Genomic DNA, 55951 nt, shown 5'->3' with positions numbered 1-55951 from the left:
CTGAAAAATTGCCATGTTCGGTCGCCCACATGAAGGCCAGCATCTGTGAGTAGTTATCCATCGAAACGCTCGCGGCAGCCTACGGTTGGCGCAGCCTGCCAGCATTCGAGCCCCGCGACAAGCCAGCCACCGGTCAGCGGATCGTGCCCGTCAGCGAATGAACTGCTCGATGTAATCGTCCGGCAATCCCAGGGATTTGTAGTGCTTGCGCGCAGCTTCGAGCTTGGTAAAAACGTCTTCATATCCCACTGCCACGCCCTGTGGATCGACATAGGTGTAACCACCCTGGACGTGGAACCAGGTGATCATTTCCTCGACGTCCTCCGGCACGAACAGCGTGTGGGTTTCGCCCGGCGGCTCGTAGGCGAACGAACCCTGCTCGGCGACCCAGTCGTGCTCCAGGTAGTACCAGCGGCCCTTGAGCACGATGGCATGCACACCGCCAGTGTGGCGATGGCGAGACAGCACACCGCTCTGGCGCACCCGCAGCAGGTTGATGTAATAACCGCCTGTAGTGCTGAGCAGCAACGGCTTGAAAGAGACCGAGCTGGTTACCGGGACCCATAGATTGTCGTCTTCGAGCCACGTGGTAAGGACGCCAGCATGCACCATGTCTGGCGTCATGTACGGCACCTGTGGCAACTGATACGGGATAGCGAGTTCGTCAGGCTTGGCAGGTGTGCTCATCATTGTCTTCCACGGTCTGTGAACAAATCCCCGAATCCTGATTGTCCGGGGTAGCAACAAGCGTAAATGAGCTCGGCAGAGGGTGGAAACAGCTTCGCAGGCACAGCTGGTGTGAACTGCCGTCACAGAGGGCTGCCTGAACATGTTCTCAAGAACACTTATTTTGCTGCGCGGTATTCAGTTTTCGTCTCTTTCAGCATGCGCAGCCACGCTTTGAACGCCATGGGGTCAGACCTTGCGCAAACGAGGCGACTTACGAGCCCACAATCTTTTCCATGATGATTGTCCGCTCCTCCCCATGAAATTCGTCCCGAACCTTCACGAAGCCGAGCGAACGGTAGAAACCTTGTGCCGTGATCGAGGAGGGGACGCGCAACCGTTCGACACCACCGCGCATGGCCTCTGACTCGATAGTCTTCATCAAGCGATGCCCAATGCCTCTCCCTTGCCAGACCGGGTGAACGAACACGCTTCGGACAGTGTTTCCATCAAGACTTCCTGTTCCGACAACGTCACCGCCAACGCTGGCGACGTACACCTGACGCAGGGTCAGGAAGCGCAGGATCTGCGCGGGTGAGAAGTTTTGCACGACCTGGTCGATGATCTCGGCTGAATAATCCTGAGCATTGGATTCGCATAGCGCGGTCTCGACGATAATGCTTATTGCGGCGGCATCGGCATCCGTTGCCCTTCGAATCACACAATCCATTGGGTGTTTCCCCTGCATTGATTAGGTGGATCGGGCGCGCAGTCAGTCGAGGTAGGCCCACGTCTGCGCACCATCAAAATTGCGCACCGCAATACCCCGGATCAGACGCTGATCGAAATTGTTCATGTTCACCCCAACCTCGGCACCTGCTTCGGGCAGCAAGGCTTCCCAGTGGGTGACGCATCCACAGGTGTTGCATCGCATCGTCTTCAAGGTTTTTGCGCCCCAGACGTACGCCGATGTGTGTTGGGGATGCCCTGCGATTTTCACCTCTGCAGACGCATAGTGAGCCCACCGCGCTCCGAGCCTGAGGCAGATCGAGCAATTGCAGTTGATGATGTGAAGGGGTGGGTGGGAAACGGTCAGACGCACGTCTCCACAGTGGCATGAACCTTCCAACGGTCCGTCGTTGTTGTGCATGTTGTTGGCGACTCCGAAGTAAATCCCGCCTCGGCCTGAGGCTTGCTTCGGTGAGCTTATCATCGCTTGGCTGGCAGTGATCGACGCCAACGAGCGGGTCAGTTATGCGATGGTGGAGAAGCCTTCAAACCCTCACCGCGCTCGCCACTTGCCCGGTGTGATGCCGAATCTGCGCGCGAACATTCGGGTGAAGTGCGGCTGATCGGCAAACCCGCATTCCAGGCCCACCTGAGAAATGGAGCAATCGGTCTGCTCTAGCAGCTCTTTTGCTCGGGTAAGCCGCGCAATCTGCAGCCAGTCGCTTGGGGTGTGCCCGGTGGTGTTCTTGAACGCCCGCGAGAAATGACTTCGGGACAGGGAGCATTCCTTGGCCACGGCCGAGATCTGGATGCCGCGATCAAGGTTTTCCATCATGACCTTTTTAGCCGTTCGCTCTTGCCAGTAACTCAGTCTGGCGCGCTCGTTCCGGGTCTCCAGCAGCTGCAGATACGCCCGTGCGAGCGTCATCAGTTGCTCGGCCTCAGGCCCGGCGCTATTGATCATGATGGGGGATTGGCCGGACTTGGCGACCTCTACAACGTTCATGTCGCTCACGTTGACCTCTGAATGCTGAAGACGTGGTCTATTGTCGCCAGCATTGCACGCCGGCGAACGCTTGATCGGGCCGCGCAAGCACCCGTTTGGGCCATGGCGTCAACGAGGTTTGCGCAGATCGCTTGGGGTCAGACCCAGGTGGCGTTTGAAGAGTCGGGCAAGGTAGGAAGGGGAATCCAGGCCCACCGCGAGGCTGACATCAAGGATCGACAGCTGTGTGCCCGATACCAGTCGAGCAGCGGTTTCGACTCGGGTGCGGTTGGTGAAATCCAGCAGGGTTTCGTCGGTAACGGTTTTGAAAATGCGGGTCAGGTGGCGTCGCGACAGATGAAATTCATGGGCGATGGACTCGATGCTCAGGTCGGTTTCCAGATTCTCTCGAACGTAACGCTGGATGTCGCGCACCAGCGCGGTCTGCTGCTGTCGTTCGCACGCTTCGGGCTGAGCCTGTTGGCAGGCGATGACCCGCGCGCATTCTTCGAACAGCAGATGGTTTAGATGAGGGAGTTGGCGCTGAAAGGCTTCGGCAGATGCGCAACTTTGCAGTTGATCGTGCAGACGCAAGATGCTGTCCAGTGCCTCGCTGCTTTGCCAGATGCCCGTTCGGTCGACCTGTCTGGCGAAGCTGCGCAAAGCGTGCATTTGCCCCTGGTGTTTGACGTACGCGGGGTCGACGTACAGGGTCATGTGCTGCTCTCGACCTGGAACCGCCTGGGTGGCGTGCGCGAAGTCGGCAGGCACGAAGCAAAACGACTGGCGCGAGACGTGAGCGGTCTTGCTGCTTTCGGTCGACAGCAACAGCCCGCCCTGGCGTGGCAACAGCAGCATATGGCAGTCGTGGGCGTGCCAGTCCACGGCGTAGCCGCTGGTGTCGCTGGTCTCCAGATGGAACACGTCCGCGGATTTTCCGGTGAGCTTGGGCGACAGGTAGGCCATCAGGTAAAACCCTTGAATTCAGCGCGGTTCAAGACGGATTGCTCAGGAACCTTCGCGGGAGTGGGATATAAAAAGGGTGCAACCTTTGTGCCTGAGGGTTGAATCAGCTTTCAGAAGAAGTGCTCGGCTCCTGGCTGGCTTCGGCTTCCAGTTTCGCGCGGTCGGCCTTGCAGATGTATTTCTCTTTCTTCGGCGCCAGCTTGGCACTGGCTTTCTTGGCCTTCGCCTTGAACAACTGCTGTAATTTTTTCTGACGGTTCATGTTGTCTACTCGGGGGTGAACGTCGCAATGTTATCAGCTTGAAAGGGTTCGCGAGATTGCAGGTGGAAAAGACGGCCGACGAACCTGGCAGGCTGGAGCTTTATCCGTTGCGCAATTGAGTCGGGCTGACACCAAGCCGCTGTCTGAAAGCGGTTGCCATGTGCGCCTGGGAGTTGAAGCCGCAGATCAGGGCGATCTCCACGAGTCTGGCGCACGAGTCGCGCATCAAGGTGCGCGCCTTTGCCAGCCTGCGGTCGATCAGATAACGGTGCGGGCTTTGCCCGGTAGCGTTCTTGAAGGCGCGCATGAAGTACCCCTCGGACAACCCCAGCAAGTGCGCCATCGCCTGCACGCTCATCGGGCCTTGCAGACCCGCATCGACGAACTCATCGAGCAGGCGCATGCGGCTCGCGGTTATCGAACCATGGGGCGGTGTCGGCAGGGCTTGGAGATCGTGCGCGCGTTCCGCCAGCGAGAGGGCCCAGGCTTCCCAATCGTCATCGACCGCGCCTTGCAACAGCGCCCTGCGCATTCTTGATGCGAGTTGCGTGGCCTGTGGGTCGATGCGGTTGTTGAACGCGTGATCGCCCGTCAACGCAAGGCCGTCGTTGCGGATCACGCGCAAGTATTCTCCGCCGGTGGGCGATTCAGACAACACGTCACAACCGGCCGGGACGAATGCCAGCCCATTGGGCATCGCGTGGAAGGGCAGTACGCGGTCGCTGCCAATGGCATGCAGGCCGCGCTGGCTGTCGAAGGCGAAGCCGATGGCCGATTGCGATGCGACATAACGGGCTGCGTATGCGCTGCCGGGAAGCAATTCGATCGTCCACGGCCCTGCCTCGACACGGCGGACCGGTTCGGCTGGAGGAGATGATGACGAATGCGTTCGACGGCTCATGCACAGCATAGTAGTCAAGCGCGGGTGGAAAAGTCAGGTCAGTTTTTTGAAAGCCATGGGGCTGACCACCTGGCTAGACTGGCGCAAAACCTCTGGAAGGCAACCCATGCACACATTGACCCGTGAAGACATCGAACAGGCAGCCCGGCAGGTTTATGAAGTCATGCCAGCCACCGCGCAATACCCTTGGCCGTTGCTGGCTGAGCGGTTGGGTTGCAGCGTGTGGGTCAAGCATGAAAACCACACCCCGACCGGGGCATTCAAGGTGCGCGGTGGGATCACCTTCATGCACTGGCTCAAGCGCGAGCATCCGCAGGCGAAGGGTATTGTCACGGCCACGCGCGGCAATCATGGACAGAGTCTGGCGATGGCAGCGGCCGCGCTGGGTTTGAGAGCATTGATCGTGGTCCCTGAAGGGAATTCGATTGAAAAGAACAATGCCATGCGCGCCTTTGGCGGCGAACTGGTCGAGTTTGGCCGTGATTTCGACGAAGCTCGTGAGGAGGCTGCACGCCTGGCCCAGGTGCATGGGCTGTATCTGGTGCCGCCATTTCACAGTGAGTTGGTCAAAGGCGTGGCGACCTATGCGCTGGAGCTGTTCAGCGCAGCGCCGGACCTTGACACCGTATATGTGCCGATCGGCTGTGGTTCGGGGATTTGCGCAGTGATCGCCGCGCGCGACGCGCTGGGGCTGAAAACCCGGGTGGTGGGCGTCGTCTCAACGCAAGCGGATGCTGCTAAACAATCGTTCGAGACGGGGTCACTGCGCGAAACCGCCTCGGCAAACACCTTTGCCGATGGCCTCGCAGTACGTAAGCCCATTCCTGAAGCGTTCGCCGTTTACGCTGAAGGTGCCGAGCGCATCGTCTCGGTCAGCGAAGAACAGATTCGAGAGGCGATGTGCGTCTATTACACCGACACCCACAACCTGGCAGAAGGCGCGGGCGCGGCCTCTCTGGCCGCGCTGATGCAGGAGCGAGAGGCGATGAGGGGGAAAAAGGTGGGGGTCATTCTGTCCGGCGCGAACGTCGATAAATCGGTGTATGCGCAGATCATCGGGTGAGTGCGAAGGCGCGCGATCTTCGCGGCTCACCCTGTTTTGTAGCCTTTATCCCCGATCAGTCGATCCGGGGATGCTGCTGGGCCAGATCCTTGCGTTTGGCTTCCAGCTCAGCGATCTGAGCGTCGATGTCTTCGATCTTCTGCTCAATGTTGTCGTGATAATCCTCAAGCAGTTCTTTAGCTTCCTCGATGTTGGAAGCCGCCGGGGCCGCGCCGCGCAATGGCTTGTTCGCAGTCTCTTTCATGGTCAAACCTGTCACCAGACCAATCACGGCAACCACCATCAGGTAGTAGGCGGGCATGTAGAGGTTTTCGGTGGTTTCTACCAGCCACGCAGCCAGCGTCGGGGTCAGGCCTGCGATCAACACCGAGACGTTGAATGCACTGGCCAGAGCGCTATAGCGGATGTGGGTGGGGAACATGGCCGGGAGCGTTGAAGCCATCACACCGATGAAGAAGTTGAGAACCACCGCCAGTATCAGCAAGCCGGCGAAGATCAGCCCGATCTTGCCGCTGATGATCAGCATGAACGCCGGAATGGCGAGAATTAACAGCGCGATGCTGCCGACGATGATGAAAGGTCTGCGTCCGATCTTGTCGCTGATGAAGCCGATCAATGGCTGCACGAACAACATGCCGACCATGATCGCGATGATGATCAGCACCCCACGGTTTTCGCTGTAATGCAGGTTGTGCGACAGGTAGCTGGGCATGTACGTCAACAGCATGTAATAAGTGACGTTGGTCGCCACGACGATGCCGATACACGTGATCAGGCTGCGCCAGTGTTTGGTCGCGACCTCTTTGAACGACACTTTCGGCCCCGCTGACAGGCCCTCGCGATCACCCTGTTCGAGTTTTTCCACATGCTGCTGGAAAGCCGGGGTTTCTTCGAGGGCATTACGCAGGTACAGCCCGAGCATGCCCAACGGCAGGGCCAGGAAGAAGGGCAGACGCCAGCCCCATTCCTGGAACTGGTCCTCGCCAATCACCGCAGAAATCATCACCACGATGCCGGCGCCGAGCACGAAGCCCGCGATCGAGCCGAAATCCAGCCAACTGCCGAGGAAGCCGCGTTTGCGGTCCGGCGCATATTCGGCGACGAAGATCGAGGCGCCTGTGTATTCGCCACCGACCGAGAAGCCCTGGGCCATTTTGGCGAGCAGCAGCAGAATCGGCGCCCAGATGCCAATGGAGTCGTACGAGGGGATCAGGCCAATGGCAGTCGTGCTCAAAGACATGATCACGATGGTGGCGGCGAGGACTTTCTGTCGGCCGTACTTGTCGCCCAGCGCCCCGAAGAACAAACCGCCGAGCGGGCGGATCAGGAACGGTACCGAGAAGGTCGCCAATGCGGCGATCATTTGGACGCCGGGGTCAGCGCCGGGGAAGAACACCTTGCCCAGCACATAGGCGACGAAGCCATAGACGCCGAAGTCGAACCATTCCATCGCGTTGCCCAGCGCGGCGGCGGTGATCGCCTTGCGCATCTTGGCGTCGTCGACGATGGTGATGTCGTTCAGCCCGATGGGACTGACGCTTTTCTTACGTGATTTCATACCGATTCCCTGTCGCTGATCTTCCTTGCCGCAAACCGGTAGCGCCGATGACCTGAGTGTCAGGTTTTCTAACGCTAGCGATTTGGTGGCACGGGTTACTCTGGATCAGATACGAGACGTTGCAAAATAATTCACCGGGTGGGGGGATATTTCCTGTCGGTGCCTTTTGGCTGCGCCAAGCCTTCATGTTCGCTTTTGGCAATCATGTTCATGGCGCGCATTTCTATACCTGAGTATGTATCGGGCCGATTGTCGGGCGATGCACACTCGTTCTCAACGCGATACGCCACTTTCGCAACGAGAGAACGGCGCACGCCCGAGAACCTTGACCCTGACAAGAGGTGAGCGAGCATGGCCCAGCAGATGGATTATTCGACCCACACGGACGGCGTGCGCAATGCGTCCAACATCAACAGCATCTCGGACTTCGGCGGATCGAAAGTCGAGGACCTGGTGCCCTCGCGTTATGCGCTACGGATCGGCGAAATCGAGGTGATGGTGGTCAGCGACGGCGTCCTGCCGCTGCCGACGTCGACCATGTCCACCAACGCCGACCCGGCAGCCCGCGCCGCCTGGTTCAAGGAGATGTTCCTCGGCCCGGACGCTTTCGACTGGGCGCTGAACGTGCTGGTGGTGCGCAGCGGCGACAAGACCATCCTCGTCGACGCCGGGCTTGGCGGGCAGTTCCCGGGCTTCCCCCGCGCCGGGCAGTTCCCGAGGCGCCTGGCGGCGGCAGGAATCGATCTTGGCGCGGTGACCGATATCGTCATCACCCACATGCACATGGACCATATCGGCGGGCTGCTGGTCGACGATGTGAAAAGTCGGCTGCATCCGGACGTGCGCATCCACGTCGCGGCAGTTGAGGTCGCGTTCTGGGAAGCGCCGGATTTCACCCAAACGACGATGCCAGAGCCCGTGCCGGATGTGCTGCGTTCGACCGCCCGGCAATTCATCGACGCCTACCGCAGCAAGGTGCGCACCTTCGACGACGAGTACGAAGTGGCGCCAGGTGTGACAGTCAAGCTCACCGGTGGCCACACGCCGGGCCACAGCGTGGTCTATGTGAGGTCCGGCGGCGAGCGTCTGGTTTTTGCGGGTGACGCGCTGTTCCCGGTGGCGTTCGAGCATCCTGACTGGCACAACGGTTTCGAGCATGACCCTGAAGAAGCGGTGCGCGTTCGTGTTCGCCTGATGCAAGAGGCGGCGGCGACCGGCGAACTGCTGGTTGCTACCCACTTGCCATTCCCTTCGGTGGGCCGTGTGGCTGTGGACGGCGATGCGTTTCGTTGGGTCGCGGCGTTCTGGGATTACTGATCGAGTATCGAAATCGGGTTCGGTAGGCCGGCGGTGAGGTCGAGTCGAGCGCAGTAACGGGCTCTGGCGAAAACATTGAACCGGGATCTGGCATATCCCGGTTCAATGTGGACAATGCCTCGGGCAACCCTGCGAACCGACCTCAAAACAAGGAACAGCCATGTCCACCCTGCGTTTTCGTAATGCCGTGCCGTCTGACGCGGTGCGCTGCCATGAGATTGAGTCCAGTGCATACGAGGGCGATGAGGCGGCGACGCTGGCGAAGATCAAGACCCGCATCGCGCAATACCCGCAAGGGTTTCTGATCCTGGAAGACGCAGGGCATATCGTCGGCTTCATCAACAGTGGCTGCGCCCAAGAAGTGGTGATGTCCGACGAGGCGTTCAAGGAACTGGTGGGGCATTCGGCCGAAGCGCCGAACGTGGTGATCATGTCCGTGGTGGTGGACACGGCGCAGCAAGGCAAAGGCTATTCGAAGCTGTTGATGCGCGAGTTCGTGCAGCGCATGACGGCGCTGCACAAGGAGACGATCCACCTGATGTGCAAGGAGCGCCACGTGCCGCTCTATGAACGCATGGGTTATCGCTACGTCAAGCCGTCGCCGTCCGACCACGGCGGGATGGCCTGGCACGAAATGGTCATGGACCTCCCCAAGGCCTGACCCGACCGCTACAGCCCCAGGCACACCGCGCCGGCCGCCACTACCGCGCAGACCGCCCAGCGTTTTGCGCTCATGGCTTCGCCCAGAAACAGCCGACCGATCAGCGCCGCGAACACCACGCTGGTCTCGCGCAGCGCCGACACCCCACCCATCGCCCCGGACTGCATCGCCCAGATCACGATGCCGTACGCGCCGATCGACACCAGCCCGCCCACCAGCGATGTGCCGACGGACGCGGGGTGGGTGCGGATCGGGCTCAGCAACGCAGGGAGCCCGCGACTGGCGACGAACAGCACCGGCATCAACCAATAGAACATGAACATCCACGCGGTGTAGGCCACGGCCTGGCCGCCGGATTGCCGCACGCCGAGGCCGTCGATCACGGTGTACAGCGCGATGATCGCACCGGTGGACAGCGCAGCCAGCATGTCGGCGCGAGTCACGTGCTTGTCGAGCAGGGCAAGGGTGAGAATGCCGCCGGAGATCAGCGCAATCCCCAGCGCATGTACCGGGCTGATCGCCTCCCGCGCAAACAGCGCCGCGCCTAACGTGACCAGAAGTGGCGACGAGCCTCGGGCGATGGCGTAGGCCACCGACAGATCGCTGCGCCGATACGAGCGGATCAGGCTCATGTTGTAGACGATATGCACCAGACCGGAGGCAATGATGAAGGGCCATGCGTCCGAGGCTGGCAAGGGGAGGACCGCGACCACCAGCGTCGAGACGATGGCGATGACAATGCTCATCCAGGTCATCGACAGATAGCGGTCGCGGTTGCCATGCAGCATGGCGTTCCAGCTCGCGTGAAGGATCGCAGCAAGAAGAACGAAACCGCCGGCGGCGCTGAGCATGGAGTTTTCCAGAGTGAAGTTGCGTGAAGGATCGCAGGCCACGCGTTAGGCACTGGCCGAAAGATCGTTGAGATCAGCAAAATATCTATCTTGGAGCACGCTGACAAACCAGATAAATTGCCCGCTCACATCAAAAGAACTAATGCGAATGAAGCGACTACTGCCACCTCTCAATGCGCTCAGGGCTTTCGAGGCTGCCGGACGGCTCGGCAGTTTCAAGGACGCGGCGGTGGAACTGCACGTCACCCAAGGGGCAATCAGCCAGAGCGTGCGTTTGCTGGAAGACTGGCTCGGTGCGCCGTTGTTCGAACGGCACAACCGGCGAGTGCTGCTGACCCCGGCGGCCAAGGGTTATCTGGCGGAAGTCGGCCCGCTGTTCGAGCAGCTTTCGCTGGCGACCGCCAAGTTCGGCGCTCCCGGTTCGATCCCTCGCACGCTGTCGGTGAGCGCCCCTGCGACGTTCACCTTACGCTGGCTGGTGCCAAGACTCGAAACCTTCCGCGCTCAATACCCCGGCATCGAAGTCCAGATCCAGACCTCGAACAAAGCCGTGGAGCGTTTGAAGGAGCCCTGCGACATCGTGATTCGCGGTGGCCCGGACACGCTCTACGGCTACGAGACGCGCCCGTTCCTGTTCGAGGAAAGAATCCCGGTCTGCAGCCCGGCGCTGTTGCAGCGCCTGGCGCTTCAAACCCCTGAAGACATCAAGCAACACACGTTGCTGCACACATCAAGCCTGCCCAGGCTCTGGCCTGACTGGCTGGCGAGCGCCCACATTCCTGCCCTCAAACCAGCCGCCGCTGTGGTGTTCGACCACTTCTACCTGACCCTGCAAGCAGCCATCGATGGCCTGGGCATTGCGATGGGCCCCACGGCGCTGGTGTCCAGCGATCTGGCAGCGGGGCGGCTGGTGATGCCATTCGCCGAACCCCGCCTGGCGTCACGCAGCTACTGCACTTATGTGCCGCTGGAGAAGCTGTCGGATGACACCGTGATGCTGTTTCGCGCCTGGCTTGAGGAGGAGGGCAAGTGTGGCGGCCAACCCCCACGCAATGCCGTGACGGGGGCGGGCAGCTCATGAAGCTCGGCAAGATCGCATTTTGCGGCTGTCCGGATTCGTGGTCTTTGGAGCGAACCCGCGAACCGGGGAGTTCGTGACCGAAAACCCGCGCCCCCGAGACCTGATTCAGATAGAGCGCTGGTTGACCCGCCGTGTCAGTTCTTCCGCCGATTCCTTGCGTTCCGAATAGCGGTCAACCAGGTCGGGTCGTTCGCGTAGCAACAGTGTGAACTTCACCAGCTCCTCCATGACGTCCACCACCCGGTCATACAACGAAGAAGGTTTCATGCGGTTGTTATCGTCGAATTCGAGATACGCCTTGGGCACCGATGACTGGTTGGGGATGGTGAACATACGCATCCAGCGCCCCAACACGCGAAGTTGATTGACCACGTTGAATGTCTGCGAGCCGCCACTGACCTGCATCACTGCAAGGGTCTTGCCTTGAGTGGGCCGGATGGCACCCAGGGTCAGCGGCACCCAGTCAATCTGTGCCTTGAACACGGCGGACATGGCGCCGTGACGCTCCGGGGAGCACCAGACTTGCCCCTCTGACCATTGCATCAGCTCGAGCAGTTCCTGAACCTTGGGGTGATCGCTTGGCGCGTCGTCTGGAAGAGGCAGGCCGGAAGGATTGAAGATGCGCGTCTCGGCGCCGAAGTGTTCGAGCAGTCTGGCGGCTTCTTCAGTGAGCAGCCGACTGAAGGATCGGGTACGGGTAGATCCATACAACAGCAGGATTCTGGGTTTGTGCTGATCGCCGTGCTGCTCACGGGGAGACTTGATCAATGAGTCATCGAGGTTGGGTAGCGAGGTTGACATGAGGGGCTCCAGTCAAAGTGCGCCGATGCGGTCGAGTTCCCGCTTCAATGCGTTGCGATCAAGTTGATCGAAAGGCAGGGCCAGAAACGCTCTGCAACGGGTTTCAATGTGCTTGAGCGTGATAACGAAAGCGGCCGAAACAGTTGCCTGATCGCCAATGACTTCGGACGGATCTGACAAGCCCCAATGGGCCTTGAGCGCAGGTCCGAAATAGACCGGACACGCCTCGTTCGCTGCCTTGTCGCAAACAGTGATGACGATGTCCGGCGGGGAAGCTTCGAACGCTTCGTTGCCCTTGCTTGCCAGGCCCTGGATAGAAATCCCGGCTGATTGCAGGGTGACCAGACTTTGAGGAAGCACCTGGCCCTTGGGAAAGCTGCCGGCACTGACGGCCTCAAAGCCGACGGGTGCCAGATGATTGAACATGGCCTCGGACAGAATGCTGCGGCAGCTGTTGGCCGTACACATGAACAAAATCTGCATAAGGACTCCTTCAGCAGCACGCTGCGTTATTGATCGGTCGCTCGCTCATGGCTGCGAGTCTGGCAGTGCTCGCTTCCAGCCAGTGAACGTTGGCCTGCAGTGTTACCTGTAAAACCGCATGAGCCCAATCGGGTAACTCAGGGTTCAGTCGGTAATACACCCATTGACCCTGGCGTCGGTCCAGCAGCAGGCCACAGCTTCGGAGTTGGGCAAGGTGCCGCGAAATTTTAGGCTGGCTGTCGTTGAGGGCGCACATCAGTTCGCACACACACAGCTCGCCTTCCCGGGCAATCAGCAGCGTGGCGCGTAACCGGGTCTCATCGGAAAGACACTTGAATATCTCGGGAGGAGGCAGCATTGCGAAGACTCAAGAATGTGTTAAAGCGAATATACGGATATCCATATATATAGCAATCAATTTAATGCTCGCCGTGTACTGCTTTGGTGCCAGGTATCTCGATTTCTCGGGCTTTACCCATCGAGCCCCGCGATGCACTATGACGCCCTTTGACTCAGCAGGAGCGTTTTCCCGTCATGTCCGAAATCAGCATTGAGCGTTATGTCCCGGGCGACGAGCAAGGCATCGTCGAGCTGATCGTGCCGATCCAGCGAGAGGAGTTCGGGATTGAGATTTGCGCCGAGGATCAGCCGGATCTGCTGGCGATTCCGTCGTTTTATCAGGCCGGGCGGGGGGATTTCTGGGTCGCCCGGCAGCAGGGCAATGTGATCGGCACGATTGGCATGAAGGACATCGGCAACGGTGATGTGGCGTTGCGCAAGATGTTCGTCGCAGCGGCTTGGCGTGGTCGTGAATTCGGGGTGGCGACGCGTCTGCTGGAGTGTCTGATCGAAGCGGCGAAGGTGCGCGGGGTGAAGCATATTTATTTGGGCACGACCGCGAAGTTCCTCGCGGCCCATCGCTTTTATGAGAAGCATGGCTTCGACCTGATCGAGCAAGATCAACTGCCTGCCAGCTTCCCGGTGATGGTGGTCGACACCCGGTTCTACGTCATGGATCTATGACCCATCGGGCGTCATTCAACGAGACTTTCTTTTGTCGGGCCGTAGCGGCACGGCCTCGGCAAGCGCGTCGGGCTGGCTCTGCACAGCCCGTTCGAGAAAGTCGATGAACCCACGGACCTTGGCATTCAACGCCGAGCGTTCGGTGACGCAGGCGTAAACCTCCATCGGCTCGGGCTCCGCACAGGCGGCATTGCGGGCGGACGATTCGAACAGCGGCAGCAGTCGCCCGCTGTCGATCAGAGGTTGCGCGATGAAGCTCGCCAGCCGCGCAATACCGCCGCCGTTCAAGGCGATCTGGGCGATGGTGTCGATGTCGTCGCAGACGAACCCCGGGTTGACCTTCGCTTCGAAACGCTCGCCGTCGCGACGGAACGCCCACGGCAGAAAGCGGCCATCGGTGGGGTAGCGCAATACCAGGCAAGCGTGACGTTGCAGGTCTTCGGGCGTGGTCGGGACGCCTGCGCGATCAAGGTATGCGGGCGATGCGCAGAACACGAATGGAATCGAGGCGATGCGGCGAGCAATCAGTTGATCGTTCAACTGCGCATCAATGCGGATACTTACGTCGACGCCTTCCAGCCGATGGTCGACGCGCCGGTCGGTGCTGATCAATTCAATGTCGATGCGTGGGTAGGCTTCCTTGAACTTCGGCATCAGCGGTGCTAGCACGTAGCGCCCGAATGCAGTGGTCGTGGCGATGCACAGCGGCCCCTGCGGCTGCTGGGCAACGGCCGCCGCCTGTGAGGCAAGGTCTATATCGTGGGGAATGTGCCGCACTTTCTCGAAATACCGCGTGCCGCTTTCGGTGAGGGCCATGCTGCGGGTCGTGCGCGACAGCAGGCGCACGCCCAGGTGGGTCTCCAGCCGCGTGATGCTCTGGCTGACAGCAGCCGGGCTCATGCCTTGCGCGCGGGCAGCGGCGGCGATGCTGCCGTTCTCCACCACGCGAATGAACGTATTGATCAGCCCCAGAATGTCCATTGGTTTGCTCTCCGTCGATTCGTTGATTTTACTTAAGGATCAATCAAGCGCAACGACTCTACCGAGCTTGCCAGCGGCTTGTTAGGTTAGCCGCTCATTGCCATCTCACGTTCTAGAGGGTTATTCAATGGAAGACAGAGCAGCCAGGAATACTTCACGAATCCGCTTTCCAAAACACATGACGCCCTACGTGTTCGCGCTGTACATGGCGACCATCATGGCGTTCCTCATGTGCCTGGTGATCACCGTCGCTGAGTTCGGGATCACCGAGCATTACATGGAAAATGTGATGAATGCGTACCGGGTGGCGATGCCCTCGGCGTTCGTCTGCGTGCTGGTGGTGCGCCCGATCGTGGCGCGGCTGGTGGCGTGGACGGTGCACGGGCACTGAGGGATTCAGCCCACAGAATGGGGAGGATCACTGAGTGGCCGGATCCTCCTGCGCACCCTCGATGCTGGGGTTGGTTCATCGGGCGGGTGATGCAACAACCCTGCTGCCGGTTCTGTCTCAGGCCAATCGATGCGTCACATCGATCAGATCAAGTCCTCGGGCTGCATCGTCAGAATGATCTTGCCGACGTTTGCGGAGGACTCCATCCGCCGGTGGGCATCTGCGGCACGCGACAGCGGGAAAGTGCTGTCCACCACCGGCTCCAGACTTCCTCCGCCTTCGAATCGTTCCAGCCAATGCTCACGGAAGCGTTGGATCATGGCATGCTTCTCCGGCTGGGTGCGGGATTTCATGACCGTGCCGATGATTTGCAGGTGTCGATAGAGAATCTGCTCCAGCGTGATCTTGACGCTACCGCCGCCCCCCAGAATGCCGACCTGAATGAGCCGACCGCCCTTGGCAAGGGAGGCGATGTTGCGCTCGAAATACGTTTCGCCGACGAAGTCGATGATGACATCCACCCCCTGGCCGTTCGTCTTGCTCGCAATGATCTCGGCGAAATCAGTGGTTTTGTAGTCGATCGCCACGTCAGCGCCCAAGTGCTCGACTCGCGACAACTTGCTGCCCTCGGTGGTCGCATAGACCGTGGCTCCGGTGGCATAGGCAAGCTGCACGGCAGCGGAACCGACGCCGCCAGCAGCGGCATGAATCAGCACCGAGTCGCCGGACTTGAGTCGCGCCAGATGCATCATCGCCTCATGGGCCGTGACAAATACTTCGGGAATGGCCGCTGCGTGAACGTAATCCAGCTGAGCGGGAATGGGCATGGCCATGCGGTAATCGATGCGCGCCATTTCGGCATAAGCGCCACCGCCCACAACGCCCATCACCCGGTCTCCCACTGCGTAGCCCACCACTGCGCTGCCTGTTTCGATGACCTCGCCGGCGATCTCCAGGCCGATGATCGGCGAGTCGCCGAAGTTGGGATGCCCATAGCCTCCGGTGCGGTGGGTCAGATCCGCACGATTCACGCCGGCTGCATGGACGCGCACCAGCAAGTCGGTCGGGCGCACCTCGGGGGTGGGCGCATCGCTGAGCTTAAGTACGTCGGGTTCGCCGAATGCTTCGATGGTGATGGCTTTCATGCTTGGCTCTCCGATTCATTGAATGTGGCGTTGGCAATGGCAGACGCAGTGATGGCGGCGGGAAAACCTGCGTAGAACGCCAAGTGAGTGATCGCAGCAGAGAGTTCTTCGTGGGTGACACCGTTGCTTACCGCCCGGCGCACATGCGCGGGCAGCTCTTCGCAATGACCACCGGTGATGAGCGCGGCAACGGTGATCAGGCTGCGGTCACGAGCTGACAGTGCGGGGTCGGCCCAGATGTGCGGGTAGAGCGTGGCGTCGACGAATTGCGCCAGCTTCGGGGTGAACGCTCTTGCCGCTTCACGGGGGCTGCTGAAATTGATATTCGACATGATGGGGGCTCCTTAAATCTGGCTGATGAATTTGTTGGTCAGGTAATGCTCGATGCCTTCAATACCGCCTTCCGAACCGTGGCCGCTTTCCTTCATGCCGCCGAAGGGCAGTTTCGTCGCGACGATCCGGTATTGGTTGATGCCGATCATCCCGGCCTCGAGGCCGTCGGCGACGTCGATGGCGGTGCGCGCGTTGGTTGTAAACGCGTAGGCAGACAGGCCATAGGGCAGGCGGTTGGCTTCTTTGAGTCCGTCCGCCAATTCATCGAATGGCATCAGTATCGCGATCGGGCCGAAGGGTTCTTCATGCATGACCCGTGCGTCCATGGGCACATCGGCCAGCACCGTGGGCTCGAAGAAATAGCCCTGGCCAGGCAGCCGCTCGCCGCCGGCCAATACGCGTGCGCCCTTGGCGACGGCATCGGCGATCAGCTCTTCCATCTTGGCCAGTTGGCGGGGGTTGGCCAGCGGCCCGACCTGAGTGTGGGGATGCAGGCCGTTGCCGATTCTCAACGCTCTGGTGGCGGCTACGTAGTGATCGACGAATTCGTGATAAACCCCGCGCTGAATCAGAAACCGCGTCGATGAAATGCACACCTGGCCGGTGCCGCGAAAGCGGTTGGCAACGCCTTCCACCGCGGCCTTTTCAATGTCGGCGTCTTCGAACACCAGAACCGGGCCATGGCCGCCGAGTTCGAGGGTGATCGGCTTGACGCCCTCGGCCGCTCGGGCGGACAGCAATCGACCGATCGGCACGGAACCGGTGAACGTCACCTTGCGAATGATCGGCGAGGCAATCAGGTGGCTGGAGACTTGATCCGGCACACCGAAAACCACCTGCAGAACACCTTTCGGCAAGCCTGCTTCATCCAGCGCTTGAGCCAGCGCCAGTGCCGTGGATGGGCTTTCTTCCCCCGGTTTGAGAATGACGCTGCAACCGGCGGCCAGTGCTGCTGACAGTTTGCGGGCGGGGGTGATCGCCGGGAAATTCCACGGCGTGAACGCAGCTACCGGCCCGATGGGCTGACGTTTTACCAGCTGCAGCACGCCCGGGCGATTGGCAGGTACCACACGGCCGTCGATACGGCGCGCGCTTTCGGCGAACCACTCGAAGTACTCAGCGGCACGGGTCACCTCGTCCATGCTTTCGCCGAGCGGCTTGCCTTCTTCCAGGGTCATTTGCGAGGCGATGTGCGGTGCCCGCTCCAGGATCAGATCGGCTGCGCGTTTGAGAATCTTCGCGCGCTGATCCGGCACCGTGCGGCGCCACACGTCGAAGCTGGATTGTGCGACTTCCAGCGCGTGATCAAGGTCACGCGCCGTGGCGAGCGGCACGCGTCCGATCTCGGACTCAGTGGCGGGGTTAATGACAGCAGCCGTGTCGCGGCCGTCAGCGCTGATCCATTCACCACCGATAAACAGATAGAGCGGGTCGTAGGGCGTATTCATGGGTTGGGCCTTCATAGTGGTTGTCTGGAATTCGTTGGAAGCGTCATGTGGATCGGCGCTTCAATGGCCTTTCGGCGAAGCCGGCATTGGCGGCCTGTGCAATCCAGTCTATGGAGCCCGTGCGGTTTGATTGAGTGGGCTGGGAGGGAATCATTGTTGTGCCCAGAGGGAATATCCGTTGCCGGGCGACCGATTGCGTCGCCGACGACTGCCAGCCATGATGCGCGGAAGTGGATCAGGCAAATATCGCCGCAGCTTGCGCGGTGAAGACGACCGAAAAGGACGGTAGGGATGGATAAACTTTCAAACATGTCGGTGTATGTGAAAGTCGTCGAGATGGGCAGCTTCACGGCGGTGGCGAATCACCTGGACTCAACCGTTGGCAACGTCTCCCGCGCAGTCTCTACTCTTGAAAACATGCTCGATGTTCGCTTGCTGCAACGGTCGACCCGGCGGCTGTCGGTCACCGACGCGGGGCGGCGTTTCTATGATCGCTGCACGGCAATCCTGGCAGACCTTGAAAACGCCGAAGCCGAGGCGAGCAGCTCGCTCCTCAAGCCCAAAGGCACATTGCGCGTGCATTGCGTGCCAGGGTTGGCGCGGCATCTGGTGACCTGCGCAATCCTGGAATACCGCCGAGAGTTTTCAGAAGTCACTGTGGATCTGCTGTTGTCGCAACGGATGCCGAATCTGCTGGAAGACCAGCTGGATGTTTCGATCCTGATTGCCCGAACGCTGCCCGATTCTGCCTATGTCAGCCAGAAGATCGGGGTCAGCCACTGCGTGCTGGTGGCGTCCCCTGACTACCTGGCAAAACACCCTGCACCGGCAGTACCCGCTGATCTCGGCGAGCATCAATGCCTGTTGCTGGGCACAGTGGATTACGCCCGGGATGAATGGCAATTGAAGAGCAAGGCCGGCACAGCCACGTTCGTGCCGTCCGGGCCGAGCTTCAGCGTGAATGATATGGACGCCATGGCGGTCGCGGTTCGCGAAGGTGCCGGAATCGGCCTGCTGGCTGGATTCTCGGCCATTGACGATCTGCGCTCAGGAAAGCTGGTGCGGGTTTTGCCCGAGTACCACACCTACGAACGCAACGTGTACGCGGTCTACACCTCCCGCCAATTCGTGGACGCGAAGATTACCCGTTTCATCGAGATGCTGAAGGCGAGGGTAGGGGCCCAACTGGCGGCTACCGCGAAAGCGCTTATCGACGGATGAGGGGTAAAAGAGGGTTGCTGAGAGTGGACAGCGAAGTGCTCAACGAAGTGCTCAACCCTCCACACCAGTGGCTGCAGTGAACAACGCTTTCTGCATCGCTTGCGGAGGCTTTCCGAACGCGCGCAGGAACGCCTGACGCATCCTTTCCCGGTCGCCAAAACCTGTGGCTTTCGCCACGACTTCAACGGGATGGCGGCTGGTTTCCATCATCACGCGCGCGGCTTCCAGACGCAGGCTCTCGATGGCTTTTGCCGGGGTCTGCCCGGTTTCTTCGCGGAACACCCGGCTGAACTGGCGGGGGCTGAGCCGCGCCACTTCCGCCAGTGCCTCGACGGATAAATCGTCGGTCAGATTCTCTCGCGCATAAGCCAGCGCCAGCTGTACGCGATCGGATTTGGGGTCCAGTTCAAGCAGTGCGGACAATTGAGATTGCTCGCTGCCACGGCGCTGATAAATGACCAGTTTGCGGGCGATTCGGCGGGCCAGGTCGCCGCCCAGATCGTTCTCGACCATGGCCAGCGCCAGGTCCAGGCCTGCGCTCATGCCGGCGCCCGTCCAGATATGCCCATCCACCACGAACAGCCGATCTTCCTCCAGTTGAATCTCCGGGAACCGCTGCCTGAAGGCCGGGGCGTGCAGCCAGTGGGTGGTGGCGCGCTTGCCATCCAGCAAACCGGCCTCGGCGAGGACGAAGGCACCGACGCACAGGGAAACCACACGACGCGACTGCGCGGCGGCGTTGCGCATGAGGTCGAGCAGGGAAGTTTCCGGCGTCTCGAGCTCAAGATGGCCGCTGATAATGACCGTGTCGTAGCCCTCGGGGCGCAGTTTGCTGGTGTTGACCGAGAAGCCCTGGGAGGACATCACCGCACCACCGCCGTCGGACACCAGATGAAATTCGTAGGCCTGATCGCCCCGCAACAGGTTCGCGCATTCGAATACTGAGCCCAGAGAAAGGCTGAGGGACTGAAAGTTGGGATGAACGACCAGCGCGACGCTATGCATCGGGAACTCTCCAGGCGAGCGGGGGTGTCGAGGATTGTCATGGTCGGCGGCGCAACTGGCAATGTCCTTTATCGATAAAAACGCTCGCGGTGTCGACAGCCAGAAAAACGGACATTGAGCGATGTCCGGAATCCTTGCGGATTCGACATTGTGCAAGTTTTGGCCGGCTCCTAACATTCGCCTCAACGGGCTAGACGACTGGTCTACTGAGAGGCAAAGAAGATGTCGGTCACGGAAAGTAAAAACGTCAGGCAGCACATTCTGGATGTCGCAAAGTCGATCATCGGCAAGAAGGGTTATTCGGCTGTCGGGCTGAATGAAGTGCTGCAGTCGGCGCAAGTTCCCAAGGGTTCGTTCTACCACTACTTCGGTTCGAAAGATGCTTTCGGAGTGGCGTTGCTGGACGGTTATTTCGAGCTGTACCTGGAAGACATGACGCGTATTTTCCAACGTGCCGGGTTGTCCGGACATCAGAAGCTGGGGCTGTACTGGCAACAGTGGATCGATAACCAGACCGGTGAGACCGAGTCGGGGAATTGCCTGGCAGTCAAGCTGGGGGCGGAGGTGGCCGACCTGTCGGAACCCATGCGTCAGGCACTTGATCGCGGCACGTCGAGCATCATTGAAAGCCTGGCAGGCGCTATCACACACGGTGTAGCGGACCGGTCCTTGAGCATAAGCGAAACGCCGCAACGCACCGCTTTCAGGCTGTACGCATTGTGGCTGGGGGCGAGTGTCATGGCCAAGATCACAGGGACGGCGGCGCCTTTCGATGAGGCAAGAACCATGAGTGACACGGTTTTAAACCACCCGGGATAAACACGTCTTAGCGCGAAAGTACGAGGTCTTCTTGAAGTTGATCTCACGGGTAACTGTTGCCCGAAAACCAGCTGTTTGTCTGCACGAATGATCTCACTACCGTTTGAATAAACTTGAATCTGGAGATTGAAAACATGCTTAACGTATCCGCAAAAACCGCATCGAATACGCTGTTTGATGGCCCTTATTACCTGAGCATCGCCGGCAAACTTGTCGAGACTCAGGCAACTTTCGAGGTGATGAATCCCGCCACCGGCCAGGTCCTCGCTCATGCGCCTGCCGCAACCACCGAACAACTCGATGAGGCTGTCGCCGCTGCCAAAGTGGCCTTCAAGACCTGGTCGGCATTGAGTTATGACGAGCGTGAACAGTATCTGCTGGCCTACGCCGACGCACTGGAAGCCCATCGCGACGAACTCGCGGTTCTGCTGACGCTTGAGCAGGGCAAACCCCTCAAGACCATGGCCGAGCCAGAAGTCGATCAGTCGATTTCATGGATTCGCCAGATTGCGGCGCGACGCATTCCGGTGGAAATCGTCGAAGAAAACGACAGCCACATTGTCGAGTTGCACCACACACCACTGGGCGTCGTCGGTGCGATCACGCCCTGGAATTTCCCGGTGCTGCTGGCGCTGTGGAAAGTCGCACCGGCGCTGCTCACCGGTAACACCATGGTGATCAAGCCATCGCCGTTCACGCCGCTGACTACCTTGCGCTTCGGCCAGATTGCGCAGTCCGTGCTGCCTGCCGGGGTGCTGTCGATCGTCTCGGGTGGCAACGAGCTCGGCCCGCAAATGACCGCTCACCCGGACATCGCCAAGATCAGCTTCACCGGCTCTACCGAAACCGGTAAGCACGTGATTCGCTCGGCGGCAGGCACGGTCAAGCGCCTGACCCTGGAAATGGGCGGTAACGACGCCGCCATCGTCATGCCCGATGCGGACTGGAAATCGGTCATTCCTCAGCTGTTCTGGGGCGCCATTGGCAACTCGGGGCAATGGTGTGTGGGGATCAAGCGCCTCTACATCCATCGCGCTTATCACCAAGCCTTCGTCTCGGCGTTCGTGGAATACGCCCGGCAGCAGAAGCTCGGCGATGGTCTGGACCCTGAGGTCACGGTCGGTCCGGTGCAGAACAAAATGCAGTTCGACAAGGTCCGCGAGTTCCTCGACGACATCAAGGCCCGCGGCCAGAAAATCGTGCTCGGCGGAGAAGTGGACGAGAGCCGTCCAGGCTACTTCATCCCTGTCACGGTGGTGGATAACCCGCCTGAAAACTCGAAGATCGTTCAGCAAGAGCAGTTCGGCCCGATTGTTCCGATCATCGTGTATGACGACGTGGACGATGTTGTCGCTCGCGCCAACGACAGCCCGTTCGGCCTCGGCGGATCGGTCTGGGGGCGTGATACCCGGGCAGCCGTGGCGGTGGCCAATCGTCTGGAAACCGGCATGGTCTGGGTCAACGAGATGCACACCCAGGGCGTGGATATCCCGTTTGGTGGGCACAAGCAGTCGGGTGTCGGTACCGAAGGCGGTCACGAGGGCCGGTTGCTGTTTACCAACCCGAAAACCGTGCTGATCAAGAAATAAGCCATCCCCGCGGCGTCTCGACTCAAGCCCCTTGACCCAGGCGCCGCGCATTTTCCCGCAATCGTTTTCTCAGTCGCATTTGCACGGCGGCTCCTTCGGCGAGCCCCTCGTTTTTTATCTTGATTATCTGGAGTTGAAACCATGAAACACCACGCGCTGTTTTCCCCCGCACAACTGGGTGGCCTGACGTTGAAAAACCGTATTGTGTTCCCGCCATTGACCCGGCAGAGAAGCACCCAGCCAGGTGATGTCGCCTCGGACCTGATGGCCGAGTATTACCGCCAGCGTGCGTCGGCGGGGTTCATGGTCAGCGAGGGCACGCAGATCGAACCACGTGGTCAGGGCTATGCCTGGACACCGGGTATCTACACGCCAGAACAGATCGATGGCTGGCGCAAAGTCACCGATGCGGTGCATGCCGATGGCGGCGTGATCTTCGCGCAACTCTGGCACGTCGGCCGCGTTTCGCATCACGCCTTACAACCTCAAGGCGCCGCGCCGATTGCGCCTTCCGCCATCGCGACGACCAGTTCCAAAGCCTTCATCGAGACGGGCGCGGGCACTGGCGAGCTGGTTGCACCTTCACTGCCTCGCGCACTGACCGTCGCGGAAATCAAGGAGCTGGTCCGGCTCTATGCGCAAGCCGCAAGCAATGCTATCGCCGCAGGCTTTGACGGCGTCGAGATCCACGCGGCCAACGGCTATCTGGTGAACCAGTTCATCTCCGAGCACGCTAACCAGCGGGACGATGAATACGGCGGCTCGCTGGATAACCGCTTGCGCTTTCTGCGGGAGATCGTTGAGGCAGTTTCCACAGCCATTGGCGCCGACCGCCTGGGCGTGCGTTTCACCCCGTTGTTCACCACCACTGATCAGGACCGGGTGTACATCGGCATGGTCGAGTCCGATCCGCATCACACCTACATCGAGGCGATCAAGGTGCTTGAAGCAGCAGGCGCCGCCTACGTCTCGATTGCCGAGGCCGACTGGGACAACGCGCCCGACCTGCCGGAGTCGTTCCGCCGCGAGGTGCGCAGCACGTTCAGTGGCCGGATCATTTACGCCGGGCGTTACACGGCGGAGCGAGGCGCGCGTCTGGTCGAGGCGGGGCTCGCTGATCTGATCGCATTCGGTCGGCCCTTCATCGCCAATCCGGACCTGCCCGCGCGCATCGTCAATGGCTGGCCACTCAACCCGGTCAACCCGTCCACGCTCTACGGCGGCACCGAGGCGGGCTTCACGGATTACCCGGCCTACGCCGGCTGATCGCATATTCTTCGGCCGCAGCTTGCTCTGCAAGCCCGGCCGTTCCAGGAGATTGAATCATGTTGGTGACGTCGAAAATCCCGTTCGCCGAGCCTGTCGCTGCTTCGCCGCTTGAAGCTGCCCCGCGACTGACACTCTGCACACCCGTAACGCAGCCGCGAAATACACCGTCGCTGATGATCGCCATCCTTTGCATCGTGCTGGTCGCGCTGACGCTGCGCCCCGCCATCGTCTCGATTGGCCCGCTGTTGCCGGGCATGATTCAAGCCTTTGGTCTTTCTCATACCCAGGCATCGCTATTGACGGCCATCCCGACCCTGTTGATGGGGCTGATGGCGTTGCCGACACCCTGGCTCGCTCGTCGGTTTGGTCGTGACCGGGTGATTCTCGTGGCTTTGGCCGTGCTGTTGGCGGCGACCGGTCTGCGCGCCTTTGCCGGGTCCATTGGCACGCTGTTTCTGACCACGGTGGGCGTAGGGGCGGGGATCGCCGTGGCCGGTGCCTTGCTCGCCGGTTTTGTGAAGGCCAGTTACCCGAAACAGGCTGCACTGCTCATGAGCATTTACGCCACGGCGCTGGCGCTCGGCAGCACCGTGGCTGCCGCCATCACCGGCCCGGTTGCCCTCGCCACCGGCAGTTGGCGCCTGGGTGAAAGTGTCTGGGTGTTGCCCGTGGTGATCGCCATCGCCGCCTGGTTTTATATCGAGCGCCAGGGGCTGACGAAAGGGCAGGGCGGCGTGTCGCCTCACCGCTACGCGATGCCGGTGCGCAATCCGACGGCGTGGCTGATCGCGCTGTTCTTCGCCAGCAACAACGTGGTGTTTTATGCCTACATTTCCTGGGTAGCACCAATGTATGTGGAGTACGGCAGAACCCCTACGGTTGCGGGTCTCATTCTGGGGAGTTTTACCCTGGCGTTCCTGATCTCCAACCCTGTGTTCGGCATGCTCAGCCGCAACGAGGATCGACGTCTGGCGCTGGCCGTGAGTTCGCTGATCGCCTTGATAGGTACGTCAGCCATCGCCATAGCCCCGAACGCCGTGCCGTTCATTGCCGTGCCGATTGTGGCATTAGGTGCGGGGGGCGCCTTCACCCTGGGCATGACCCTGCCGCTGGACAACACCCGCAACGCCGACGAAGCCAATGCCTGGAACGCGTTCGTGCTGCTGGTCAGCTACATCCTCGCGGCGGCAGGGCCACTGTTGATGGGTTACCTGCGCGACGTGACCGCAGGCTTTGAAGTCTCGCAATGGTTGATGGTCGGCGTGAGCGCGTTGATGCTGGCCGTCACGCCGTTTCTGCAGCCCTACCATCTGAAAAAAGGCGCGACGGGCCGGGTGGGAATCGGCGCTGGATATTCTTCATGATCCCGCCGGGGGTTACTATGCGGACCTGATTCGGCCATCCGCTGTTTGGGGCCAGCCACCCGGAATTGAAGGAACTGAAAAGATGGCGCATGTGTTTGACCCACTGGAACCTGCAAAAGTGTTGTTCTCTGCCTGGCAGAGCGGGGAGTTGCACGACAGCTTGCCTCAGGCTCTGCGCCCGCAAAGCCTCGATCAGGGCTACGCCATACAGGACGAGCTGTTCAAGCTCGCAGGGGGCGAGCGGGCGGGCTGGAAACTGGGCGTCGGCAGCCCGGCCGCCATGCGCGCAGGCAATCTGTCGCGTCCATTGGTAGGGCAACTGGAGAGCAAGCGTTGTCACGAAAGTGGCGCTCAGGTGCGTCTGCCTGCTCAGTCCCCCGTGACCATCGAATGTGAAATCGGCTTCGTTCTGGCCCGCACTGTTTCGCCGCGAGTAGGCGGGACGTTTGCGCCTGAGGATATTCGCAGCACATGTTTGACCTTCGAAGTCGTGCGTTCGCGTTTCGTCGATCGCAAGTCCGTGGGCTGGCCCAGCTTCGCCGGGGACAACGTAGGGTTCGAGGCGCTGATCATCGGTCATCGCGCCTGCGACGGTATCGATCCGCAGATCCTGCGCTCATTGGCCGAAGAGTCGGTGGTGCATCTGGATGGTGAGCCGGTGGCGAAAGGGCTGTTCGGAGACACCGCCACCGATCCTCTGGCTTCGCTGCAACACCTTTACGACCATGCGGCAGAGCGGGGCGAAACGCTTCGTGAGGGCGACATCGTGTCGACGGGGGCAATGTGTCAGCCGTTCGATCTGCAAGGGGGTGGCCACAGGTTGTCGGTGAGCTATCTGGGGCAAGAGCTGGTTTTTACCCTCTAGTCACAGCTATTCGCCCAAGTCAGGGTTCGCCAGCGCGGACGCTGGTTTCGTAAAGCCGCGAAATCTCATCGTTTTTTGACTCATGGATTTTGACCAACGGACCGTCTCGATGCGCTACGACCTTACCAGCCTGGAGCTGTTCATCACAGTCGCTCAAGAACGCAACCTGACTCGGGCGGCTCGTATCCAGCATTTGGCAGTCTCGGCAGTCAGCAAGCGAATTACAGAGCTGGAGGCTCAGACCGGCTCGCCGCTTCTGGTGCGCAATGCTCGCGGGGTTGAACTGACCCCGGCCGGGCAGTCATTGCTCTTCTATGCCCGCCAACTCAAGCAGACGGTCGAGCAGCTCGACAACGAGTTGGGCGAGTATGCCTCAGGCGTCAAAGGCCATGTGCGCATCCATGCCATCACCTCGGCGCTGTCGCAGTTCCTGCCTGACGACGTTGGGCGTTTCGTCGCCCTGTATCCCCAGATCAAGTTCGACATCGAGGAGCGTGTCGGGTCCGCCGTGATTCGTGCGGTGGCGGACGGACGCGCCGATCTGGGCATCATTGCGATGCAAACCGCCTCCCAGGGCCTGGAAACCGTGCCCTATCGAAACGACCAGCTTGCCTTGGTGGTCCCTGCTGAGCACTTACTGGCAAGCCGCAAATCCATCAGGTTTCGTGAAGTGCTGGAGCATGAGTTCGTGGGGCCTCACCTGGAAAGCTCGGTACACACCTTGCTGACCAGCGAGGCAGAAAAGCTAGGCATGACCATAAAGGTGCGAATCCGCATCAGCAGCTTCGACTGCATGTGTCGCATGGTGTCCACGGGTCTTGGGCTGGCGGTGCTGCCTCTGAGCGTCGTCAAGCAATACATGCGCACCCACAGGCTCAAGGCAATCGCGCTGGACGAGCCTTGGGCGGAACGCACATTGCTGCTGACATTCAAGAAGTACGAGGCGGCCACGCCAACGCTGAAAACCCTGATTGACCATCTTCGTCTGGACAGGGACTGATGGTTTAGCGTTCTCCAATGGAGAACGCTGCTGTGGTAATTGATCAATTTTCCTTCTCCTCAAGTGCTCCTACCATCGGCTCATCAGCGACTCGCCCTGTCATTCCCGGCGACCGTGACAACTATAAAAGCCGAGCGATAAAAGCATGACCGAGACTGCCCGTGACCTTCTCAATCATTTGGTCATCGACAACGAGCGATTCGCCTACGTCGATTTGCACAAGATGCTTTCTCCTTCCGAAGTCGCCAGACTCCCGTACTCGATCCGCATCCTCCTGGAAAACGTCGCCCGTTGTTCCCCTGGAGCGCTGCCATCGGTGCTGGCCCGCGCCGTCGAGGAGGGGCCTGACTGTGAGGTGCCGTTTCAGCCCAACCGCTTGATGTTCCATGACACCACCTGCCTGCCGGCGCTGGCCGACTTTGCTGGCATGCGAGACGTGGTGGAAGAGCTGGGCGGCGACCCCAAGGCCATGAATCCGCTTATTCCGGCCGTATTGACCATCGACCATTCGGTGATCGTCGAGCGATACGCCGAGCCTGACGCGGTGGAGCGCAATCTGGACATCGATTTTCGCCGCAACAGCGAACGTTATCGGTTTATCAAGTGGGCGCAGAAGAGCCTCGACAACTTTGGTGTCATCCCGCCAGGCACCGGCATCATCCACCAGATGAACATGGAAGCTCTGGCCCAGGTCGTCTGGGAAACCACGCTCGAAGATGGACAGGTCATGCTCCATCCCGATGACATGGTCGCCACCGACAGCCACACCCCCATGATCAACGCCATCGGTGTATTGGGTTGGGGAGTGGGTGGGCTTGAAGGTCAGGCGGCAATGGTGGGTGAGCCGGTTCCCATCAGTTTTCCGAAGGTGATCGGCATTCGTGTCACCAACGTCATGCGGCCGGGCGTCACGGCCACCGATCTTTCCCTTCATGTCGCTGAGATCCTGCGTAAACGTACGGTGGTCGGCAAGTTCGTCGAATTCACTGGCCCCGGCGTAACGACCCTCAGCTGGGCGGCTCGCGGCACGGTGTCCAACATGGCTCCGGAATATGGCGCCACCGTGGTGTTCTTTCCATTCGACGATGAAACCCTGTCGTATCTGGAGCTGACAGGACGTGACGAACAGTTGCGTAAAAAAGTCCTCAGCTACATGAGCGCACAGCCTCTGTGGCGACGTGACGGCACTGCCGAACCGCAATTCGACGAGTTGATCGAGCTAGACCTCGCCAGCATCGAGCCGAGTGTCGCCGGTCCCCATCAACCCCATCAGCGTCAGAGCCTGGCCAATGCAGCAGCGTCTTTTCGCGAGGGCGTCATGGGTGCGAACAACCTTATCGCAGGTCCGGTTGCGCAACGTTTTCACGATCCAGTCTTCAACGAGTCGATCACTCACGGCGCTGTGGTCATGGCTGCGATCACCAGTTGCACCAACACTGCAAATCCGTCGCAGATGATCCAGGCTGGCCTGCTCGCCCGAAAAGCCCGCGCACTGGGGCTAAAACGCAAACCATGGGTGAAGACTTCATTGTCTCCGGGTTCGCAGGTGGTCGCTGATTATCTGGCCGAAGCGCGGTTGCTCGAAGACTTCTCGGCGCTTGGTTTTGACCTGGCAGGCTTCGGTTGCATGACCTGCATCGGTAACTCCGGGAAGCTGGAAGAGCATGTTGAAGTGTTTGCAGATCAGGGGCTCAAGGGCGTGGTCGTGCTTTCCGGCAACAGAAACTTCGAAGGCCGGGTAAATCCGAAAGTGCCGGCCGGGTATCTGGCCTCTCCGGCACTGTGCATCGCATACGCGATCGCCGGGACCATTGATATCGATCTCGAGGCACAGCCGCTGGCGCAGGATTTAGAAGGCAACCCGGTTTATCTGCGCGATCTGATGCCCACGGACGCGGAGGTTGCGGCTCAGGTCATCGAAGTGGTGAAGCCCGAGTTTTTCAAGCAACGTCTGGCGACGGTGTGGGAGGGCACTCACCAATGGCAGGCGTTATCCGCCGAGGGCAGCGTGCAGTTTCCGTGGAGCCCTGATTCCACCTACCTGCGTCGTCCCGAATACCTCGCGGGCATCACGCCCGAGCCCAAGGCCAGTCTGGCCATCAGCGGTGCGCGGGTGTTGATGGTGCTCGGTGACAACATCACCACGGACCATATCTCCCCGGCGGGGGCCATACCGGCAAACAGCCTGGCAGGCCAATGGTTGCTCGCACGCGGCGAGAACCCTCAGGACCTCAATCAGTACTCCACGCGCCGCAGCAACCATGAAGTGATGCTGCGTGGCGCATTTACCAACAAGACAGTGCGAAACCTGTTATTGGGTGAGGAGCAACAGGGGCAGGGCGGCTGGGCCTGGAACGCCGATCATGACGAGTGCCTGCCGGTGTATCTGGCGTCTCAAAGCTACTCGCATCGACAGATCCCGATGGTGATGTTTGCCGGCATCAACTACGGCGCAGGCTCGAGCCGGGATTGGGCAGCCAAGGCCCAGGCTTTGCTCGGCGTCAAAGCCGTTATCGCTCGCAGTATCGAGCGCATTCATCGCAGCAACCTGATCGGTATGGGCGTGATTCCGTTGCAGTTCACTCAAGGCATGGGCGTCGAGGATTTACGTCTCGACGGCAGTGAGCGCTTTGATTTCCTGGGGCTGGATGATCTCGCGGTCGGCGACAACGCTGTCACGTTGATCGTCCACCGCACACGCGGCGAGCAACTGCGCATCGAACTGGGTGTGCGCATCGATTCGCTCCAGGAAATTCGCTACCTCACCAACGGCGGAGTGCTGCCATTCGTGATTCGCAAGGTGGTCGCGCGCACCCGGCATTGATCGGAGCGCCCGGCTCCCCACGACCGGGCATTTGCTATCAACAATAATAAGGAACAGCAACCATGCAAGGCGAAGATAAAGACGCAGGTCAGGCCGAGTCTGTCATTCAGGCTCCACACTCACTCTTTCAGGCAGCGAGCCGTCGCACACTGCTCAAACAGTTCGGCACGGTGGCGGGAATTTCCCTGTTGAGTTCACTGGTGCCTGCGGGGCTGGCCATTGCCGCTGATCCTTCCAGTAAAAAATCATCTGCCACCCGGAGAACAACCCCTATGTACGCGTATGTCGGGTCACGCACCACCCGTGAAAGGAATGCTCGCGGCGAGGGCATCACTGTCTATGAGGTGGATCAGGAACAAGGCACCCTGACGCTGGTTCAGGTGGTCAAGGATCTTGTGAACCCTTCGTTCCTGGCGCTGAACAAGGCCTGTGACCGGCTGTACACCGTGCATGGCGACAAGAGCGATGTCAGCGCCTTCAGTATCGACAAGGCAACCGGCAAGCTGACGTTCATCAATCAGCAAAGCTGTGAAGGGAAAAATCCAGTGCATCTGGCACTGGACCCCAGCGAACGCTTTCTGGTGGTGTCCAACCACATCGGCGGCTCACTGGCGGTAATGAATGTTAGTGAAGACGGCGCGCTGGGCTCGCTCAATCAGTTGCTGAAACTCGAAGGCCCCATGGGTCCGCACCGGGTCGAGCAACCATTCTCCAAACCCCACTTCAATCCGTTCGATCATTCTGGCAATTTCGTACTGGTGCCGGACAAGGGGCTGGATCGGATCTTCAGTTTCCGTTTCGACAACGGCAAGCTGTTCCCCGCCGATCAACCATTCGTCACCACTCGCGAGGGCGCAGGCCCCAGACATTTGGCGTTGCATCCCCATGCCCCGTTTGCCTACGTGGTAAACGAACTCGATTCGACGGTCACTACTTACCGCTTCGACCCCACCAATGGGTCGTTGAAGCCGCTGCAAGTGCTGCCGTCGCTGCCGTCGACCTTCACGGGCAACAGTCGTGCGTCGGAGATCGAGGTCGATCGCAACGGGCGATTCCTGTACGCGTCGAACCGTGGATATGACAGCGTTGCCGCGTTCTCGATTGATCAGGGAACCGGTCTGTTGAGCCCCGTCGAGTTCATGCCCACCGATGGCAAGACACCGCGTTTCTTCACCTTGACGCCCAACGAGCGCTTCCTCTTTGCGCTCAACGAGGACAGCGACACCATCATCTCGATGGCGGTGGACCCCAAAAAAGGCGCGCTGAGCAAGACCGGCTTCTCGGTCTCGACAGGAAGCCCCGTGTGTATGGTTTTCTCTGCCTGAACGCCGACGGATCGACAAAAACAACAGAGGCAGGCACACGCCTGCTTCCCGTGAGGTTGCCATGAACAAAAACAATCCAGTGGACGAGTCGGCGATTGTCCGCAAGATCACGCTGCGCATCATTCCTTTCGTTTTCCTGCTGTATATCGTCTCGTACCTGGACCGCGCCAACATTGGCTATGCCGCCCTGCAAATGAACAAGGAGCTGGCCTTGTCCAGCGAGGCGTTCGGATTTATCTCGGGGATATTCTTCATCGGCTATTTCCTGTTCGAAGTGCCGAGCAACGTCATGCTCAACAAGTTTGGCGCTCGAGTCTGGATCGCTCGCATCCTGGTGACATGGGGATGTATCGCGGCGGCAACCGCTTTCGCGCAGTCCGCCAATCAGCTTTATGTCTTGCGGTTCTTTCTTGGGGTGGCTGAAGCCGGCTTCTTCCCCGGCATCATCGTCTATCTCACGTTCTGGTTCCGCGCCAAGGAACTGGCGACCACGGTGGCGCTGTTCACCGCGGCCATTCCGGTCAGCTACATCATTGGTGCGCCGCTCAGCACCTGGATCATGGACAACATCAGCTGGATGAACTGGAGTGGCTGGCGCTGGATGCTGTTTCTTGAAGGTGCGCCGGCGGTTGTACTCGGAGTCGCCTGCTTTTTTTTCCTGACCGACAAGCCGGAACAGGCCAAATGGCTCGAACCCGAAGAGAAGGCATGGTTGCTGGCGGAGCTGGAGCGGGATCGCCAAAGCCGGAAAAACGTCAAGAGTCTGAGCGTGGTGAAGACCATGACCAACCCGAAGGTGCTTTACCTGTCGTTTATCTACTTCGTCTATCAGTGCGGCAGTCTTGGCGTTGGCTACTGGATGCCGCAGATCATCAAAAGCTTCTCCGAGTCTTTGACGCACACCCAGATCGGTCTGATCGCCATGCTGCCTTACATCGTCGCGACCGCCGCCATGATCCTCTGGTCTCGCAGCTCCGATAAGCGTAATGAACGCAAAATGCACTCGGCGTTTCCGCTGCTGGTTGCTGCAACCGGTCTGGTGGGGGCGGGGTTGCTGCACAATCCCTACATCGCGATGGCGATGATCTGCCTGGCGCTTTCAGGGTTGTACAGTTTCAAATCGCCATTCTGGGCGCTGCCTACGCTGTTTCTGGACCGGACCACCGCTGCGGTCTCGATTGCCGTCATCAACTCGATTGGCAATCTGGGCGGGTTTGTCGGCCCGTCAATGATTGGTATGGTGAAGGGCAACAGCCAGAGCGCAGCCAATGGGTTGCTGTTTCTCAGCATGTTGCTGTTGGCAGGTTTCTTGATGACCTTCTTTATGCGGGTCACCAACAAAGAGGCTCCGCAGGCTCACAACCCGGCCAGTCGGGAAGCCCACTAGGCGATCCCCCTGCGGGCTCTGAGCGGCACCGGTATTTTCTCCCAGCTCGATGAACGGAATGAACAGATGAGTTTGATAACGCAGCAGGTACTGGACGATCTCGCCCCTGAGGGCGTTCTTCGTGCAGCGATCAATTTCGGAAATCCGGTGCTCGCCCAACAGGGTAGTGACGGGCTGCCCAAAGGTGTATCCGTGGCGCTGGCGCAAGCGCTCGCCGAGGAACTTGGGGTGGCCCTGCAAATGATCACTTTCGATGCAGCGGGCAAGGTGTTTGCCGCATTGGAAAGTGGCGCATGGCGTGTCGCGTTTCTGGCCATCGAACCGGCGCGCGAAGAGCAGATCGCCTTCAGCGCCCCCTACGTGATCATCGAAGGCACTTATCTGGTGGCCACAGAGTCACCCTACAAGAGTGTCAGCGAACTGGATCAACCCGGCTTGAGACTAGCCGTCGGCAGGGGCGCCGCATACGACCTTTTCCTCACTCGTACGCTTGAACATGCTCAGTTGGAGCGCACGGAAACTTCTGCTTCTGCGGTCGACATGTTTATCGACCGTGCACTGGACGCAGCTGCAGGTGTTCGCCAGCCGTTGCAAAAAACTGCCCTGGCGGATGATCGATATCGTGTGCTGGACGACGCTTTCACGTCAATCCGACAGGCGATGGCAGTGCCCCGACAACTCGAAGCGGGGGCCGCTTACGTCAAAAAATTCGTCGAGCGTAAAAAGCGCGAAGGGTTCGTTCACAAAGCGCTGGCGGATAACGGCCAGACGGATGTGACGGTTGCGCTCTGACAGGGCGCATTCTTTCCTGTCGACATTACGGTCATGTATGAGTTGATTGTTAGTTAAAGTCACCCTCACCTGAGTTGTTTTAATTTCCAGTCAACCATCGGTCTGTTAGTTCGCATCAAGTGCAGTCTGATCGTTCGTCACCCTTGGTCGTCTTCAGCCTGAACGCGCTGAATTCCCCGGTGCGGGCTTCATCACATCTATGAGCGTGTCAGCTCATACGGCAATGAATAAACGGTTCAACTAAAAGAATCATCTCATTTGCCCCATAGATAAAGTCCGCCTGATCGGGAGTTCCATCATGTTTCTTCACAACAAAAGACTTCAGTACACCGTTCGTGTGGCCGAACCTAATCCAGGCTTGGCTAACTTGCTGTTAGAGCAATTCGGAGGCGCGCAAGGCGAGTTGGCTGCCGCCACGCGTTATTTCACTCAGGCATTGGCCGAGGAAGATCCAGGTCGCAAGGATCTGCTGCTCGACATTGCCACAGAAGAACTGAGCCATCTTGAAATCATCGGCTCGATCATCGTGCTGTTGAACAAGGGGGCCAAAGGCAGAATGGCTGAGGGCGTGCAGGAGGAGGGCGAGCTGTACCGCGATCTCAATGGCGCCGGCAATGACTCGCACATCACCAGCCTGCTTTACGGCGGTGGCGCGCCGTTGTGCAACTCTGCCGGCGTGCCATGGACAGCGGCTTACGTGGATACCATCGGCGAGCCCACCGCAGATTTTCGTTCGAATATCGCCGCTGAGGCGCGGGCCAAGATTGTGTATGAGCGACTGATGAACGTCACTGCTGACCCCGGCATCAAGGACGCGCTCGGGTTCCTGATGACTAGGGAGATCGCTCATCAACTGTCGTTCGAGAAGGCCCTTCACTCGATACAACCGAACTTCCCGCAGGGCAAACTCCCGGGGATGCCTGAGTTCAGCCGTACGTACTTCAGCATGTCGAACGGCGAGCCAAATGTACGTGGACCGTGGAACAGCGACGCTGAGTTCGATTACGTCGAGAATCCGCATCCAGCGGTCGACGGCGGGGACGGCACCGCTACCGTTGTGTTGAGTGAAGAAGATTCGGTGACACTGACCATGATGAAGGAACGCACGAAATCCGATACCTCTGCGGACCCTATGACCGGGGCTGATCTCGGATCGGGAGTGGCGCAAGGTGAGCCTTTAGAGATCGCTCCAGCGCGGTAATGACGCCAGCGGGAGCCAATGTTTCGTGAAGGATTTCAAACTATTCGCCCGTGCTTGCACGGGCTTTGCCGTTTACCCACGAAGGAAGAGTTGCCTGGACTCACGCCTCAATGCATGGCATGAGTGAAGCACCTATGGCCCTTCACTTTCTGACAACTTTGCGCAGCGCCCGGGAAAGCTGATCAAGAGAGTAGGGCTTGTGCAGCAGCTCGAAGCCATCCGAGCCTGTGTCCGCGAGCACATGGCTGTAGCCGGAGGTCAGAACGACCGGCAGCTGCGGGTAACGCCTGGCGAGTTGGTGAGCGAACTCGATGCCTGTCATGCCCGGCATGACAACGTCGGAAAACACCACATCAAAACGGTCGGCATCAGACTCAAGCTCAGCCATGGCCTGGTGCGCACTGGCGGTAAGAACTGTCCTGAACCCCAGCTCGGTCAACGCCTGAACGGCGAAGGTGCCGACATCGCTATTGTCTTCAACGATCAGCACGCAAGTGCCGTGGCCATCCTCCAGTGGGCTGTCAGCGAGCTCCTGTCCGGAAGTCCAGCCGGCTTCACTCACCCTTGGAAGATAAAGGGTGAACGTCGTGCCTTTCCCGAGTTCACTGGCAACCGCGATCTCGCCACCGGACTGTTTGGCGAAGCCGAATACCTGGCTGAGCCCTAATCCTGTGCCCTCACCGACGCTTTTGGTGGTGTAAAACGGCTCGAAAATCTGCTCGAGCTGCGTCGCTGCGATGCCGGTACCGGTGTCTGTGATCGACACGGCAACGAAAGGCCCGGTCAAGGCGGGGTGCAGCCTCACGGACGGCATGGATTCAACCGAGCGAACCGTTATGGTCAGCCTGCCTTCGCCCATCATGGCGTCACGGGCGTTCGCGACCATATTCACCAACGCCGTATCGAACTGGCTTGGATCAGCGTTCACACAGCAGGGCAAGTCCGGGAGCTGGATAACGGTATCGATTCGTGAGCCGCTCAGGGTACTCATCATCCCGCTGATGGCATCGACATTTTCGCAGACGCTGAACACTTCTGGCTGCAAGGCTTGTCTGCGGGCAAAGGCGAGCAGTTGTGCGGTCAGCCGCGCGGCGCGATCCACGGTTTCCGAAATTGCGCTCACGTACCTGATTCGGCGTTCTTCGGTCAGGGTGGGGCGCATCAGCAAATCGGTTGAAGACCGGATCACCGTCAGCAGGTTATTGAAGTCATGCGCCACTCCGCCGGTGAGCTGCCCGAAGGCTTCCATCTTCTGCGATTGGCGCAGGGCCTCGGCCTGTTCTCTTTCCTTGGTCACATGGCGACCTGCGGCGTACACCCGGCCATCTTCAAAGGTGCCTGTCCAGCTGAACCATTTGTACGAACCGTCCTTATGGCGCAGTCGGTATTCATAGGGAACGGTCAGCGGTGTCTCGAATATGTTGGCGAACGCGGCCAGCGAGCCGGCGAGATCATCCGGGTGGGTGTAGTCCGAAAAGGTCGTCCCGACCAGCTCGCGTTCAGCCCATCCCAATTGCTCGGTCCAGCGTCCGTTGACTTCATCCAGCGTGCCGTTGGGCGACGCGATGACCAGCAACTCCTGAGACAGCCCCCAGGCGCGGTCTCGCTCCTGAGTGCGAATCGCCAGACTGTTTGCCTGCTCTTTTTCGGAGGTGATGTCGCGTCCGCTGCAATAGACCTTTCCGTCCTCCAGTACCGCAACCCACGCCATCCAGCGGTACCTGCCGTTGCGATGCCGAAAGCGATTCTGAAAGCGGGAGACCGGCCGGCCATTGGCGGCCTGGGTGAAGACGGATTCAGTGCCGGGTACGTCTTGCGGATGGACGAAGGACAGAAAGGTCGTGTGCAACTCTTCGGGAGACCAACCCAAGGCAATCGTCCACGCCGGGTTGGACGCCTCGATGACCCCCTGCCCATTGACGACCGCAAGCAAGTCATTGCTCAGTAACCATGTGCGGCTGCGTTCGGTGGCGCGCTCGTTGACCTTGCGCTCCAGGTACGTGTTGAGATCGCGCAACTCATCCTGGCTTCTGAGCAGTCGCTGGTCCGAACGATGCCTTTCAATGGCCAGCGCAACGGTCTGAGAGATGATCGAGATGGCTTCGATATCACCATCGTTTGGAGAACGCGGTTCCCCATAGTAAACGGCGAAGGTCCCGAGGGTTTTGCCGTCCGCCGCCTTGATCGGCATCGACCAGCATGCACGCAAACCGTGGGGAATCGCGAGGTCTGCGTATCCTTGCCATAACGGGCTGGTGGCGATGTCGTCAACATAGACCGGTGTGCCGCGAGCCGCTGCAGTTCCGCAAGAGCCAATTCCTTCGCCGATGGCGATCCCGTGAATCGCTTCGTTGTAGGGAGCGGGCAGGCTGGGAGCCGCGCCATGCAGCATGTACTGACCGTCTTCACTCAGGAAAAGCACCGAAGCCTTCATGTCGTGGCTCTGGGCTTCAATGGAAAGAAGAAGGTCATTCAGTACTTCCCCCAGCGGCAAGCCGGCGGCGATCTGGCCTAGCACCTTTCTTTCGCGCTCAATGAGCGCCACAGGGGAATAGCGTCCACCCAGCAAACTCAGGTCAATGGATGGCATAGCAAACTCCTGGAACTGGGCACGTGACGCTCAAAGTAGGGAATGACTCAGCACTGGCTACGGGGGACTACGCAGGCTACGACCCTCTGTGCTGCCGAGAAATCCATTAGCCACCGCGATATCTTGCCGAGATGTATAGCGAGTCTTCTCAGAAAAGGCTCGCGTATTTTTCTAGGACATCTGAAACATCGCCGGGTGCGGACGATTTTCGTCGAGTCCGGTGACGCGCCCGGTAAACAGGGATGTTCCAGACAATCAGGGCCTGGGATGCTGCGACATGCCTGCCAGCGCCCCGACCGCTGGCCGGGCGAACAGATAGCCCTGCATCAGCTCAACGCCCATTTTCAGCAGCGTTTCGCATTCCTCCTGCGTCTCGATGCCTTCGGCAATGACGGTGATGTTCAGCCGGTTTGCCACCAGGATGATGCCCTCGACGATCGCCTGGCGCACGCGGTCGGCATCGATTCCCCGGGTTAGCACCATATCGATCTTCAGGACCTGAGGCTGGAACATCGCCAGGAAGTTGAGCCCGGAGTATCCCGATCCGAAGTCGTCAATGGCGGTGGTGAAGCCTTGACGTTCGTACTCCTGGAAGATGGCTTTCAAGTGTTCCGGGTCTTCCACTCGCTCACCTTCCGTGACTTCGAACATGAGGCGCTCGACCGGAAAGTCAAAAAGCCGGGCCGCTTCCAGAGTGGCGCGAACGCAGGTCTCGGCGCGGTAAACGGCATTGGGGAGGAAATTGATACTGAGTTTGCAATCCGGGATCCCCAGCAGCCCGAGTGCTGCGGCCTGCTCGATGGCCTTGACCCGGCAAGCCTGGTCGAACCGGTAACGGTTGCCGTCGTTGACTTGCCCCAGGATGGTGGCCGCCGACTCCCCATTCAGCCCACGCACCAACGCTTCATATGCATACGCGGCTCCGCTTCTGATGTTGAAGATCGGCTGGAAAGCCATGGTGAAGTCGAACCCCAGGCCTTCCAGATTGCGGCATTCAGCGCATCCAACGGACTGGAACGGTTTGGTGGATGTGCGCTGGCTCATGCTGGTATAGCCCCTCAAGTGGCCTGAATCCTTTGTGCTTGATAAGTTTTCGGCGATTCACGCGTTTCCTGAAGCACGCGTTGGAACCCTTCATCCATTCTCGAATAGTGTCATTTAACCGGATCGACACTGATTCATTTTGATCAATTTGACAACGCACACGTTGCCGCACCGAGGCGCTTCAAGCGCATTTGCTCAAGCAGTTTTGCGCCATTCGCACAAGGATCGGCTCATCCAGACAACTGAACTGTTTGGTTGCTGCGTAGCCATACCCTGACAGCCCACTCAGGAGGCACCCCATGAACAATGATCAATTCAACCAGTACGACGCGGAAAAATTTCACCAGCAAGTCGCGCAAGAGCTTGGCATCACCCCAGAGGAATTGAAGACCTAGATGATCAACGATATCGAGCGCGTCACGGAAGGGGGCAAGGAAGTAGGGCATATGGTGGTGTTCCGCGAGTCCACTCCGTCCGAGGTGCTCGACAAACTGCAGCACAAACAGAGCGAGTTCACCGCCATGACCGGCGTTATCAATCACCCGTGAGTGTGTTGGACGTCGGCAGTCCCAAGGGGTTGCGCAGGCGCCAGCCCCCGGGAGGGGCAGTTGACCGATGTTTTATCGCCTCTGAAAAAAATTTCAAACCCATGTGAGGTAAAAGCCGTTTCGACCCGTGTAGATGAGATGGGAATCATTCTCGTACATCATCCAGCCCGGAGTCACACTCGTGGTCATGCTACTCAACCGCACCAACGCATCAGTTCTTCTGTGTACCGCTTTGCCGTGTCTGGCAATGGCTGCCGAGCCGACCGTCAATGAACTGCCCGCCAGCGTCGTGGAGGCGACCCGCGACACTGGCGCCGATGCTGACAGTTACACCCGCGTTGAGAGCACGACCGCGAGCAAGGGTACGACGCAGATCCGTGACGAAGCACAGACGGTCAACACCGTGACCGCGCAGACGCTGGATGATTATCAGGTCAAGGACCTCAACGACGCGCTGCGTTTTGTCAGCGGTATTTCACAGACCAACACACTGGGCGGCACCAAGGATGCGGTGATCAAGCGCGGCTTTGGCAGCAACGACGACAACTCCATTCTGCGCGACGGCATTCGCTCGGCCATCGGCCACAACCTGGGGGCGACCACCGACCACGTCGAGGTGCTCAAGGGCCCGGCATCGCTGATGTACGGTGCGCTGGAGCCGGGCGGGGTGGTCAACGTGATTAGCAAGCAGCCGCAGTTCACCCGCAGCACTACATTGACCGGGTCCGGCTACAGCGAGGGTGGCGGCACGTTCGGCGTCGACACCACCGGCCCTCTGGGCGAGACCAATCTGGCTTACCGGCTGGTGGCCGAGCGCAGTCACGAAGACTACTGGCGCAATTACGGCGTTGACGAGCACACGCTGATCGCCCCGTCCATTGCCTGGGTCGGCGACCGTGCCAGCTTCTCGCTGGCGTACACCTACAATGACTACGCCAGCCCGTTCGATCGCGGCACGGTGTTCGTCAACGGCCGCCCGGCCGACATCAGCTATCGTGACCGGCTGGACGAGCGCTGGGCCAAGACGGTCGGCATCAGCCAGAGCACCACGGCCAAGTTCGAGTATCAGCTCAACGACGAGTGGCGCAGCCGCTTGACCTACGGCTGGACCGAAGACCGCTACAGCCTGGCAATCGCCCAGCCGAACACGCTCACCGGCAACACTCTGCGGCGCATCGCCAACGGTGGCCACTATGACTACGAAAGCCGCTACGGCGCTCTGGACCTGATCGGCGATCAGCAGCTGTTCGGCCAGCGTCATGAGATCGTGGTCGGGGTGGACAACGAGTCGCTGGATAAATACCGCGGCAAGACCTATCGCAACGCGAACACCGCCGCCGGCAATCTCAATATCCAGAATCCGCAGTATGGCAATCTCGCTGAGCCAGTGACGATCAGCGCGGCGCAGAGCAACGCTGAAAACAACCTCAATACCACCTCGGTGTACTTCAAGGACAACTGGCACCTCAACGACCAGTGGATTCTGGTGTTCGGCGGCCGCCAAGAGCATTGGGACCAGTACAGCGACGCGGGGCTCGGCGCCTCGTACGCCCCCGGTGCCGATTCCAATGGCGACAAGTTCATCCCGTTTGGCGGGATCGTCTACCAGCCAACCGACAACGTCGCCCTGTACGCCAACTACAGCCGCTCGTTCGTACCCAACGACGCTGACGATGCGGGCAACAGTTTCAAGCCCACCGAGGGGCGCAGCTATGAAGCCGGTATCAAATATTCCCCGGTCAAGGCGCTCAACATGAACCTGGCGGTGTACGACATCGTCAAGAAAAACCTGGTCAATAGCGTGCTGCAAAGCAGCGGCGAAAGCATCGACGAGGCGGTGGGCAAGGCGCGCTCGCGAGGTGTCGAACTGGACGTGACCGGTGAAATCGCGCCGAACTGGAGCGTGATCGGCACCTATGCCTATGACCAGACCGAAGTGCTGAAAAATGACGAGAAACCGGAGCAGGAAGGTAACCGCCTGCCCAACGCGCCCATGCACACGGCCAGCCTGTACCTCACTCATCATCTGCAGTTGCCGGCCAACGTCGGCAAGTGGCATGTCGGCGCGGGCGGGCGTTATGTGGGTCAGCGTCCGGGGGACGACGCCAACAGTTTCTCGATGGACAGTTACACCGTTGCCGATGCCTTCGTGCGCTGGGATCTGCCGACTCAGGCGTACAAAACCAGCCTGCAGTTGAACGTCGATAACCTGTTCAACAAAGAGTATTACCCGTCAACGACCGGCAGCAGCACGCTGCAAGTCGAAGAGGGCGCCTTGCGAACGGCACGCCTTACCGCCAGCGTGACGTTCTGATGCAAGGGGTCTGGCTGTCCGGCAGGGCAGCCATTGACTGTCGAGGGCAGGGCCAGGGTCTGATGGCGCTGTTACCGATATTTCCTGAACCCTTGCGCCAGGCAGGTGCCCAATCACTTATCACGTCAGAGGCCATCATCATGTCTGAAGAGAAGAAAGAACCGCCAAAGGAAGACGTTCCAGCCCACTCCACAGAGCAGGAAAGGCAGCGGCTGAAAGACTTCAACAAAGGCGGTATACCCCCTGGATCAAGCTGATGTGCTGTCGCTGTGCATCTGCTGGCGTCACATGAATCAGAACGCTGGGCCTTCAATGTGGTAGACCGTCGGTTCTTCCGAAAAACAGTCCTCCAGACCCATCATGAAGAGGCGATGGTCTTCACTCGCTTCGAACCCCGGCGTGTGATCCTCAAGCGAAGCCCAGCGCACGATCAGGTTGAACACCTCGGGAGTCTCGACCCCTTGGGCGAGCACGTGGCCGCCGTAACCCTTTGCGCGAGTGAGCAGCGGAGCGACTTCGGCAAAGGCGCGTTTGAATGTTTCAGTACGATCCTGGTGAACAGGCAGCAGAGCGATTTCATAAATCATGGCGTTCCTCGGAAATGACCTTGATGGTCAAAAGTGCGCAGTTACGGGATAAGCGATGGCTCGACTGCAATCGCGATTTTTCCTTGAATGCCGTTGTTGCGGCTTTCCAGCCGGGCGTGGGCGAGGGGAATGTCGGCGAGCGAATAGACGGCGCCGATCCGTGGCCGTAGCTGACCGCGTGCTACCAAGGCGCTCAACTCATCCAGCTTGCCGCGGTTTTGCCGGGTGAAAACGAAGTGATAGCTGGCGTTCTTGCCCCAGGCCTGGACGACGTTTTGTGGCTGTGCGATGTCCACGATCGTCACGACGCGACCAAGCTGCGCGAGCACGTCGGGGCTGCGTGACAATGTGTCGCCGCCTATGGTGTCGAACACTACATCCACGCCACGCCCCGCTGTCTCCCGAATGACGGCGTCGACATAGTCTTCTTTTTCGTAGTCGATGATCACATCGGCACCCAGGCTGCGGGCGAACTCGGCGTTTGCTTCGCGCACGGTTGTGAACACCCTTGCTCCCATGGCTTTCGCCATCTGGATCGCGATGTGGCCGACGCCTCCCGCGCCGCCGTGTACAAGAATGGTCTCGCCTACCCTTAGCGCCGCCCGCACCACCAGTGCTTCCCACACAGTCCCGCCCACCAGGGTCAGGCTTGCCGCCTCAAGGTGGCTGAGCGAGGCAGGCTTCTTCCCGACAATGCCTTCGGCCGCGACGTGGTACTCGGCATAACTGCCTGGCCCGTCGAATATCTGCGGGGTGTACCAGACTTCGTCTCCGGGAATAAAGCTCGTCACCCCCGGCCCGACTTCCTCTATCACACCGGATATGTCGTGCCCGGTAATGGCCGGCAGCGGCACGAGATCGGAATAGTCACCACGCCGAACCTGATAATCCAACGGATTGATGGAGGTCGCGTATACCCGGACCAACACCTGTCCCGCTTGCGGCACGGGCTTGGGTATGTCGCGGAGCTCGAACGATTCAGGACCGCCAAATGCTCCAAGAATCATCGCTTTCATGGTAAATCCTCGTATCGACAAAAAGGGATATCGAGATATCTCGATATATTACGGCGAAAAGAAACTCACAGATCTTTCCCGATGATCTCGGCAAGCGCGCTGATGGTTGCTTCATTGCGTTTGTAGTAGGTCCACTGACCAATGCGCCTGACTTCGACCAGGCCCACCCGTTGCAGCGTGGCCAGATAACCGGACACCGTTGACTGGGACAGCCCGATACCCTCCTGAATACTGCTGACGCAGACGCCGACCGTGAGAACGTCACCCTCATCCTGAGGAGGGAAGTTCTTTACCGGGTCCTTCAGGCCTTTGAGGATTTCAAGGCGTGTAGGGTTTGAGAGGGCTTTGAATACTTCGAGCAATTCCATGCGCCGAGGATATCGAGATTTACCGATATGTCAATGCGCGGGTTTCATAAATCTTCAGGTTGCAACGGCCATAGGGTTTATTGGGATCGAGCGGCGGTCTGCATGCGACCCATAACTGACGGTGGCGGCAGGAAAAATGGCCAAGAGCGGTCGGTAGAACGGCACAGGAATAAAAACGCTGCCGGCGTCAACATCGCGGGATAGCTCCCAAGTGGCTACCCCCCGCCGCACATGCGGATCGCCCGGATCCTTCTCTCATACCCCTGACTCCCCGCGCCTATGACCCGTACTCATAGGATAACAACACGCCTTGTTGGCATTTGGGGGGCTACTTAAAGTCGCATCCATCGCAGCGAACCCAGCGCGTGAGAGACCCACGACGTGCTGTTTGCCGACTCAATGCTCACCCCAATCAAATCCGCCACAAGGAATGAATAGATGAAAACCAAACCCAGAATTGCCGCTCTCGTCTCGTCCCTGACGCTGGCTGCGTTGACCACCACGGCCGTAGCACAGGAACATCCCGCTGCCGCGCTGGCCGCCAAAACGGTCGTACTCGTGCATGGCGCGTTCGCTGACGGCTCCTCTTGGAACAAGGTGATTCCGTTCCTTGAAAAAGCTGGCCTGAAGGTGGTCGCGGTACAGAACTCTCTGGATTCGCTGGACGGCGACGTTGCCGTAACCAATCGTGCGATCACCGCCGCGCAAGGGCCGGTGGTTCTTGTGGGGCACTCCTGGGCGGGCGCTGTCATCAGCGACGCGGGCGTCAAAGACAAGGTCAAATCCCTGGTCTATGTGGCTGCTTACGCGCCGGATGACGGTCAGTCTGTGTTCGACTCAGTCAAAGGCTACCCGCAAATGCCAGGACAAGCGTCTTTCGTCAAAGATGCCGACGGCTACGTGAAGGTCAGCGACGCAGGCGTTGCGAAGTTCTTCGCCCCTGACTTGTCGCCTTCCGACCAAAAGCTGATTGCCGCAACTCAAGGCGCATTGAACATCCAGGCACTGGATCAGCCGGTTCCCCACGCCGCCTGGCATAAGGTCCCTTCGTTCGTGGTCGTCGCCGCAAATGACCAGATCATTTCGCCGCAGCAGCAACGCGATCAGGTCAAGCGCCTGCACGCCACTGCGATAGAGGTGCCGTCCAGTCACGTTGCCATGCTCGCTTACCCGAAAGCAGTCGCGGATCTGATCATCAAGGCGGCCGAATGATTGGGTAACCGTAGCCCCTTAGTTATTGACCCACTTCCTCCATTTACCCTTGCAAGCGAGATGACTGTCATGAACTGGTAAACACCTGAATATGCGTAGCCAAGCCCGACTCAATGTCGGGCTTTTTCGTTGTCGTCATCCAAGCTTTGAACCAACGCCTTATCCGGGTGTGACGAACCGCCTGACACACCACCTTTATGGCCGGCCTTCGGATCAACCCCTCGCTGACTTCTGGACCAGACACTCTGCGAATCTACCCCCCACCTCTCATCTTCAGCGGCTGGCGCGCGCTCGGCTGAGTGGATGAGGTTGCAGACTCCCAAGACAGGGGCGGGCGAGTCCGTCGGGCCCTTGTAGCGCGACCGTCAGCTTGCCGGTGAACCAAGCCTGGATGTGCCGCACAGGTGCTGAAGGGGTGGAACTTCTACGATAGCGTTGGCACTGTGCTCGCTTCCTCAAGGGGATAGGGCGCGCAGCTGCCTGATGACGCAGAGGCTTGGATTGAATTCCCTTAAGCCTCTGCCTTTGAACCTCAGGCTGCCTCCAGCCCGCAGTGTGGGTGGGTTTACCACAGACAGTCTGAGAGGAAGGACGCGTCTCTGGGTTGCGCCGATATGTGGACGACAGCGGCTTTATCTTCGCCCATGAAAAAGCCGTCGCAGAGGCGACGGCTTGAGGGGGAAGCGCGAGGGCTCGGACGGCCGGTCAACTCATTGCCGGCCAGTCGGAATAACCGGTCGAATCGCCACCGTACCAGTAGGCTTTCGGCGCTTCCGCCAGCGGCGCTCCGCTGGCCAGGCGATAAATCAGGTCCGGGTTGGCAATGAAAGGACGGCCAATGCTGAACAAGTCAGCTTCGCCCGCCGCCAGCGTCTGCTCGGCCAGATCCAGCGTGTACTGGTTGTTGGCGATATAGGCTCCGCTGAAACGCTGCCGCAGTTCTGCAAAGTTGACGCCATTGACCTCTTCGCGGCTTAGCTGAGTGACGCCCTCGATTTCGTGGATGTACAGCAGTCCCAGGTCCGACAGTGCGGCCACATAAGCGCCAAAGGTGGCCATGGTGTCGCTGTCCAGCGGCGTTTCACCGGGCGTGGTGGTCACCGGAGAAATGCGGATGCCGACCCGTTCGGCGCCCCACACATCGATGACTGCTTTGACCACTTCCAGAGGAAAACGCAGGCGGTTTTCCAGCGAGCCGCCGTAACGATCCGTTCGAACGTTGGTGCTGTCGCGAACGAACTGCTCAAGCAGATAGTTGTTCGCCGAATGCACCTCTACGCCATCAAAACCGGCGATTCTGGCGTTTTCAGCAGCCCGGCGATAATCCTCGACGATCAGCGGAATCTCATCGGTTTCCAGTGCCCGGGGCGTGACGAAATCCTTCATGCCTTCATGCACCCGGATTTGCCCGTGAGGCTTGATCGCAGAGGGCGCTACGGGAAGGCTGCCATCGTGCATGTCAGGGTGGGACATGCGTCCGGTGTGCCAGAGTTGCAGGAAGATTTTGCCGTCACGACGGTGCACTGCATCGGTCACACGCTTCCACGCAACGATTTGCGCTTCGGTCCAGATCCCCGGGGTTCGCGAGTAGCCCCGGGCCTGGGCCGAGATGTTGGTCGCTTCAGTCACAATCAGTCCGGAGCTTGCTCGCTGAGCGTAATAGTCCGCAACGTAGTCGGGTTGAACACCCGCATCGTCCGCTCGGCTGCGGGTCATCGGCGCCATCACAATACGGTTCTTCAATTGCAGTCCGCCCAGTTTGACGGGCTGCAGGACAGGGCTTGCGAAACGATCACTCATGATTTTTTCTCTCTGCAATTCAGGGCAATTCAGGGCAATTCAGGGCAATTGTGAATGTGCTCAGTCAACGGTCTTGGCCCATACGGCCTGTGCATTGGTGAATTCGCGCAAGCCGAAATGCGAGAGCTCGCGGCCGTAACCGCTCTTCTTCACGCCACCCACCGGAATACGCGCGTTGGTTGCAGGGAAGCCATTGATGAAGACCCCACCGGTTTCCAGGCGACGAGCGATGCGCTGCGCCCGAACCATGTCCTGGGTCCACAGGCTGCCGCCCAATCCATAGTCACTGGTGTTGGTCAGGACGATGGCGTGCTCGACATTGCTGGCAACGGTAATCGCGGCGACCGGGCCAAACGTTTCTTCATCGAACGCGGCCATGCCGGGCTGGACGTTGGCCAGCACAGTGGGCTCGTAGAAATTGCCGGGGCCTTCGATCTTCTTGCCACCGAGCAGCAAGGTCGCGCCGGCGGCGAGGGTGCGTTGGACCTGGCCATCGAGCTCGTCGCGCAGATCGCCGCGTGCCATGGGGCCGACGTTGTTGGCGTTATCCAGGGGGTTGCCGACCTTCAATTGTTTTACGGCGGCCACGAACTTACGGGTGAATTCTTCGGCAATCGGTTGCTCGACGATAAAGCGCTTGGCCGCGAGACACACTTGACCTGCGTTCTGGAAACGGGCTTCGACGGCGGCCTTGACCGCCAGGTCGATATTGGCATCGGCCAGCACGATGAAGGCGTCGGAGCCGCCCAGTTCCAGTAGGCTCTTTTTCAGTGCCTTGCCAGCGGTGGCCGCCACTGCCGAACCTGCGCGCATACTGCCCGTCAGGGTCACGGCAGCGATGCGTGGGTCTTCGATGGTGCGAGCCACGGTTTCATTGTCGGCGATGAGATTGACGAACAATCCTTTCGGGAAGCCCGCTGCTTCATAGGCGTCCTGCAAGGCGTAAGCAGAGCCCATGACATTCGGGGCATGCTTGAGCATGAAACCGTTGCCTGACAGCATGATTGGCCCCGATGCGCGAATCACCTGCCACAGGGGAAAGTTCCAGGGCATCACGGCGAGGATGGTGCCGATCGGCAAGAAGGAAACGTGAACCTGATCGTCGCCCTCTACGTTGACTGGCTCATCGGCCAGGATCGCCGGGCCGTTATCAGCGATCCAGTCGATGGTTGCCGCACACTTTTCCACCTCAGCGCGGGCTGAAACCAGGATCTTGCCCATTTCAGCGGTGATCAGCCCGGCGATGATTTCCGAACGCTCGCGCAGGATGGCGGACAGACGACGATAGGCCGTGACACGTTCGCGCATTGGTGTGGCACGCCACAAGCGGAAGGCAGCGGCGTTGACGTCCAGCAGTTGCTCGACTTCGCTCTGGGTCTGGAACGGGTAAGTCGCGATCAGTTCACCGGTCGCCGGGTTACGTGAAGTGGCGAAGGCAGGGACGGTCGAAGTAGCGTTCAGATTGGTCATCGGGATCACCTCGTTGGCGGTGGTGCAGCACGTTGTGCGCTGCGATGACCGTCAATTTAGGTAAGCCCGACAGGGCCAGGAAGGCGTGTTGTTATCCTATGACTGCGGGTCATAGGCAGTGTGTCGAGGAATATAGGTGACCAGCGAAAGATCCGGGCGTCCCTCTGGCGTCAGAGCGACATAGGTGAAATCGATATAGCCACTCACCGGGTGCAGCAGACGCTTGCGCCCTTCGTCGAAGCCTTTGACTTCGGTGTCCTGCCACCATTCGCGGAACTCCGGACTCAGGGCGGACAGCTCCTCGATCAGACTGTCGAAAGGCGCCTTGTCCTGCGCCAGCGCACGGGAGGCACGAAAAGCGCTGATCATCCCGCGCGCCATCTGCTCCCAATCCAAGATCACCGTTCGGTAGGGGATGTACAGGAACAGCAGGCGCAGGGTGTTGCGCTCATGGGGCTGCAACGACCCGTAGTCGACGAACAAATCGGCGATGGCATCGTTCCAGGCCAGAATATCGAGTCGTGAATTACGCACGTAGGCCGGAATGGGATTGATCGCACGCACGAGCATTTCCAGCCCTGCGCTGACTCCGCCGCCAGTCTCAGCCGCGGGTGCTTCAAGCGCAGACAATGCAAACAGGTGAGCGGACTCGACGCGGTCGAGTTTGAGCACTTTGGCGATGCGGCGCAGTGCGTCGGGTGAAGGCTGGATATCGCGGCCTTGCTCAAGCCAGGTGTACCAGCTGACGCTGACTCCGGCGAGCACTGCGACCTCTTCGCGGCGCAGGCCCTGCGTGCGGCGCGGTCCCTCGGGCAGGCCGAAATCCTTGGGCTCAAGACGCGCACGTCGACTGGAAAGGAATTGACCGAATTCGCGCCGCTGCTCTAGAGAGGGTCTCTTAGTCATGAATCACTCGTGAGGAATCTGATTGGATTGACCTGTACCGCCCGCCGTTGAGGTCCGTACGCGCCCGAACGCTGGCAAGGCGAGCGTTCCGAGGTGAAGTTACACCACCTGTCACGTTTGGCCACCTGAAGATTGCATTCAGGCATCGGGCTCGTCTGCAAACGGGAAATATTGCGTGCTCAACTGCGGTCTGGCTTGAGGGGCATCAATTGGGCGGCGCGAAGGCGTTGGCAGCGGCGAGGGTGTTCATCGTTTCACTTTTGTAATGGTTTCCGAGGTTTCGGCTTCCTCGGAGCGTCTTTAGGGGACCATCGCCACACGGGATCTGACAGGTGCTCTGCAAAGAAATCGGACAATGCCGTGATCTTCGCCGGGCGGCTGCGGGCTGACGGTGTCACGAAATACAGTCCACCCTTGGTCATGCTCCATTCGGGTACCAACACTTCCAATCTGCCATCCGCCAGATACTCGCTGGCGATGAATTCCGGGAGTTCGGCAATCGCCAAACCTTCGAGCAGTACCGGCAGCAGGGCATCCGAGTTGGTGACGCGTAGCCGTCCGTTGGGTACGACATCTTCCTCAGTGCCGTCCTGGTGCGTAAAGCGCCAGACCTGGGTGCGCGCGCGATAGGCGTAACTCATGCAAGGTCGGCTCGCCAGCTCACGCGGATGGGTCGGGCGCCCATGGGCCTGAAGATAGGCAGGCGCGGCCACCGCGAATTGCGTCACGGCGCACAGCCGACGTGCGACCAATGACGAGTCGGGTAGCACCGCGATCCGCAGCGCTGCGTCGAACCCGTCGGCGATAAGGTCGACAGAGGCGTCTGACAGGTGCAGGTCCACGGAGAGTTCGGGGTATTGGCGCATCAGCTTGGGCAGAAGTGGCGCCACCCAGCGTAAACCGAACGACATCGGGACGGCGAGACGCACCTGACCCCGGGGTTGCACCGACAGGTCCTGGGCTTCGCTTTCTACCTCCTCTGCTTGCCGATAAATATCGCCCGCCTTGGCGGCCATGCTGGATCCGAACTCGGTCAGCGATAACTGGCGGGAGGTCCGGTTGAACAGCCGGCCGCCCAATCGCTCCTCCAGTCGTGCCACGGCACGCGACACCGTCGGCACTGATACGCCCATCACGCGCGCCGCCGCTGCGAACGAACCTTCTTCCGCCACCTTGGCGAACATGGCCAGACCTTCGAAATCAGGGAGTTTGCTCATTTCATTTCTGCAATGATGGATTGCAGGCAATTCTATTTTGAAAAGATTAGCCCGTCGATATGCTTCTCCCACACCGCAAACAACCCCTTACTTGCTGAACAATATTTTGGAGAAACACCATGACTCGCAAACTCGAAGGCAAAATCGCACTGGTTACCGGCGGCACCACTGGCATCGGCCTGGCCACCGCCAAACGCTTCGCCGAAGAAGGTGCCCATGTTTACATCACCGGCCGTCGTCAGGCTGAACTGGACGCAGCGGTCGCGCTGGTCGGTAACGCCACCGGTGTTCAGGTCGATTCCACGAAGCTTGAGCAACTCGATGCGCTGTACCAACAGATAGGCGCGGAGAAAGGCCGTATCGACGTGCTCTTCGCCAATGCCGGTGGCGGTTCGATGCTGCCTCTGGGCGAGATCACCGAAGCGCACTTCGATGACACCTTCGACCGCAACGTCAAAGGCGTGCTGTTCACTGTTCAGAAGGCGCTGCCGCTTCTGGCCAAAGGCGCTTCGGTCATTCTCACAGGTTCCACGGCGGGCAGCTCCGGAACCGCGGCTTTCAGTGTGTATTCAGCCTCGAAAGCCGCCGTCAGAGCGTTCGCCCGAAGCTGGATTCTGGACCTCAAGGATCGCAATGTACGCATCAACACACTCAGCCCTGGCGCGACCAAGACCCCTGGCCTGGTAGACCTCGCCGGACCGGACGCCGCTCAACAGCAAGGCCTGCTCGACTACCTGGCTTCACAGGTGCCGATGGGTCGTATCGGCGAGCCGGAAGAGATTGCCGCCGCGGCGCTCTTCCTGGCCTCTGACGACGCGAGTTTCGTGAATGGCGTTGAGCTGTTCGCCGACGGTGGTCAGGCGCAGATCTGATCGGGATGGGACGGTGCCGGGCATCGTCCCTGCCATTTCTTTTCAAGGACTTCATCATGAAAGCAGGTCATTTCGCAGCCATCGCATTGGGCCTGGCTCTGGGGTTCACAAGGGGAATTCGTTTCACTGCAGTTGCCGGGTGAGCACAGTTGATCGGCGTTGGCATCGCAGATCATCACAGCGATGCCAAACACTGCGCCGCAGCTCTTTTACACCCTAATACGATTCAGGCGTGTGTCACCGGACTGGAACCGGGGTGATTTTCTGGCCACTCAAGGCGTACCACACCTCAAGGTCATCCTCATGAACAACTACAACCTCACCAGTCACCCAGTTGCTTTTACCGCGCCGTTGCAAGGGGCTGGCACAGTCGCGGCCAGTCGCGCCGCAGACGATAGTCATGCTCGGGATATCCAGGTCGCTTTTTCGCAAGGTGGACTGCTGGTTCGAACGGTGCAGAAAAAAAACGCACATCAGGATCTGCATAATTGCGCAGTAACGCCTGACCAAGCCAAAGCGCTCCATGATAGTGGGGCCTCGTCCCACGGTGGACTGCGTAAATGGAGTCTGGGTCACGCTGACCTGCGGCCAAACTATTTTGGAATGGGGACACCCACGGGAATACCTCGACACATGGCGTTTCTCGCGCTGCCAGAGAAAATGGGTGACCACGTGATTGGTGTCCACAAGCGTGATCAGGGCTCTGGTCGTCCGCCAGTCGACCCGATGGTGAAATTGGCATCCGATGCCCGTATGGAATTGAAGGCGCTCCTCGGGGAACTCACGAGCGAGCAACGAGGTACGCCGACGGAAGCAATAGGCGATAATAATGAAATCCAGACGATTGGCATCAGGCCGGAAGCAGTGGCCGGGATGCTGTTTACCCCGAGTCCGAGCGTCAGGACATGGGAAGCTGCCAAGAATGATTTCCAGAAAGCGATCAATGCCGCAGGCCCAGAATTTGAAGGGCGCAGCTTTCCAATCTTCAGCTACGACACCAGTGATGCAACTCACAAGACCGAGCTGCGCCTGCTGGATACGTTGAGCAAGCAGAGTTGACGGCATACGGAGTTGCGGTAAGGGCCATGGTCGAGTACGGATTTCATGACATGCACCGCCGTTGATGTGCCTGCCATCTGTGAGTTGGGTCAGTTGCTCAACGCGATCCACCATGCCGCAAGGCCCGAAATCTATACCGCTGCCACCCATGATTTCTCTCGGGATGCTCCTCATTGGATGAGTTTCTTCGAGGGACCGGGGCAGATTGGCTTCATCGCTCATGTCGATGTGGCAGCTGCAGGGTTTATCAGTGCCAGCCTGTCGTCAGGCAGTGGCCCACTCATGCAGCCGATGAAATTCGTCCGAATTGGCTCGGTATGTGTGGCAGAGCGCTTTTGAGGCAACGGTATCGGTCGCAAACTGGTGAATCTGGTTCAGGAGTGGGGTATTCAAAAAAAGTGCCAAAGACGTCAGATTAGCCGTGTGGACTTTCAATGCCCCCGCCGTTCGGTTGTATGAAGAGATAGGGTTCGAGACGCATGCTTTTGAGACGGGGATGCCACTTTGATCTCGCTTTTACATGCCAACCTGCGTGCAGTCTGACTGCTTTCGACCCATAGCGGTCATCCCACTGAAGTCGCCATGCTGGTTCGATGCCTATGTGAAGTCGAACAGTACCAACGCGGCGGACGGGCTCTCAAGGGTGGTGGAGCTTGTACTCCTGGCTCAAACCGCCATAGCCGTAGGCGCTGGCGCGGCAATCGATCACATGTATGTTTGAGTGCGGGTGTACATTTCCTATTTCTTTGGCCAGCAACTCGAAAGCCTCATGCTGATAGCGCGCTTTCTGGGCCTTGGTATTGGTTTCATCCGTGATGGTGACCTCTAGACGGAACGAGTTGCGTCCTTGTTCAGCCAGTGAAAGGTTCTCGATGAACCAAAGTTCATGAGGCAGGAACTGCACCATCACCAATGTCTGTTCCGGTCGCTTTTCCAGTACTTCACAGGTCAAGGCGGTGAGTTTGGGGACGATGCTATGGGCTAGTTCAAGGTTCGGATCGCCAGAGATCTTGAGTGTAATACCGGGCATGTTGAACTCCTTTGCGGGCAATGAATGTCCAGCAAAGAGTAAGAAGTTGCGTTGATGCTGAAAAGCCGGAAGATATGCATTCATCTATCGGAAAAACGGCAGGATCAACATGCGCCCCTTTGACCTGGATCTCTTGCGTTCCTTCACCGTTGCCATGGATTCCGGCAGTCTTTCGGAGGCCGCGCCGCACCTGTGCCGGTCGCAATCAGCGTTGAGCGAACAATTACGCAGGCTGGAAGCATTCGCCGGTGTAACGCTGCTGGAGCGGGGCAAAAAGGGTGTCCGGCCTACGCCCGCGGGGGAGCGATTGATGGTGCATGCACGAGAACTGCTGGCCATGAGTGATCGCGCTCTTGAAGACGTACGCGGAGTGACGTTTGCCGGCGAATTGAGATTGGCGATCACCGACTACTTCTTGCCCGTTTCGATTGCTGAGTTGTTGAAGCAACTGCGCCTGAGATATCCACGCCTTCGACTGCATGTGTCGGTGCGAAAGAGTATGCAGATAGAGAGCGGTGCCGATGCAGGCGACTTCGATATCGGCCTTTCAATGCGCATACTTGATGGCCGCAGCCTTCCCGAGGGCATCCCGGTACGTCGGGAAGCATTGCATTGGGTATCAGCCATGGGGTCTGAGCCGAGGAATGAAGAAGATGGCGCGTTGCCACTATTGGTACTACCGCAGGGATGCAGTCTCCAACGTCTTACCCGAGAGACGCTGGACGCACATAAGGTGCCTTATGTGATTGCCCATTCCGCGTCCGGAGTAGCAGGGCTGCAATCAGCACTAATGGCGGGGCTGGGCGTCGCTTGCCTGAATGCCTCGGCCGTGCCGGTAGGCGCAGAGATTTGCCGGCCAGCCTTCCCGTTACCGGCTTTGCCCGACGTTGAGTTCAGCCTGTTGCCTGCTCGCACTGGCGAGTCTGATTTGGTCGGTGCTGTCCGGGAAATGCTTGCCAGCAAATTTAGGGAATGAGTGACAAATCCCTGAATTGAAAACGCCGGATTTTGGACGCAATGGGGGGCATAGTGAAGAGGCTGCTTCTGGCCGAAAGCCGCCGGTCGTGACTGCGTACTTTCGACCAATAGCGGACTCAAGGCTGGCCTGAGATCGACGCACGAGACCTCTGTACCCCGATGATGATCCTGTTTTACTGTCTATGTTATGTGCATTGCGGTCTGCACCATTTGATGAGAGGAGATCATCACCTCGGCCTTGGGAATGAAGGCGGGAAACAAGTTTGCAGTCATGACAGTTACCTTCGGCCTCATGAACGGCTCTACGAGAATTCGAGGCACCGCCTTTTTCCTGATCTCGCCGGAGAGGTTTTCGATCAACAGGTTGTTGAGCGTAAGCGTCGACCTGATAGAGGCGCGGATGTAGAAATGATCCAGATGTCTAATATCGCTAAAACTTTCTGTCCAAGCGAATCACTACCTTTGCCAAACTTATGCAGATTTGAAGCTAGGTGAGTCCTGCGTCAGCGCACTGATCAATCCGGCATCTACATTAACCACACGGCCTAATTCATAGGTAGGGCATGCGATTATTCCATCACGATTCCGAGCTGAAACGACGACGATACTGAGTTGGCGTGAGGCCAACAACTCTTCGAAACCGCGAGCGGAAGGCCACTGCAGACCCAAATCCAGAGAGAAATGCCGTTTGATCAATCGATGTATCGCTCTCCTCAAGCAATGCACGCGCTCGATCAATACGAGCGGTGAGAAGCCACTGTAAAGCTGTAGTACCGGTCTGTTCTTGAAATCGCCGAGCAAAGGTGCGAGAGCTCATGTTGGCACGAGCCGCAAGACTATCGACCGTGTGCGAACTGTTCAAATTGTCTCTCATCCATTCGATCAAGGGCATCAAGCTCGTTGGAGACCCTGGAAGCTCCTGACGAATAAACTGGGCCTGACCACCATCACGGTACAGTGGCGCGACCGCTAGGCGGGCGGTGTTTGCCGCAACAGACTGGCCGTAATCGCGTCGCACGAGATGCAAACACATATCTAATCCTGCTGACGCGCCGGCTGAGGTCACGATGCTTCCCTCATCGACGAATAGAACGTTAGGTTCTACTTGTATCTCTGGGTGAAGCTTGGCCAAGTCCTCGGCGAATCGCCAATGTGTAGTAGCGCGTTTTCCGTCAAGAAGACCGCTCGCCGCAAGGATAAAAGCCCCAGTGCAGATTGATGCTAATCGAGCACCACGAACATATGCCTCGCGAAGAGCGATTATTACCGTCTCTGGAACCTCTCTAAACGGGTCTTCACACCCTGGAATGACAATAGTGTGGGCTAGCTCAAGACGGTCGAGGCCGTACCGCACATGCATATCAAAGCTAGCGGCCCGAATTGTCCGCTCGGGTGCGCACACCTCCACCTCGTATGCGTTCTTGTCATCGACTTGAGAAGCCAAGGCGAAAACCTGATAGGCGATACCAAAGTCCAGCGGCACCACGTCATTCAATACCAGCACCGCAATCTTATGCACGGCGTTGCCCCCCGCTTTCAAAATCAAATAACTGGCAGAAAATGATCGCTTGATGTCATTTTAGCCACTCACGTGTAGCGTCTAGCAGGAATACTCTTTAGTCAACTACGACGAGAGGAGACGGTAATGTCTGATGAGCTGAGCGATAAGATTCAAGACCGACAACTGCAGATTGGCATGGTAATTTTTCCTGGTTTCACTTTGCAGGACTTGGCTGGCCCACAGACGGCGTTCGGCCTCCATGCCAAAACCCACATAATCTGGAAGACCATGGAGCCCGTTCCCACGGATATGGGCGTCACCATGAACCCCACGATCACGATTGATGACGTTCCGGATAACCTTGACGTGCTGTTTGTCGCAGGTGGCGGTGGAACCCCTGAAATCATGAAGGACCGGGAGTTGCTCGATTTTATTGCTCGCGCAGGACAGACTGCCACTTATGTAACCGCCGTATGCACAGGCTCCGTACTTCTTGCTATGGCAGGACTATTGGAGGGCTACCGTGCAGCAACCTACTGGCCTTTCTACGAACCCCTTATAGCACTGGGTATCGAACCGAGCTACGAACGGGTATGCGTCGACAGGAACCGAATCACAGGCGGCGGTGTAACGGCAGGTATCGACTTTGCGCTACAGGTCATCGCCGAGCTTAAAGGTCAGGATGCGGCAGAGTTTACACAACTCGTGCTCGAGTACGACCCGCAGCCGACAATGGCTTCGGGGAATCCACGAACTGCGCGACCGGAAATCGTCGCGCAGATAAAGGGGCTATGGGGTCGGACTGACGAAGCGGTGAGAGTCGCGAATGAGCATATGGAGCATCGAGCGCAGTCATCAAAACTGACTCCAGCCTGATCGTAGCTCCGTAACATTTACAGACTTCAGCCAGTGACTCTTGTGTGATTCCGAGGGCCATTCTGCGGTGAAACCCTCAGCCAATATCCTATTCAATATCCCCCCGCGTATAACCAAATGCGGGGGCTTTACCTTCAGAATTGGCTCATCAGTGGCCCACTTGTAACGCCTGCGCAAATATCGTCCTAACAACCCTCCGAACGCCAAGGTCCTCGTGGGAGCAACTGAATGGCTTCAGCACTCTCGAGAGCCAGAAA

The 55951-nt window shown here is 59.1% G+C and carries 55 protein-coding genes (1 of these 55 running past the window's edge); 26 read left to right on the top strand and 29 right to left on the bottom strand.

Annotated features, from left to right (window positions below; translation table 11 throughout):
• From BWR59_RS14980 to BWR59_RS14945, 8 genes are all read right to left on the bottom strand, one after another.
• Positions 1-61, bottom strand: the start of a protein-coding gene (locus BWR59_RS14980) for a LysR family transcriptional regulator (protein WP_081566405.1). Its footprint begins 842 nt before the window's first position; only the first 61 of its 903 coding nucleotides appear in the window; its start codon is at positions 59-61; its stop codon lies off the left edge, out of view.
• 89 nt (positions 62-150) lie between these two features.
• Entirely contained in the window at positions 151-687 is a 537-nt protein-coding gene (locus tag BWR59_RS14975) for a 2,4'-dihydroxyacetophenone dioxygenase family protein (protein ID WP_081566404.1), read from the bottom strand.
• A gap of 253 nt (positions 688-940) precedes the next feature.
• Positions 941-1396, bottom strand: coding sequence for a GNAT family N-acetyltransferase (locus BWR59_RS14970; protein WP_081566403.1), 456 nt, complete (start codon positions 1394-1396; stop codon positions 941-943).
• 42 nt (positions 1397-1438) lie between these two features.
• Positions 1439-1816 carry an aldehyde-activating protein gene (locus BWR59_RS14965; RefSeq protein ID WP_081566402.1) on the bottom strand — a complete coding sequence of 126 codons (378 nt, stop codon included), beginning with the start codon at positions 1814-1816 and terminating at the stop codon, positions 1439-1441.
• Between the two features lie 132 nt (positions 1817-1948).
• Positions 1949-2401: an AraC family transcriptional regulator gene (locus tag BWR59_RS14960; protein ID WP_230982014.1), complete on the bottom strand. Its 453-nt coding sequence runs from the start codon at positions 2399-2401 to the stop codon at positions 1949-1951.
• A gap of 108 nt (positions 2402-2509) precedes the next feature.
• Positions 2510-3346: an AraC family transcriptional regulator gene (locus BWR59_RS14955; protein WP_081566400.1), complete on the bottom strand. Its 837-nt coding sequence runs from the start codon at positions 3344-3346 to the stop codon at positions 2510-2512.
• Between the two features lie 103 nt (positions 3347-3449).
• On the bottom strand, positions 3450-3608 hold the full coding sequence (locus BWR59_RS14950; protein WP_081566399.1) for a DUF2986 domain-containing protein: 159 nt from the start codon (positions 3606-3608) through the stop codon (positions 3450-3452).
• A gap of 100 nt (positions 3609-3708) precedes the next feature.
• Positions 3709-4509 carry an AraC family transcriptional regulator gene (locus BWR59_RS14945; RefSeq protein ID WP_143490833.1) on the bottom strand — a complete coding sequence of 267 codons (801 nt, stop codon included), beginning with the start codon at positions 4507-4509 and terminating at the stop codon, positions 3709-3711.
• Positions 4510-4615: 106 nt separating this feature from the next.
• Between BWR59_RS14945 and BWR59_RS14940 the strand changes: the two genes are divergently transcribed.
• Complete coding sequence (locus tag BWR59_RS14940) at positions 4616-5572, top strand: threonine dehydratase (protein WP_081566397.1); 957 nt, start codon at positions 4616-4618, stop codon at positions 5570-5572.
• 55 nt (positions 5573-5627) lie between these two features.
• Here the strand turns inward: BWR59_RS14940 and proP are convergent, their stop codons facing one another.
• Positions 5628-7130, bottom strand: a complete 1503-nt coding sequence (proP, locus tag BWR59_RS14935) for a glycine betaine/L-proline transporter ProP (protein ID WP_081566396.1) — start codon at positions 7128-7130, stop codon at positions 5628-5630.
• 351 nt (positions 7131-7481) lie between these two features.
• Between proP and BWR59_RS14930 the strand changes: the two genes are divergently transcribed.
• Entirely contained in the window at positions 7482-8447 is a 966-nt protein-coding gene (locus tag BWR59_RS14930; protein ID WP_081566395.1) for an MBL fold metallo-hydrolase, read from the top strand.
• 160 nt (positions 8448-8607) lie between these two features.
• A complete protein-coding gene (locus BWR59_RS14925) occupies positions 8608-9108 on the top strand; it encodes a GNAT family N-acetyltransferase (protein ID WP_081566394.1) in 501 nt (166 codons plus the stop codon).
• 8 nt (positions 9109-9116) lie between these two features.
• On the opposite strand, the gene BWR59_RS14920 is transcribed toward BWR59_RS14925, so the two are convergent.
• Complete coding sequence (locus BWR59_RS14920; protein ID WP_081566393.1) at positions 9117-9959, bottom strand: DMT family transporter; 843 nt, start codon at positions 9957-9959, stop codon at positions 9117-9119.
• Between the two features lie 148 nt (positions 9960-10107).
• Here BWR59_RS14920 and gcvA point away from each other — a divergent pair, with 148 nt between their 5' ends.
• On the top strand, positions 10108-11040 hold the full coding sequence (gene gcvA / locus BWR59_RS14915; protein WP_081566392.1) for a transcriptional regulator GcvA: 933 nt from the start codon (positions 10108-10110) through the stop codon (positions 11038-11040).
• A 105-nt stretch (positions 11041-11145) separates the two neighbouring features.
• Here gcvA and arsH read toward each other — a convergent pair whose 3' ends face one another.
• The 3 genes from arsH to BWR59_RS14900 are packed head-to-tail and all read right to left on the bottom strand — an operon-like array spanning position 11146 to position 12682.
• Positions 11146-11841 (bottom strand): arsenical resistance protein ArsH, encoded by a 696-nt coding sequence (gene arsH / locus BWR59_RS14910; RefSeq protein ID WP_081566391.1) that lies wholly within the window; start codon positions 11839-11841, stop codon positions 11146-11148.
• A 12-nt stretch (positions 11842-11853) separates the two neighbouring features.
• Positions 11854-12324: an arsenate reductase ArsC gene (locus BWR59_RS14905; protein WP_081566390.1), complete on the bottom strand. Its 471-nt coding sequence runs from the start codon at positions 12322-12324 to the stop codon at positions 11854-11856.
• Between the two features lie 10 nt (positions 12325-12334).
• A complete protein-coding gene (locus BWR59_RS14900) occupies positions 12335-12682 on the bottom strand; it encodes a metalloregulator ArsR/SmtB family transcription factor (protein WP_081566389.1) in 348 nt (115 codons plus the stop codon).
• A 176-nt stretch (positions 12683-12858) separates the two neighbouring features.
• Here BWR59_RS14900 and BWR59_RS14895 point away from each other — a divergent pair, with 176 nt between their 5' ends.
• Complete coding sequence (locus BWR59_RS14895; protein WP_081566388.1) at positions 12859-13347, top strand: GNAT family N-acetyltransferase; 489 nt, start codon at positions 12859-12861, stop codon at positions 13345-13347.
• 15 nt (positions 13348-13362) lie between these two features.
• Here the strand turns inward: BWR59_RS14895 and BWR59_RS14890 are convergent, their stop codons facing one another.
• The gene (locus BWR59_RS14890; protein WP_081566387.1) at positions 13363-14328 is read right to left on the bottom strand and encodes a LysR family transcriptional regulator; all 966 of its coding nucleotides are present in this window, start codon (positions 14326-14328) and stop codon (positions 13363-13365) included.
• Positions 14329-14455: 127 nt separating this feature from the next.
• Here BWR59_RS14890 and BWR59_RS14885 point away from each other — a divergent pair, with 127 nt between their 5' ends.
• The gene (locus BWR59_RS14885; protein ID WP_081566386.1) at positions 14456-14719 is read left to right on the top strand and encodes a DUF2798 domain-containing protein; all 264 of its coding nucleotides are present in this window, start codon (positions 14456-14458) and stop codon (positions 14717-14719) included.
• 143 nt (positions 14720-14862) lie between these two features.
• On the opposite strand, the gene BWR59_RS14880 is transcribed toward BWR59_RS14885, so the two are convergent.
• From BWR59_RS14880 to BWR59_RS14870, 3 genes are read right to left on the bottom strand one after another with little or no spacing between them, the layout of a single operon-like run.
• Complete coding sequence (locus tag BWR59_RS14880; RefSeq protein ID WP_081566385.1) at positions 14863-15864, bottom strand: NAD(P)H-quinone oxidoreductase; 1002 nt, start codon at positions 15862-15864, stop codon at positions 14863-14865.
• Positions 15861-16196 carry a carboxymuconolactone decarboxylase family protein gene (locus tag BWR59_RS14875; RefSeq protein WP_081566384.1) on the bottom strand — a complete coding sequence of 112 codons (336 nt, stop codon included), beginning with the start codon at positions 16194-16196 and terminating at the stop codon, positions 15861-15863. Before BWR59_RS14875 ends, BWR59_RS14880 begins: the two co-directional genes overlap by 4 nt.
• A gap of 12 nt (positions 16197-16208) precedes the next feature.
• The gene (locus BWR59_RS14870) at positions 16209-17645 is read right to left on the bottom strand and encodes an NAD-dependent succinate-semialdehyde dehydrogenase (RefSeq protein WP_081566383.1); all 1437 of its coding nucleotides are present in this window, start codon (positions 17643-17645) and stop codon (positions 16209-16211) included.
• Positions 17646-17936: 291 nt separating this feature from the next.
• On the opposite strand from BWR59_RS14870, the gene BWR59_RS14865 reads away from it, so the two are divergent.
• A complete protein-coding gene (locus BWR59_RS14865; protein WP_081566382.1) occupies positions 17937-18866 on the top strand; it encodes a LysR family transcriptional regulator in 930 nt (309 codons plus the stop codon).
• Between the two features lie 51 nt (positions 18867-18917).
• Here BWR59_RS14865 and BWR59_RS14860 read toward each other — a convergent pair whose 3' ends face one another.
• Positions 18918-19871 (bottom strand): GlxA family transcriptional regulator, encoded by a 954-nt coding sequence (locus tag BWR59_RS14860; RefSeq protein WP_081566381.1) that lies wholly within the window; start codon positions 19869-19871, stop codon positions 18918-18920.
• A gap of 222 nt (positions 19872-20093) precedes the next feature.
• Here BWR59_RS14860 and BWR59_RS14855 point away from each other — a divergent pair, with 222 nt between their 5' ends.
• From BWR59_RS14855 to BWR59_RS14805, 11 genes are all read left to right on the top strand, one after another.
• A complete protein-coding gene (locus BWR59_RS14855; RefSeq protein WP_081566380.1) occupies positions 20094-20690 on the top strand; it encodes a TetR/AcrR family transcriptional regulator in 597 nt (198 codons plus the stop codon).
• Between the two features lie 134 nt (positions 20691-20824).
• Positions 20825-22279 carry an aldehyde dehydrogenase family protein gene (locus BWR59_RS14850; RefSeq protein WP_081566379.1) on the top strand — a complete coding sequence of 485 codons (1455 nt, stop codon included), beginning with the start codon at positions 20825-20827 and terminating at the stop codon, positions 22277-22279.
• Between the two features lie 141 nt (positions 22280-22420).
• On the top strand, positions 22421-23545 hold the full coding sequence (locus BWR59_RS14845; RefSeq protein WP_081566378.1) for an alkene reductase: 1125 nt from the start codon (positions 22421-22423) through the stop codon (positions 23543-23545).
• Between the two features lie 59 nt (positions 23546-23604).
• On the top strand, positions 23605-24912 hold the full coding sequence (locus BWR59_RS14840; protein WP_230982013.1) for an MFS transporter: 1308 nt from the start codon (positions 23605-23607) through the stop codon (positions 24910-24912).
• 82 nt (positions 24913-24994) lie between these two features.
• The gene (locus BWR59_RS14835) at positions 24995-25777 is read left to right on the top strand and encodes a fumarylacetoacetate hydrolase family protein (protein ID WP_081566377.1); all 783 of its coding nucleotides are present in this window, start codon (positions 24995-24997) and stop codon (positions 25775-25777) included.
• A gap of 109 nt (positions 25778-25886) precedes the next feature.
• The gene (locus BWR59_RS14830) at positions 25887-26777 is read left to right on the top strand and encodes a LysR family transcriptional regulator (protein WP_081566376.1); all 891 of its coding nucleotides are present in this window, start codon (positions 25887-25889) and stop codon (positions 26775-26777) included.
• A gap of 145 nt (positions 26778-26922) precedes the next feature.
• Positions 26923-29601 carry an aconitate hydratase AcnA gene (gene acnA, locus BWR59_RS14825; RefSeq protein ID WP_081566375.1) on the top strand — a complete coding sequence of 893 codons (2679 nt, stop codon included), beginning with the start codon at positions 26923-26925 and terminating at the stop codon, positions 29599-29601.
• Between the two features lie 272 nt (positions 29602-29873).
• Positions 29874-30926 (top strand): lactonase family protein, encoded by a 1053-nt coding sequence (locus tag BWR59_RS14820; protein WP_081566466.1) that lies wholly within the window; start codon positions 29874-29876, stop codon positions 30924-30926.
• 61 nt (positions 30927-30987) lie between these two features.
• Complete coding sequence (locus BWR59_RS14815) at positions 30988-32313, top strand: MFS transporter (protein ID WP_081566374.1); 1326 nt, start codon at positions 30988-30990, stop codon at positions 32311-32313.
• 66 nt (positions 32314-32379) lie between these two features.
• The gene (locus tag BWR59_RS14810) at positions 32380-33105 is read left to right on the top strand and encodes a transporter substrate-binding domain-containing protein (protein WP_081566373.1); all 726 of its coding nucleotides are present in this window, start codon (positions 32380-32382) and stop codon (positions 33103-33105) included.
• Between the two features lie 298 nt (positions 33106-33403).
• Positions 33404-34306, top strand: a complete 903-nt coding sequence (locus BWR59_RS14805; RefSeq protein WP_081566372.1) for a manganese catalase family protein — start codon at positions 33404-33406, stop codon at positions 34304-34306.
• Positions 34307-34448: 142 nt separating this feature from the next.
• Here BWR59_RS14805 and BWR59_RS32630 read toward each other — a convergent pair whose 3' ends face one another.
• Entirely contained in the window at positions 34449-36896 is a 2448-nt protein-coding gene (locus BWR59_RS32630) for a PAS domain-containing protein (RefSeq protein ID WP_081566371.1), read from the bottom strand.
• 255 nt (positions 36897-37151) lie between these two features.
• On the bottom strand, positions 37152-37940 hold the full coding sequence (locus BWR59_RS14795) for an EAL domain-containing protein (RefSeq protein WP_081566370.1): 789 nt from the start codon (positions 37938-37940) through the stop codon (positions 37152-37154).
• A gap of 395 nt (positions 37941-38335) precedes the next feature.
• Here BWR59_RS14795 and BWR59_RS32570 point away from each other — a divergent pair, with 395 nt between their 5' ends.
• On the top strand, positions 38336-38488 hold the full coding sequence (locus tag BWR59_RS32570) for a hypothetical protein (RefSeq protein ID WP_178111229.1): 153 nt from the start codon (positions 38336-38338) through the stop codon (positions 38486-38488).
• A 247-nt stretch (positions 38489-38735) separates the two neighbouring features.
• Positions 38736-40802: a TonB-dependent siderophore receptor gene (locus BWR59_RS14785; protein WP_230982022.1), complete on the top strand. Its 2067-nt coding sequence runs from the start codon at positions 38736-38738 to the stop codon at positions 40800-40802.
• A gap of 293 nt (positions 40803-41095) precedes the next feature.
• Here the strand turns inward: BWR59_RS14785 and BWR59_RS14775 are convergent, their stop codons facing one another.
• The 3 genes from BWR59_RS14775 to BWR59_RS14765 all read right to left on the bottom strand — a co-directional run bounded on the left by BWR59_RS14775 (position 41096) and on the right by BWR59_RS14765 (position 42773).
• Entirely contained in the window at positions 41096-41389 is a 294-nt protein-coding gene (locus tag BWR59_RS14775; protein WP_081566368.1) for an antibiotic biosynthesis monooxygenase, read from the bottom strand.
• 41 nt (positions 41390-41430) lie between these two features.
• Complete coding sequence (locus tag BWR59_RS14770) at positions 41431-42405, bottom strand: zinc-dependent alcohol dehydrogenase family protein (RefSeq protein ID WP_081566367.1); 975 nt, start codon at positions 42403-42405, stop codon at positions 41431-41433.
• Between the two features lie 65 nt (positions 42406-42470).
• Positions 42471-42773, bottom strand: a complete 303-nt coding sequence (locus tag BWR59_RS14765) for a metalloregulator ArsR/SmtB family transcription factor (protein WP_081566366.1) — start codon at positions 42771-42773, stop codon at positions 42471-42473.
• 438 nt (positions 42774-43211) lie between these two features.
• Here BWR59_RS14765 and BWR59_RS14760 point away from each other — a divergent pair, with 438 nt between their 5' ends.
• Complete coding sequence (locus BWR59_RS14760) at positions 43212-43985, top strand: alpha/beta hydrolase (RefSeq protein WP_081566365.1); 774 nt, start codon at positions 43212-43214, stop codon at positions 43983-43985.
• A 705-nt stretch (positions 43986-44690) separates the two neighbouring features.
• Here BWR59_RS14760 and BWR59_RS14755 read toward each other — a convergent pair.
• The 4 genes from BWR59_RS14755 to BWR59_RS14740 all read right to left on the bottom strand — a co-directional run bounded on the left by BWR59_RS14755 (position 44691) and on the right by BWR59_RS14740 (position 49378).
• On the bottom strand, positions 44691-45785 hold the full coding sequence (locus tag BWR59_RS14755) for an alkene reductase (RefSeq protein WP_081566364.1): 1095 nt from the start codon (positions 45783-45785) through the stop codon (positions 44691-44693).
• A 60-nt stretch (positions 45786-45845) separates the two neighbouring features.
• The gene (locus BWR59_RS14750) at positions 45846-47255 is read right to left on the bottom strand and encodes an NAD-dependent succinate-semialdehyde dehydrogenase (RefSeq protein ID WP_081566363.1); all 1410 of its coding nucleotides are present in this window, start codon (positions 47253-47255) and stop codon (positions 45846-45848) included.
• Positions 47256-47351: 96 nt separating this feature from the next.
• The gene (locus BWR59_RS14745) at positions 47352-48161 is read right to left on the bottom strand and encodes a helix-turn-helix transcriptional regulator (protein ID WP_081566362.1); all 810 of its coding nucleotides are present in this window, start codon (positions 48159-48161) and stop codon (positions 47352-47354) included.
• A gap of 254 nt (positions 48162-48415) precedes the next feature.
• Positions 48416-49378 carry a LysR family transcriptional regulator gene (locus tag BWR59_RS14740; protein ID WP_081566361.1) on the bottom strand — a complete coding sequence of 321 codons (963 nt, stop codon included), beginning with the start codon at positions 49376-49378 and terminating at the stop codon, positions 48416-48418.
• Between the two features lie 119 nt (positions 49379-49497).
• Between BWR59_RS14740 and BWR59_RS14735 the strand changes: the two genes are divergently transcribed.
• From BWR59_RS14735 to BWR59_RS33125, 3 genes are all read left to right on the top strand, one after another.
• Complete coding sequence (locus BWR59_RS14735; RefSeq protein WP_081566360.1) at positions 49498-50250, top strand: SDR family oxidoreductase; 753 nt, start codon at positions 49498-49500, stop codon at positions 50248-50250.
• A 303-nt stretch (positions 50251-50553) separates the two neighbouring features.
• Positions 50554-51309 (top strand): hypothetical protein, encoded by a 756-nt coding sequence (locus tag BWR59_RS32005; RefSeq protein ID WP_143490831.1) that lies wholly within the window; start codon positions 50554-50556, stop codon positions 51307-51309.
• A gap of 45 nt (positions 51310-51354) precedes the next feature.
• Positions 51355-51648, top strand: coding sequence for a hypothetical protein (locus BWR59_RS33125; RefSeq protein WP_343286991.1), 294 nt, complete (start codon positions 51355-51357; stop codon positions 51646-51648).
• Positions 51649-51946: 298 nt separating this feature from the next.
• Here the strand turns inward: BWR59_RS33125 and BWR59_RS14715 are convergent, their stop codons facing one another.
• Positions 51947-52339, bottom strand: coding sequence for a 4-oxalocrotonate tautomerase (locus BWR59_RS14715; protein ID WP_081566357.1), 393 nt, complete (start codon positions 52337-52339; stop codon positions 51947-51949).
• Between the two features lie 109 nt (positions 52340-52448).
• Between BWR59_RS14715 and BWR59_RS14710 the strand changes: the two genes are divergently transcribed.
• Positions 52449-53315 carry a LysR family transcriptional regulator gene (locus tag BWR59_RS14710; RefSeq protein ID WP_081566356.1) on the top strand — a complete coding sequence of 289 codons (867 nt, stop codon included), beginning with the start codon at positions 52449-52451 and terminating at the stop codon, positions 53313-53315.
• A gap of 579 nt (positions 53316-53894) precedes the next feature.
• On the opposite strand, the gene BWR59_RS14705 is transcribed toward BWR59_RS14710, so the two are convergent.
• A complete protein-coding gene (locus BWR59_RS14705) occupies positions 53895-54836 on the bottom strand; it encodes a helix-turn-helix domain-containing protein (RefSeq protein ID WP_081566464.1) in 942 nt (313 codons plus the stop codon).
• Between the two features lie 126 nt (positions 54837-54962).
• Between BWR59_RS14705 and BWR59_RS14700 the strand changes: the two genes are divergently transcribed.
• Positions 54963-55694 (top strand): DJ-1/PfpI family protein, encoded by a 732-nt coding sequence (locus BWR59_RS14700; RefSeq protein ID WP_081566355.1) that lies wholly within the window; start codon positions 54963-54965, stop codon positions 55692-55694.
• Positions 55695-55951: the final 257 nt, after the last annotated feature.

The sequence above is a fragment of the Pseudomonas sp. Bc-h genome, assembly GCF_002080045.1.
GTDB lineage: Bacteria > Pseudomonadota > Gammaproteobacteria > Pseudomonadales > Pseudomonadaceae > Aquipseudomonas.
This window is presented reverse-complemented; position numbering and strand designations above follow the sequence as displayed.

Excerpts from the sequence above, each read along its gene's own strand:
- BWR59_RS14975 (WP_081566404.1), bottom strand. The coding sequence starts at position 687 with ATGAGCACACCTGCCAAGCCTGACGAACTCGCTATCCCGTATCAGTTG.
- BWR59_RS14970 (WP_081566403.1), bottom strand. The coding sequence starts at position 1,396 with ATGGATTGTGTGATTCGAAGGGCAACGGATGCCGATGCCGCCGCAATA.
- BWR59_RS14965 (WP_081566402.1), bottom strand. The coding sequence starts at position 1,816 with ATGCACAACAACGACGGACCGTTGGAAGGTTCATGCCACTGTGGAGAC.
- BWR59_RS14960 (WP_230982014.1), bottom strand. The coding sequence starts at position 2,401 with ATGAACGTTGTAGAGGTCGCCAAGTCCGGCCAATCCCCCATCATGATC.
- BWR59_RS14955 (WP_081566400.1), bottom strand. The coding sequence starts at position 3,346 with ATGGCCTACCTGTCGCCCAAGCTCACCGGAAAATCCGCGGACGTGTTC.
- BWR59_RS14950 (WP_081566399.1), bottom strand. The coding sequence starts at position 3,608 with ATGAACCGTCAGAAAAAATTACAGCAGTTGTTCAAGGCGAAGGCCAAG.
- BWR59_RS14945 (WP_143490833.1), bottom strand. The coding sequence starts at position 4,509 with ATGAGCCGTCGAACGCATTCGTCATCATCTCCTCCAGCCGAACCGGTC.
- BWR59_RS14940 (WP_081566397.1), top strand. The coding sequence starts at position 4,616 with ATGCACACATTGACCCGTGAAGACATCGAACAGGCAGCCCGGCAGGTT.
- proP (WP_081566396.1), bottom strand. The coding sequence starts at position 7,130 with ATGAAATCACGTAAGAAAAGCGTCAGTCCCATCGGGCTGAACGACATC.
- BWR59_RS14930 (WP_081566395.1), top strand. The coding sequence starts at position 7,482 with ATGGCCCAGCAGATGGATTATTCGACCCACACGGACGGCGTGCGCAAT.
- BWR59_RS14925 (WP_081566394.1), top strand. The coding sequence starts at position 8,608 with ATGTCCACCCTGCGTTTTCGTAATGCCGTGCCGTCTGACGCGGTGCGC.
- BWR59_RS14920 (WP_081566393.1), bottom strand. The coding sequence starts at position 9,959 with ATGCTCAGCGCCGCCGGCGGTTTCGTTCTTCTTGCTGCGATCCTTCAC.
- gcvA (WP_081566392.1), top strand. The coding sequence starts at position 10,108 with ATGAAGCGACTACTGCCACCTCTCAATGCGCTCAGGGCTTTCGAGGCT.
- arsH (WP_081566391.1), bottom strand. The coding sequence starts at position 11,841 with ATGTCAACCTCGCTACCCAACCTCGATGACTCATTGATCAAGTCTCCC.
- BWR59_RS14905 (WP_081566390.1), bottom strand. The coding sequence starts at position 12,324 with ATGCAGATTTTGTTCATGTGTACGGCCAACAGCTGCCGCAGCATTCTG.
- BWR59_RS14900 (WP_081566389.1), bottom strand. The coding sequence starts at position 12,682 with ATGCTGCCTCCTCCCGAGATATTCAAGTGTCTTTCCGATGAGACCCGG.
- BWR59_RS14895 (WP_081566388.1), top strand. The coding sequence starts at position 12,859 with ATGTCCGAAATCAGCATTGAGCGTTATGTCCCGGGCGACGAGCAAGGC.
- BWR59_RS14890 (WP_081566387.1), bottom strand. The coding sequence starts at position 14,328 with ATGGACATTCTGGGGCTGATCAATACGTTCATTCGCGTGGTGGAGAAC.
- BWR59_RS14885 (WP_081566386.1), top strand. The coding sequence starts at position 14,456 with ATGGAAGACAGAGCAGCCAGGAATACTTCACGAATCCGCTTTCCAAAA.
- BWR59_RS14880 (WP_081566385.1), bottom strand. The coding sequence starts at position 15,864 with ATGAAAGCCATCACCATCGAAGCATTCGGCGAACCCGACGTACTTAAG.
- BWR59_RS14875 (WP_081566384.1), bottom strand. The coding sequence starts at position 16,196 with ATGTCGAATATCAATTTCAGCAGCCCCCGTGAAGCGGCAAGAGCGTTC.
- BWR59_RS14870 (WP_081566383.1), bottom strand. The coding sequence starts at position 17,645 with ATGAATACGCCCTACGACCCGCTCTATCTGTTTATCGGTGGTGAATGG.
- BWR59_RS14865 (WP_081566382.1), top strand. The coding sequence starts at position 17,937 with ATGGATAAACTTTCAAACATGTCGGTGTATGTGAAAGTCGTCGAGATG.
- BWR59_RS14860 (WP_081566381.1), bottom strand. The coding sequence starts at position 19,871 with ATGCATAGCGTCGCGCTGGTCGTTCATCCCAACTTTCAGTCCCTCAGC.
- BWR59_RS14855 (WP_081566380.1), top strand. The coding sequence starts at position 20,094 with ATGTCGGTCACGGAAAGTAAAAACGTCAGGCAGCACATTCTGGATGTC.
- BWR59_RS14850 (WP_081566379.1), top strand. The coding sequence starts at position 20,825 with ATGCTTAACGTATCCGCAAAAACCGCATCGAATACGCTGTTTGATGGC.
- BWR59_RS14845 (WP_081566378.1), top strand. The coding sequence starts at position 22,421 with ATGAAACACCACGCGCTGTTTTCCCCCGCACAACTGGGTGGCCTGACG.
- BWR59_RS14840 (WP_230982013.1), top strand. The coding sequence starts at position 23,605 with ATGTTGGTGACGTCGAAAATCCCGTTCGCCGAGCCTGTCGCTGCTTCG.
- BWR59_RS14835 (WP_081566377.1), top strand. The coding sequence starts at position 24,995 with ATGGCGCATGTGTTTGACCCACTGGAACCTGCAAAAGTGTTGTTCTCT.
- BWR59_RS14830 (WP_081566376.1), top strand. The coding sequence starts at position 25,887 with ATGCGCTACGACCTTACCAGCCTGGAGCTGTTCATCACAGTCGCTCAA.
- acnA (WP_081566375.1), top strand. The coding sequence starts at position 26,923 with ATGACCGAGACTGCCCGTGACCTTCTCAATCATTTGGTCATCGACAAC.
- BWR59_RS14820 (WP_081566466.1), top strand. The coding sequence starts at position 29,874 with ATGTACGCGTATGTCGGGTCACGCACCACCCGTGAAAGGAATGCTCGC.
- BWR59_RS14815 (WP_081566374.1), top strand. The coding sequence starts at position 30,988 with ATGAACAAAAACAATCCAGTGGACGAGTCGGCGATTGTCCGCAAGATC.
- BWR59_RS14810 (WP_081566373.1), top strand. The coding sequence starts at position 32,380 with ATGAGTTTGATAACGCAGCAGGTACTGGACGATCTCGCCCCTGAGGGC.
- BWR59_RS14805 (WP_081566372.1), top strand. The coding sequence starts at position 33,404 with ATGTTTCTTCACAACAAAAGACTTCAGTACACCGTTCGTGTGGCCGAA.
- BWR59_RS32630 (WP_081566371.1), bottom strand. The coding sequence starts at position 36,896 with ATGCCATCCATTGACCTGAGTTTGCTGGGTGGACGCTATTCCCCTGTG.
- BWR59_RS14795 (WP_081566370.1), bottom strand. The coding sequence starts at position 37,940 with ATGAGCCAGCGCACATCCACCAAACCGTTCCAGTCCGTTGGATGCGCT.
- BWR59_RS32570 (WP_178111229.1), top strand. The coding sequence starts at position 38,336 with ATGATCAACGATATCGAGCGCGTCACGGAAGGGGGCAAGGAAGTAGGG.
- BWR59_RS14785 (WP_230982022.1), top strand. The coding sequence starts at position 38,736 with ATGGCTGCCGAGCCGACCGTCAATGAACTGCCCGCCAGCGTCGTGGAG.
- BWR59_RS14775 (WP_081566368.1), bottom strand. The coding sequence starts at position 41,389 with ATGATTTATGAAATCGCTCTGCTGCCTGTTCACCAGGATCGTACTGAA.
- BWR59_RS14770 (WP_081566367.1), bottom strand. The coding sequence starts at position 42,405 with ATGAAAGCGATGATTCTTGGAGCATTTGGCGGTCCTGAATCGTTCGAG.
- BWR59_RS14765 (WP_081566366.1), bottom strand. The coding sequence starts at position 42,773 with ATGGAATTGCTCGAAGTATTCAAAGCCCTCTCAAACCCTACACGCCTT.
- BWR59_RS14760 (WP_081566365.1), top strand. The coding sequence starts at position 43,212 with ATGAAAACCAAACCCAGAATTGCCGCTCTCGTCTCGTCCCTGACGCTG.
- BWR59_RS14755 (WP_081566364.1), bottom strand. The coding sequence starts at position 45,785 with ATGAGTGATCGTTTCGCAAGCCCTGTCCTGCAGCCCGTCAAACTGGGC.
- BWR59_RS14750 (WP_081566363.1), bottom strand. The coding sequence starts at position 47,255 with ATGACCAATCTGAACGCTACTTCGACCGTCCCTGCCTTCGCCACTTCA.
- BWR59_RS14745 (WP_081566362.1), bottom strand. The coding sequence starts at position 48,161 with ATGACTAAGAGACCCTCTCTAGAGCAGCGGCGCGAATTCGGTCAATTC.
- BWR59_RS14740 (WP_081566361.1), bottom strand. The coding sequence starts at position 49,378 with ATGAGCAAACTCCCTGATTTCGAAGGTCTGGCCATGTTCGCCAAGGTG.
- BWR59_RS14735 (WP_081566360.1), top strand. The coding sequence starts at position 49,498 with ATGACTCGCAAACTCGAAGGCAAAATCGCACTGGTTACCGGCGGCACC.
- BWR59_RS32005 (WP_143490831.1), top strand. The coding sequence starts at position 50,554 with ATGAACAACTACAACCTCACCAGTCACCCAGTTGCTTTTACCGCGCCG.
- BWR59_RS33125 (WP_343286991.1), top strand. The coding sequence starts at position 51,355 with ATGACATGCACCGCCGTTGATGTGCCTGCCATCTGTGAGTTGGGTCAG.
- BWR59_RS14715 (WP_081566357.1), bottom strand. The coding sequence starts at position 52,339 with ATGCCCGGTATTACACTCAAGATCTCTGGCGATCCGAACCTTGAACTA.
- BWR59_RS14710 (WP_081566356.1), top strand. The coding sequence starts at position 52,449 with ATGCGCCCCTTTGACCTGGATCTCTTGCGTTCCTTCACCGTTGCCATG.
- BWR59_RS14700 (WP_081566355.1), top strand. The coding sequence starts at position 54,963 with ATGTCTGATGAGCTGAGCGATAAGATTCAAGACCGACAACTGCAGATT.